At 39.3% G+C, this 56,263-nt stretch carries 42 protein-coding genes and 2 pseudogenes; 17 read left to right on the top strand and 27 right to left on the bottom strand.

Going from position 1 to position 56,263, the window contains the following annotated elements; genetic code table 11:
• A partial coding sequence (locus CWB65_RS05075) for a transposase domain-containing protein (RefSeq protein ID WP_138740074.1) occupies nt 1–114 on the top strand: 114 nt, incomplete at its 5' end.
• A 14-nt stretch (nt 115–128) separates the two neighbouring features.
• Here the strand turns inward: CWB65_RS05075 and CWB65_RS05070 are convergent.
• The 4 genes and pseudogenes from CWB65_RS05070 to CWB65_RS05055 form a co-directional block, all read right to left on the bottom strand.
• Nucleotides 129–1,286, bottom strand: a pseudogene (locus CWB65_RS05070) (SpoVR family protein); the annotation flags it as partial.
• 17 nt (nt 1,287–1,303) lie between these two features.
• The gene (locus CWB65_RS05065) at nt 1,304–2,587 is read right to left on the bottom strand and encodes a YeaH/YhbH family protein (RefSeq protein WP_138740073.1); all 1,284 of its coding nucleotides are present in this window, start codon (nt 2,585–2,587) and stop codon (nt 1,304–1,306) included.
• Between the two features lie 30 nt (nt 2,588–2,617).
• Nucleotides 2,618–4,540: a PrkA family serine protein kinase gene (locus CWB65_RS05060; protein ID WP_138740072.1), complete on the bottom strand. Its 1,923-nt coding sequence runs from the start codon at nt 4,538–4,540 to the stop codon at nt 2,618–2,620.
• A 208-nt stretch (nt 4,541–4,748) separates the two neighbouring features.
• On the bottom strand, nt 4,749–5,330 hold the full coding sequence (locus CWB65_RS05055) for a superoxide dismutase (protein WP_006792408.1): 582 nt from the start codon (nt 5,328–5,330) through the stop codon (nt 4,749–4,751).
• Nucleotides 5,331–5,595: 265 nt separating this feature from the next.
• On the opposite strand from CWB65_RS05055, the gene CWB65_RS05050 reads away from it, so the two are divergent.
• A complete protein-coding gene (locus CWB65_RS05050) occupies nt 5,596–5,934 on the top strand; it encodes a Grx4 family monothiol glutaredoxin (protein ID WP_006792409.1) in 339 nt (112 codons plus the stop codon).
• 90 nt (nt 5,935–6,024) lie between these two features.
• On the opposite strand, the gene CWB65_RS05045 is transcribed toward CWB65_RS05050, so the two are convergent.
• From CWB65_RS05045 to CWB65_RS05020, 6 genes and pseudogenes are all read right to left on the bottom strand, one after another.
• Nucleotides 6,025–7,338, bottom strand: a complete 1,314-nt coding sequence (locus tag CWB65_RS05045) for a sensor histidine kinase (RefSeq protein WP_138740071.1) — start codon at nt 7,336–7,338, stop codon at nt 6,025–6,027.
• Nucleotides 7,338–8,669, bottom strand: a pseudogene (locus CWB65_RS05040) (sigma-54-dependent transcriptional regulator). Before CWB65_RS05040 ends, CWB65_RS05045 begins: the two are co-directional and overlap by 1 nt.
• 85 nt (nt 8,670–8,754) lie before the next feature.
• A complete protein-coding gene (locus tag CWB65_RS05035) occupies nt 8,755–9,963 on the bottom strand; it encodes an ABC transporter permease (protein WP_138740070.1) in 1,209 nt (402 codons plus the stop codon).
• Nucleotides 9,964–9,974: 11 nt separating this feature from the next.
• The gene (locus CWB65_RS05030; RefSeq protein WP_138740069.1) at nt 9,975–11,288 is read right to left on the bottom strand and encodes an ABC transporter permease; all 1,314 of its coding nucleotides are present in this window, start codon (nt 11,286–11,288) and stop codon (nt 9,975–9,977) included.
• Nucleotides 11,289–11,291: 3 nt separating this feature from the next.
• The gene (locus CWB65_RS05025; protein WP_058428712.1) at nt 11,292–12,002 is read right to left on the bottom strand and encodes an ABC transporter ATP-binding protein; all 711 of its coding nucleotides are present in this window, start codon (nt 12,000–12,002) and stop codon (nt 11,292–11,294) included.
• 36 nt (nt 12,003–12,038) lie between these two features.
• Nucleotides 12,039–13,292, bottom strand: coding sequence for an efflux RND transporter periplasmic adaptor subunit (locus CWB65_RS05020; RefSeq protein ID WP_138740068.1), 1,254 nt, complete (start codon nt 13,290–13,292; stop codon nt 12,039–12,041).
• Nucleotides 13,293–14,168: 876 nt separating this feature from the next.
• Between CWB65_RS05020 and gltB the strand changes: the two genes are divergently transcribed.
• The 3 genes from gltB (at nt 14,169) to CWB65_RS05005 (ending at nt 21,396) form a co-directional block, all read left to right on the top strand.
• Nucleotides 14,169–18,626: a glutamate synthase large subunit gene (gene gltB / locus CWB65_RS05015; protein WP_138740067.1), complete on the top strand. Its 4,458-nt coding sequence runs from the start codon at nt 14,169–14,171 to the stop codon at nt 18,624–18,626.
• A 9-nt stretch (nt 18,627–18,635) separates the two neighbouring features.
• Entirely contained in the window at nt 18,636–20,051 is a 1,416-nt protein-coding gene (locus tag CWB65_RS05010; RefSeq protein WP_006792417.1) for a glutamate synthase small subunit GltD family protein, read from the top strand.
• 322 nt (nt 20,052–20,373) lie between these two features.
• Complete coding sequence (locus CWB65_RS05005) at nt 20,374–21,396, top strand: GGDEF domain-containing protein (RefSeq protein ID WP_239104445.1); 1,023 nt, start codon at nt 20,374–20,376, stop codon at nt 21,394–21,396.
• A 377-nt stretch (nt 21,397–21,773) separates the two neighbouring features.
• On the opposite strand, the gene recN is transcribed toward CWB65_RS05005, so the two are convergent.
• The 3 genes from recN to nadK all read right to left on the bottom strand — a co-directional run bounded on the left by recN (nt 21,774) and on the right by nadK (nt 25,049).
• Entirely contained in the window at nt 21,774–23,453 is a 1,680-nt protein-coding gene (gene recN, locus CWB65_RS04995) for a DNA repair protein RecN (RefSeq protein WP_008132068.1), read from the bottom strand.
• Between the two features lie 75 nt (nt 23,454–23,528).
• Nucleotides 23,529–24,086, bottom strand: coding sequence for a hypothetical protein (locus tag CWB65_RS04990; RefSeq protein ID WP_008132070.1), 558 nt, complete (start codon nt 24,084–24,086; stop codon nt 23,529–23,531).
• Nucleotides 24,087–24,164: 78 nt separating this feature from the next.
• Nucleotides 24,165–25,049: an NAD(+) kinase gene (gene nadK, locus CWB65_RS04985; RefSeq protein ID WP_006792422.1), complete on the bottom strand. Its 885-nt coding sequence runs from the start codon at nt 25,047–25,049 to the stop codon at nt 24,165–24,167.
• A 175-nt stretch (nt 25,050–25,224) separates the two neighbouring features.
• Between nadK and CWB65_RS04980 the strand changes: the two genes are divergently transcribed.
• Both CWB65_RS04980 and grpE read left to right on the top strand, forming a co-directional pair.
• Nucleotides 25,225–26,190 (top strand): HrcA family transcriptional regulator, encoded by a 966-nt coding sequence (locus tag CWB65_RS04980; RefSeq protein WP_006792423.1) that lies wholly within the window; start codon nt 25,225–25,227, stop codon nt 26,188–26,190.
• 58 nt (nt 26,191–26,248) lie between these two features.
• Nucleotides 26,249–26,857, top strand: a complete 609-nt coding sequence (gene grpE, locus CWB65_RS04975; RefSeq protein ID WP_008132071.1) for a nucleotide exchange factor GrpE — start codon at nt 26,249–26,251, stop codon at nt 26,855–26,857.
• A 28-nt stretch (nt 26,858–26,885) separates the two neighbouring features.
• Here the strand turns inward: grpE and CWB65_RS04970 are convergent, their stop codons facing one another.
• A complete protein-coding gene (locus CWB65_RS04970; protein WP_006792425.1) occupies nt 26,886–28,088 on the bottom strand; it encodes a multidrug effflux MFS transporter in 1,203 nt (400 codons plus the stop codon).
• A 180-nt stretch (nt 28,089–28,268) separates the two neighbouring features.
• Here CWB65_RS04970 and CWB65_RS04965 point away from each other — a divergent pair, with 180 nt between their 5' ends.
• On the top strand, nt 28,269–29,066 hold the full coding sequence (locus CWB65_RS04965; protein ID WP_008132072.1) for a M48 family metallopeptidase: 798 nt from the start codon (nt 28,269–28,271) through the stop codon (nt 29,064–29,066).
• A 118-nt stretch (nt 29,067–29,184) separates the two neighbouring features.
• Here the strand turns inward: CWB65_RS04965 and CWB65_RS04960 are convergent, their stop codons facing one another.
• The 3 genes from CWB65_RS04960 to CWB65_RS04950 all read right to left on the bottom strand — a co-directional run bounded on the left by CWB65_RS04960 (nt 29,185) and on the right by CWB65_RS04950 (nt 32,575).
• Nucleotides 29,185–30,201, bottom strand: coding sequence for an alpha/beta fold hydrolase (locus tag CWB65_RS04960; RefSeq protein ID WP_033025805.1), 1,017 nt, complete (start codon nt 30,199–30,201; stop codon nt 29,185–29,187).
• 152 nt (nt 30,202–30,353) lie between these two features.
• Nucleotides 30,354–31,142 (bottom strand): hypothetical protein, encoded by a 789-nt coding sequence (locus CWB65_RS04955; RefSeq protein ID WP_008132074.1) that lies wholly within the window; start codon nt 31,140–31,142, stop codon nt 30,354–30,356.
• A 119-nt stretch (nt 31,143–31,261) separates the two neighbouring features.
• A complete protein-coding gene (locus CWB65_RS04950; RefSeq protein WP_008132075.1) occupies nt 31,262–32,575 on the bottom strand; it encodes a Na+/H+ antiporter NhaC family protein in 1,314 nt (437 codons plus the stop codon).
• 348 nt (nt 32,576–32,923) lie between these two features.
• Here CWB65_RS04950 and dapB point away from each other — a divergent pair, with 348 nt between their 5' ends.
• From dapB to CWB65_RS04920, 6 genes are all read left to right on the top strand, one after another.
• A complete protein-coding gene (gene dapB, locus CWB65_RS04945; protein ID WP_039036767.1) occupies nt 32,924–33,721 on the top strand; it encodes a 4-hydroxy-tetrahydrodipicolinate reductase in 798 nt (265 codons plus the stop codon).
• 362 nt (nt 33,722–34,083) lie between these two features.
• Nucleotides 34,084–35,220 carry a glutamine-hydrolyzing carbamoyl-phosphate synthase small subunit gene (gene carA / locus CWB65_RS04940; protein WP_006792431.1) on the top strand — a complete coding sequence of 379 codons (1,137 nt, stop codon included), beginning with the start codon at nt 34,084–34,086 and terminating at the stop codon, nt 35,218–35,220.
• A 16-nt stretch (nt 35,221–35,236) separates the two neighbouring features.
• Nucleotides 35,237–38,455 carry a carbamoyl-phosphate synthase large subunit gene (gene carB, locus CWB65_RS04935; RefSeq protein ID WP_006792432.1) on the top strand — a complete coding sequence of 1,073 codons (3,219 nt, stop codon included), beginning with the start codon at nt 35,237–35,239 and terminating at the stop codon, nt 38,453–38,455.
• 47 nt (nt 38,456–38,502) lie between these two features.
• On the top strand, nt 38,503–38,979 hold the full coding sequence (greA, locus tag CWB65_RS04930) for a transcription elongation factor GreA (protein ID WP_006792433.1): 477 nt from the start codon (nt 38,503–38,505) through the stop codon (nt 38,977–38,979).
• Between the two features lie 132 nt (nt 38,980–39,111).
• Nucleotides 39,112–40,155, top strand: coding sequence for a S66 family peptidase (locus CWB65_RS04925; protein WP_138740065.1), 1,044 nt, complete (start codon nt 39,112–39,114; stop codon nt 40,153–40,155).
• Nucleotides 40,156–40,472: 317 nt separating this feature from the next.
• Nucleotides 40,473–41,057 (top strand): class I SAM-dependent methyltransferase, encoded by a 585-nt coding sequence (locus tag CWB65_RS04920; RefSeq protein WP_008132081.1) that lies wholly within the window; start codon nt 40,473–40,475, stop codon nt 41,055–41,057.
• Between the two features lie 61 nt (nt 41,058–41,118).
• On the opposite strand, the gene CWB65_RS04915 is transcribed toward CWB65_RS04920, so the two are convergent.
• Nucleotides 41,119–42,627, bottom strand: a complete 1,509-nt coding sequence (locus CWB65_RS04915; protein WP_008132082.1) for an OmpA family protein — start codon at nt 42,625–42,627, stop codon at nt 41,119–41,121.
• Between the two features lie 268 nt (nt 42,628–42,895).
• Between CWB65_RS04915 and CWB65_RS04910 the strand changes: the two genes are divergently transcribed.
• Nucleotides 42,896–43,240, top strand: a complete 345-nt coding sequence (locus CWB65_RS04910; protein ID WP_008132086.1) for a VOC family protein — start codon at nt 42,896–42,898, stop codon at nt 43,238–43,240.
• Between the two features lie 12 nt (nt 43,241–43,252).
• Nucleotides 43,253–44,083, top strand: coding sequence for a rhombotarget lipoprotein (gene rhlP / locus CWB65_RS04905; RefSeq protein WP_138740063.1), 831 nt, complete (start codon nt 43,253–43,255; stop codon nt 44,081–44,083).
• A gap of 81 nt (nt 44,084–44,164) precedes the next feature.
• On the opposite strand, the gene CWB65_RS04900 is transcribed toward rhlP, so the two are convergent.
• The 4 genes from CWB65_RS04900 to CWB65_RS04890 all read right to left on the bottom strand — a co-directional run bounded on the left by CWB65_RS04900 (nt 44,165) and on the right by CWB65_RS04890 (nt 49,797).
• Nucleotides 44,165–45,055 carry a dienelactone hydrolase family protein gene (locus tag CWB65_RS04900; protein WP_008132090.1) on the bottom strand — a complete coding sequence of 297 codons (891 nt, stop codon included), beginning with the start codon at nt 45,053–45,055 and terminating at the stop codon, nt 44,165–44,167.
• 104 nt (nt 45,056–45,159) lie between these two features.
• Entirely contained in the window at nt 45,160–45,327 is a 168-nt protein-coding gene (locus tag CWB65_RS19840) for a hypothetical protein (RefSeq protein WP_008132091.1), read from the bottom strand.
• Nucleotides 45,328–45,469: 142 nt separating this feature from the next.
• Nucleotides 45,470–48,619 (bottom strand): efflux RND transporter permease subunit, encoded by a 3,150-nt coding sequence (locus CWB65_RS04895; protein ID WP_008132094.1) that lies wholly within the window; start codon nt 48,617–48,619, stop codon nt 45,470–45,472.
• Nucleotides 48,616–49,797 (bottom strand): efflux RND transporter periplasmic adaptor subunit, encoded by a 1,182-nt coding sequence (locus tag CWB65_RS04890; protein WP_138740062.1) that lies wholly within the window; start codon nt 49,795–49,797, stop codon nt 48,616–48,618. Before CWB65_RS04890 ends, CWB65_RS04895 begins: the two co-directional genes overlap by 4 nt.
• 168 nt (nt 49,798–49,965) lie before the next feature.
• On the opposite strand from CWB65_RS04890, the gene CWB65_RS04885 reads away from it, so the two are divergent.
• Nucleotides 49,966–50,229: a YkgJ family cysteine cluster protein gene (locus tag CWB65_RS04885; RefSeq protein WP_138740061.1), complete on the top strand. Its 264-nt coding sequence runs from the start codon at nt 49,966–49,968 to the stop codon at nt 50,227–50,229.
• Nucleotides 50,230–50,932: 703 nt separating this feature from the next.
• Here the strand turns inward: CWB65_RS04885 and CWB65_RS04880 are convergent.
• The 5 genes from CWB65_RS04880 to CWB65_RS04860 form a co-directional block, all read right to left on the bottom strand.
• On the bottom strand, nt 50,933–52,357 hold the full coding sequence (locus CWB65_RS04880; RefSeq protein WP_138740060.1) for a S41 family peptidase: 1,425 nt from the start codon (nt 52,355–52,357) through the stop codon (nt 50,933–50,935).
• Nucleotides 52,358–52,503: 146 nt separating this feature from the next.
• Nucleotides 52,504–53,628, bottom strand: coding sequence for a helix-turn-helix domain-containing protein (locus CWB65_RS04875; protein WP_138740059.1), 1,125 nt, complete (start codon nt 53,626–53,628; stop codon nt 52,504–52,506).
• A gap of 775 nt (nt 53,629–54,403) precedes the next feature.
• Nucleotides 54,404–54,778 carry a hypothetical protein gene (locus CWB65_RS04870; protein ID WP_138740058.1) on the bottom strand — a complete coding sequence of 125 codons (375 nt, stop codon included), beginning with the start codon at nt 54,776–54,778 and terminating at the stop codon, nt 54,404–54,406.
• Entirely contained in the window at nt 54,768–55,574 is an 807-nt protein-coding gene (locus tag CWB65_RS04865; RefSeq protein ID WP_138740057.1) for a hypothetical protein, read from the bottom strand. The genes CWB65_RS04870 and CWB65_RS04865 overlap by 11 nt, the downstream gene beginning before the upstream one ends.
• Nucleotides 55,575–55,688: 114 nt before the next feature.
• A partial coding sequence (locus CWB65_RS04860; protein ID WP_212750943.1) for a hypothetical protein occupies nt 55,689–56,263 on the bottom strand: 575 nt, incomplete at its 5' end.

The following is a 56,263-nucleotide window of genomic DNA, read 5'->3' as shown; positions in this document are numbered from 1 at the left end:
ACGGCAAAGGCCAACTCACTAAAACCTTACGATTATATTAGCTATTATTTAACCCAAATCTGCAAACCGGGTTGCCAAATCGATGATTTACTGCCTTGGAATATCAAAAGCTAGGTGTAGATTGCCGGACGCTTACATTTAGGGGATAAAAACTGGCTTATAAAGCTTTCATCTTTAAAGTTTTGCATAGCAAAATGAAGGGTATCAAGCCAATTACTTCCGGCATATTCAGGAAACCACTTTTTATCTTCTTCCGTTGGGTGTTCGCATAGTCGCCTAATATCAACCATCATATTGAAGCCTAAAGCATATGGGTTGATACCTGAATAATACTGACTATTGTAAGGTGGTTGATAAACAACATTTGTATGGCTTTGTAAAAATTCCAGCATAAATGAGTCGGTAAGTTTACCTTCATCATATAGGTGATTTAAAATGGTGTAATGCCAAAAGGTGGCCCAGCCTTCATTCATTACTTGTGTTTGTTTTTGTGGGTAAAAATATTGTGATATTTTACGCACTATACGAATAACTTCACGTTGCCAAGGTTCTAAAAGTGGTGCGTTTTTTTCTATAAAATACAAGATATTTTCTTGCGGCTCTTGAGGAAAGTGACGTTCTTTCTTTTTTGCTTCTTGGTGATGTTCGGGGATTGTTCGCCATAATTCGTTCACTTGAGATTGCAAATAAGCCTCGCGTTCTTCTTGGCGCTTTTGCTCTTCGAATAACGAAATTTGTTGCGGGCGTTTATAACGATCAACGCCATAGTTCATGAGTGCGTGGCATGAGTCTAGTAAGGTTTCTACTGCTGTTACACCGTATTTTTCTTCGCAGCGACGTATATAATTTTTAGAAAATACTAGGTAATCAATGATAGAGCTGGCATCAGTCCATGTTTTAAATAAATAATTACCTTTAAAAAAAGAGTTGTGGCCATAACATGCGTGCGCCATAACTAGTGCTTGCATCGGTAACGTATTTTCTTCCATTAAATATGCAATACAGGGGTCTGAATTAATCACTATTTCATACGCGAGGCCCATTTGTCCGCGTTTATAGTTTTGCTCAGTTTGAATGAATTTTTTCCCGTAAGACCAATGGTTGTAACCAATAGGCATCCCAACACTTGAGTACGCATCCATCATTTGTTCGGCGGTGATCACCTCTATCTGATTAGGGTAAATGTCTAACCGGTAAAAGTCTGCAACGCGGGCTATTTCTGTTTGATACTCAGTTAACAAATCAAAAGTCCAGTCAGGGCCGTCACTCATTCGTTTAGTATTCATATTAATACCTCGCTTGGTTATGCAGCCCCTTGTTGTTGCCGACCTTTTTTAAAAAACTCCCTAAATATAGGGTAAATGTCTTCAACACTTTGAATGTGCTGTATGGCAAAGTTGGAATGTGTTTGCGTAATATTTAAATATTCTCGCCATAGGCTTTGATGAGCACGTGTTGTGATTTCAATGTAGGCAAAATAGCGAACAGCATCTAAAAGGCTATTACGTAATATTTGCCCGCAATGAGGAGTATCGTCAGCCCAGTTATCACCGTCAGATGCTTGTGCTGCATATACATTCCATTCGTCTGCGTTGTAACGCTCTTTAATTATTTTATCCATCAGTTTAAGTGCGCTCGATACGATAGTTCCCCCAGTTTCTTGAGAGTAAAAAAATGTTTGTTCGTCTACTTCAGTCGCTTGCGTATGATGACGGATATAGACCACTTCAATGTCTTTATAACTGCGCGTTAAAAATTGATATAGTAAAATATAAAACCGTTTTGCCATATCTTTTGTGGTTTGGTCCATAGAGCCTGACACATCCATAATACAAAACATAACCGCTTTGCTGGTGGGGTGGGGGCGCTTCTCGTAATTTCTAAAACGCAAGTCGTAGTTATCAATAAAAGGCACAGCTTTAATTTGCTGTTTGAGTAGGTTTATTTCTTTTTGTAAAAGTGCAACAGCGGCTTTATCGCTATGAGGTTCGTGTATTAATATTTTTAGCTGAGCTTCTAAATCGGCTAAGCGGCGCTTTTTTCCAGCGCTCATGGCAACACGTCGAGCAAGTGATCCTTGTAACGAACGAACAATATCAATATTACTTGGCATACCTTCACTGCAAAAACCGGCTCGCTGGGTTTTCATTTGTACAAGTTTATCAAGTTGATTTTCTTGAAGATTAGGGAGTTCTAAATCTTCAAAAAGTAAATCGAGGTACTCATCTTTTGAGATAGAGAACACAAATTCATCTTGACCTTCGCCAGAGTCGCTTGCCTCACCTTGTCCAGAACCATCACCTTGACCACCTTTTGGTCGCTCTATTTTATCACCTGTTGCAAACTGATCGTTACCTGGGTGTATTTGTTTTTTATTCCCACCTTTACCTTGATGAAAGGTAGGCTCGCTGATATCACGTTGCGGAATAGATATACTTTCCCCCGATGTAGAGTCGGTTACACTGCGTTTATTTATTGCATCTGACACCGCTTCTTTTATCTGTTTTTTATAACGCCTAATGAAGCGTTGACGATTTACGGTGCTTTTATTTTTACCGTTTAAACGTCTGTCTATAAAATGTGCCATAATGACCTCCTAAAACTACAACTATGAAGGTTATTGTGATTTTCTAACACGTAGGTACCACTCAGATAACAATCTGACTTGCTTTTGTGTATAGCCTTTCTCGACCATGCGATTAACAAAGTCTTCGTGTTTTTGCTGATCTTCAGCTGAGGTTTTAGTATTAAACGAAATAACAGGCAACAGATCTTCTGTGTTTGAAAACATTTTTTTCTCAATGACAGTGCGTAATTTTTCATAACTCGTCCACAGCGGGTTTTTGCCATTGTTATGAGCCCGTGCGCGGAGTACAAAATTGACTATTTCGTTACGAAAATCTTTAGGGTTAGAAATGCCCGCTGGTTTTTCAATTTTCTCAAGCTCTGCATTGAGTGCAGCTCGGTCAAATAATTGGCCTGTATCAGGGTCACGATATTCTTGATCTTGAATCCAAAAATCGGCATAAATAACATAGCGATCAAATATGTTTTGTCCATATTCTGAGTATGATTCCAAATACGCAGTTTGAAGTTCCTTACCAATAAATTCAACATACTGAGGGATTAAATAGCCTTTTAAAAAGCTCAAGTAGCGTTCTTCAACATCGCTGCTGAATTGTTCACGCTCTATTTGTTGTTCAAGTACATAAAATAAGTGAACAGGGTTCGCGGCCACTTCTGCGTTATCAAAATTAAACACCCGAGATAAAATTTTAAATGCAAAGCGAGTAGAAAGGCCCGTCATGCCTTCATCCACCCCTGCGTAATCGCGATACTCTTGATACGACTTTGCTTTTGGATCAGTGTCTTTGAGTGTTTCACCATCGTACACTCGCATTTTAGAATATAGGCTTGAGTTTTCAGGCTCTTTTAATCGTGAAAGAGTTGTAAATTGTGCCAAAGCTTTTAAGGTGCCAGGCGCGCAAGGAGCGCTATGAAGTTCACTATGCTGAAGAAGTTTGTCGTAAATTTTAATTTCTTCAGTGACACGCAAACAATAAGGTACCTTGACTATGTATACACGGTCTAAAAAGGCTTCATTATTTTTGTTATTCTTAAAGGTTTGCCATTCAGATTCGTTTGAATGAGCGAGGATCATGCCATTAAAGGGAAGAGCGCTAATACCTTCAGCCCCATTGTAATTACCTTCTTGCGTGGCCGTTAGTAGTGGATGGAGTACTTTGATAGGGGCTTTAAACATCTCTACAAATTCCATCAAGCCTTGATTTGCCATACAAAGTGAACCCGAGTAAGCATAAGCATCGGGGTCATTTTGCGCAAAGTGTTCAAGCTGACGTATATCTACTTTACCTACTAATGCAGATATATCTTGGTTGTTTTCATCGCCAGGCTCTGTTTTAGCGATGCCTATTTGATTCAGAATAGATGGATAACGTTTTACCACTCTAAACTTACTTATATCGCCATTAAACTCTTTCAGTCGTTTGCCTGCCCACGGTGACATAATTGTTTTTAAATAACGTGGCTTAATACCGTACTCTTGCTCTAGCACATTAGCGTCTTCAATGGGATCAAACAGAGATAATGGGTGATCGTTTACCGGTGACCCTTTAATTGAATAGATGGGTACTTGTTGCATGAGGTACTTTAGCTTTTCAGCAATAGATGATTTGCCACCGCCGACTGGACCTAATAGGTAGAGAACCTGTTTACACTCTTCAAGCCCTTGAGCGGCGTGTTTTAAATAAGAAACAATTTGTTCAATGGCATCCTCCATACCATAAAAATCGGTAAAGGCAGGGTAGCGTGCAACTACTCTATTTGAAAATAACCGACTGAGGCGTGCATCCGTTGCGGTATCTACCATTGTGGGTTCACCTATGGCCATTAAAAGGCGTTCTGGTGCACTCGCGTAGGCAGATTTGTCGGTTTTACATATCTCAAGAAACTCGGCGATACTGTACTCTTCTTCTTGTGCCGCTTCGTAACGTGCTTGGTAATGCTCAAAAATCGTCATAATAACCTCCGAAACCCGCTGTAAAAGGTGCTTACATTTTAAAGTTTAGTCGCGAAAGTCTATGTTTGTGGAATAAAATTAAAAATTTAAGTGAAAAAAGATCATGTTGAAGAAGGCTATTTTGTCAAATGACAGAGTTTAAAAGTATAAATAATAGGCATAAAAAAAGACGCTTTAGCGTCTTTTTTAAATTAGCGATAAGTGCTAATTAAGCGAAGTTTGCGTTTGCAAATTCCCAGTTAACAAGTGACCAAAAACCTTTAAGGTAATCTGGACGCACGTTACGGTAATCAATGTAGTATGCGTGTTCCCATAAATCTACAGTAAGAACAGGTGTAACGCCTTCGTCAGTAAGTGGTGTAGCAGCGTTAGATGTGTTAACGATGTCTAAAGAGCCATCGGCAAGTTTTACTAACCAAGTCCAGCTTGAACCGAAGTTATTTACTGCTTTGTCGTTTAATGCATCTTTAAACGCATCAAAAGAACCCCATTTAGCGTTAATTGCATCTGCAATTGCGCCAGTAGGCTCGCCGCCGCCATTTGGAGATAGGCTGTTCCAGTAAAACGTGTGGTTCCAGATTTGCGCTGCGTTGTTAAATACACCGCCTTCTGATGAACATACGATTTCTTCTAGAGATTTGTTTTCAAACTCTGTACCAGGGATCAAACCGTTAAGCTTAACAACATACGTGTTGTGGTGCTTACCGTGGTGAAACTCTAATGTTTCTTTTGAAATATGTGGCTCAAGTGCGTCGATTGCATATGGTAGTGACGGTAGTTCAAATGCCATTTTTTATCTCCATCTTTTTTAGTTGATAGTCCATTTGGTAATACGTAATGCCTGTTGAAACAGACCACTTACCTATACCAAGTGGGAATATAGTGTTACTATAATTGTTGAGTATTTTACTCAAGTTTAAGCAAACAGCAATGTTATTGCGAAAGACTATTTCAATTGTGGCTTTATTTGCCCATTTTAAGTTATATATTTATGGTCACGATGAGTTATTTTCAAGACCTAAGTATATTTAGCTATCGTTACTTTGAGGTTGTAGATGGAAACCATTGATAAAATTAAACAGCAAATTTCAGAAAACCCAATTATCCTTTTCATGAAAGGGTCACCTAAGTTACCAAACTGTGGTTTTTCTTCACAAGCTTCACAAGCACTTATGTCGTGTGGCGAACCGTTTGCATACGTTGATATTTTACTAAACCCAGACATTCGTGCTGAGCTTCCTGCATACGCAAATTGGCCTACATTCCCACAACTTTGGGTTGAGGGTGAGCTAATTGGTGGTTGTGATATCATCATCGAAATGTTCCAACGTGGTGAATTACAACCGTTAATCACAGAAACAGCGGCTAAGTACAAAGAAGCTGACGCTGAGTAATCTTATTTTGTGAGCGCTATTTTTATAGTGCTGTTATAATAAAAGCCACGTTAAGTGGCTTTATTGTTTTTAGTATTTTTACAACATCACTTATCTGCACGGCAGGGTAACTTGCACGTTTAGACCACCAATTAATTTATTATGTAAGCTTATTTGTCCTTTATGTGCTTCAGCAATCTCTCTGCACAAAGCTAACCCCAAACCACTTCCTGTACTTTTTGTAGAATAAAAAGGCACAAGGGCATTAGCCATTACCTGCTCACTCATGCCTTTTCCGCCATCGCTTACATCTACTATGCAAGTATTACTAGAGAACGTTACATCTATGTTTATTTTAGACGGATTTGAGCCTGACTCGTGTGCATTTTTGAGTAAGTTGATAAGCAACTGCTCAAGTTGTGCCTGATCTGCATGTAATATGCTTTGGGTGCTGCTTACTGTGTAGCTAAACTGCCATTGGCTATTCAGATCACTTAATGTGTTTTGCCAATTTATCGCTGACTTTTGTGGTGTAGGGAGCTTTGCAAATTTGCCATAGCCTTGAACAAACTCAGTCAAGTGGCTTATTCTTTCATCGATTGTTGAAAACACACGTGCAAGACGAGGTTCATCTACGCGGCTAGCTAAAAGCTGAGCGCTGTGCAGCATTGATGACATAGGGCCAAGAGAGTTATTAAGCTCGTGGCTTATTATTCGAATAACTTTTTTCCATACTGCTACTTCTTGGCGGCTGAGTTCACGGGTAAGTTGTTTAAATATGTATAAGTGATGTTTTTGATTATTTAGCAAAAACTCGCCAGTCGATAAATGCCAAGTTTGAGAATCGTGACTATCTACTTCAATATTAAACAAGCCATCCACGCCTTGTTCAATAGCATTAGTAAGCTGAATAGGTGCATCAGACAATAATTCGTGAAGTTGCGTGCCTTCTAGTTGTGTTTTGCTATTAAATAAAGTGCGGCTGACTAAGTTACTAAATACAACAGTTTTGTTATCGTTAACAAGTAAAAGTGCTTGTGGAGAGCTCTGTAATACTTTATCTAACATTAACTCTCGTTGATAAATCCACTGTTTTTCTTGACGAAGTTGTTTTGCCGTTTGATTATAAAGCAGACATAGCTTTCCTAACTCATCGTTGTTTTTATAGGCTAATAAACTAGAAAGTTCACCATCTTTAAAATTAAGTAAGCCAGTTTCTAGCGATTGCAACCCTAGCTTAATAGGCTTTGTTAAGGCTCTAGCTAGCAAGAGGCTTATTAGCATAGCTGCTATGACTAATAACACAGAGTAATACAGCGGATGTTGTGCAATTATTGTAATGCTAACAACAGGTAAAGCGCTGCATAAAACACATATAGCCATTATTTTTTGAGTTAACGATAAGCCACTAATAAAATTAAACATTAGTAATCAATACCCATTTTTTGTAAGCGCCTATACAGTGCTTGGCGGCTTAAACCAAATTCTCGTGCTACTTTAGCTATAACCCCCTGATTAGCGCGTATTGATTGTTCAATTTCGAATTTTGTAGGTTCTTTTTTTACGTCGTTATTTTTTATTGGCGACGACGGGGTTAGGTCAAAATCTTCAGCACTAAGCAAACCATTAGGCTTGATTACACCAACACGTTTACAGGCGTTTTCAAGTTCTCTTACATTACCTGGCCATTGGTATCGATTAAGGGCTTGCTCTGCATCAATACTTAGCTCTCTATGTGGTAAAAAGTGATTAATGAGTGGCGCAATATCATCAACGCGTTCACAAAGCGCAGGTACGTTTAACTCAATAACGTTAAGGCGATAGTACAAATCTTCTCTAAAACGCCCTTCGGTTATTGCTTGTAATAAATTTTCGTTGGTGGCTGATATAACACGTACAGTTACTTTGCGCGTTTGTGTGGACCCTAACCGTTCAAATTCACCTGTTTGCAACACTCTTAGCAACTTCATTTGCCCAGAAAGTGGCAAGTTGCCAATTTCATCTAAAAATAATGTTCCACCATCGGCTGCCTCAAAACGACCTATACGTTGCTTGCTTATACCAGTATAAGCACCTGCTTCAGCACCAAACAATTCAGCCTCCAAAAGCTCTTGAGGTAGGGCGCCGGCATTGACCTTTATGAAAGGCTGATTTATTAGTGAAGAATTTTTTTGAATAATAGTGGCAATACACTCTTTACCACTGCCATTAGGACCTGTTATGAGTGCGGAAATATCAGATTTAGCCACTTGCAATGCCATTGTGACTAATCGCTCCATTGCGGTACTTTTAAAAATAAGGCCTGCTAAGTTAGCAGTGCTATATTTATCATCTCGCTCTTTTTGTTGGCGGTTGTGCGTGGCTACAAGTTGCTTAGTGCGCCCCAGCTCTATTAAATTATTAATGCACGTAAGAAGCTTGTGGTCATCCCATGGCTTTGGAAGGTAATCGGCAGCGCCTGCTTTAACAAGTTAAATCGCCGTTGAAAGTTCAGTCCAAGCGGTTATTAATATAATAGGGAGGTGTGGGTTCTCTTCACGCAGCGCATAAAACAAAGTTTTACCTTCTTCGCCTGAGGTGGTATCGCTGGTAAAATTCATATCTTGAATAACGAGAGCAATGCGTTGGTATTGCACAATTTGAATGGCTTCAAAAGGCATTGACGCGGTAACTACATTAAAGTGATGTATCTCTAGTAGTAATGATAATGCCTCTAAAACGGCCGGATTATCATCAACGATAAGTATTTTTTCCATGAGAATTTAATCGCTGTTTATTATTATTTAAATATTGAAAATGCTACACCGTGTTTAGCCAGTGTAGCATAGGTTGGGAGCTGCGTTATATGGTTCGGGTTGCGATACTGGGCGAAATATTTGCAGCACGTTTAGCTGGGCCAAATACAGCTAGAAGGCTCATGATAAAAACCATAACGGCAGTTGCTGCGACATAGCCTAAGGGTAATGCAGCTATTGAAAAGTGTTGCATTAGCAATTGCCCAAGTATGAGGGCAGCAATAACGCCTAAAACTAATCCAGCAATGCAAATCAATGCATTTTCAACTAAAAAATAATTAACAATTGCAGATTTACGAGCGCCCAAAGCACGACGGGTTCCAATTTGTTTGGTGCGCTTACTTATATTGAATAGCGTTAAACCAAAAATGCCCACCGCTGTAACCAGAACTAAGATAGTGATGAGTACAATGAGCATACGCATCATCAATGTGTCTTCAGCCATATATTGCGTTTTGTCTTGATCTAAACCACGAATTCGAATAATCACACGCTTGTTATAATTTTTAAGCATTGCGTCTTCAATCTGTTTAGCTATGTCTGCTCGCTCATTGGACGCAGTGCGAACTAAAAAGTTGCCAGATATATTGGGGTTAATGTAAGGAATTAATGCGATATTATTTGGGCGGCTGTCTTTTAACCAAGGCCCTTTTGCATGCTTAATTACACCAACAACTTTCAGTGGGATATCACCAAGAAAAATCGTTTTTCCTAAGCCCTCTTCATCAGGAAAAAGCTCATTGAGTAATGCTTGAGTGACAATTGTCACATTGGCTCGTTGATCATTATCGTTGGTAACAACAATCTCATCTTGAGTAAAGTTTCGTCCTGCAACAAGCTCAATGCCAAGTGTATTAATTGCATGATCATCCGTAAAAAAGTAAGCCGTTCTTGCTGAAAGCCCTGGCTCTGGTGCAGAGTTAATACTGAAGTCAGATGAGCTGCCACTACCTGATAACGGTATGTTGTTAATATATATGGCGTCTTTAACGCCGGGTAAAGCTCGAAGCATGGCTTCATCAAGTTCAAATTGCTGATGGCTTTGAACATCTTTACCAAAATGCATGACATGAAAAGCAAGTATTTCATCTTCCGGGTAGCCAGTTTCTTGGTTAAGGTAGGTTACTCTGTCTTGAATTATAAATGCTGCGTTACTAACAATTGCAGTGGTAATTGCTATTTGTATAAGTAGCAAAATTGCACCCACTTTAGATCGACACAGCGCATGAAAAATAGGTTTAATTTCTAATATCATTGTGTTCGTCCTTATTGGCTTTTTAGATAAATGGCAGGGTTGGTTTTACACACCAGCCAAGCAGGATAAAGCCCGGCAATTACACAAGTACTGATTGCAATAAGTGGGGCGCTTAGTAACATACTTAAATCCATAGTCGCTAAGCTTTCGTAATAACTGTAGCTCTGAGGAACACCTAATAGACCAAACTGCGCAAATACAATCCCAAGTAGCCCGCCCAAAAGCCCTAACATAGCGACTTCAATGATATGTTGCATAAAAATCTGCCGTTTATTAGCACCAAGAGCACGACGTACTCCAACCTCTGGCGCTCGACGTAAAAATTTGGCAAGTAATAAGCCAAGTATATTAGCCAAACACACAGCCAAAAACATAAAACTTAGAGCCACTAAAATTTTGTTATCTTCACTAACCACATTATTGTAAGCCATCCATTGATTAACATCTCGAAGCCCAAAAGCGAGCTCTTTACGATTAAATCGACCGAGCTTTTGCTGCTCTTGCATATAAGCTAGTAAGTAATTCTCGTAATCATTTTTTTGTTGCTCGGTCGTTAATTCAACCCAGAATTGAATCCAAACCATTTCTGACTGTAATTTGGCAGTAAAACTTCGAACATCTTCATGCTTCCAACCATTAGTATTTCCCCAATTACCAAGTTGCTTTGCCTCAAGAATGCTAAATGGCATAAAAAGTTGTTCGGGTTGGTTAAACGCACCATTGTTTAAGTCGTAATATTTGATGGTTAGTGGCCAGTTTTTTGTAACGCCAATCACTTCGTAACTAGCATCGTCAAGGTAAATAACCTGACCCACTGAATTTTTGCCAGCAAATAACTTATCGTTTAACTCCTCGCTAATGACAACAACGGGCGCTGCATTGTCTTCTTGTTGCTGTGACCACTTGCTACCATGTAAAAATTCGAGGTCAAACATATTAAAAAATTCAGGAGTGGTAAGTCTTGCACTTTGACTAAACGGTTTTACTTTGTCAGAGTCTATGTAAACAGAAAAACCACTTCGTACCATTTTTAAACGTTGAGCACCTACTTGAGATTGATAAAGATTTGCAGCATCTTGATAAGTTAGTTGAAGAGGCTGGTTATCTGACGTCCACCATGTGCTTCCATCGTCCATTATCTGTAACTGCACACTAAAAAGCTGACTGCTCTTGTGCGGGATTGGATCGGCCGACATCATGTGATACACACTCAAACTAGTCATGGTGATGCCAATACCAATTGCGATGGCAAGTACCATTAAAAAGCTTACGAGTGGTGTGCGTTTAAAGCTACGCCAACTCAGATCAATATAATGAACCAGCATGAATTATACTCCTTGTGCGACTTTTATTGGCTGTGTACCTTGGTACAAAGTAAAGTCAGCAAGTTGTCCATCAACTACTTGAATGTTGCGCGGTGCGCGGCGGGCTAATTCACTGTCATGTGTCACCATTATAATGGTGGCGCCATCGCGATTTATTTGCTCAAGTAATTCCATCACTTGGCGAGCCATTAGGCTGTCTAAGTTACCGGTTGGCTCATCGGCAAGTAAAAAACGTGGTTCGCCGGCAAGTGCGCGGGCTATAGCGACGCGTTGTTGCTGGCCGCCAGAAAGTTGCTGAGGTAAATGTTTAGCGCGGGAGGCTAAGCCTACTTGTTCTAAACATTGCTCTATTCTACGTTTACGTTCTTTTGCTTTAATACCTCTATAACGAAGAGGTACTTCAATATTTTCATAGAGGTTTAAATCTGGTATTAAATTAAAACCTTGAAAGATAAAACCAATTTTTTGATTTCGGCAATCGGCACGTTGGTTGTCGTTTAGGTTACCCACATTTACACCATCTAAAATATAATCACCTTCACTAAAGGGTTCTAACATACCGGCAATATTTAAAAAGGTAGTTTTCCCAGAGCCGCTAGGGCCTGTGACAGCTATAAATTCGCCTTCATTTACATTTAAATTAAAGTCTCTTAATGCGTGAGTTTGAACCATTTCAGTTTGGTATACTTTACTTATGTTTTTCATTTGTAACATGGTTTTTCCTTAAATTGGCGCTGGTTGAGAGCGCTTCTAATTTAATAAAAGCGTGTCTACTTGGTTAAATTGGTTGTAGCTAGAAATTATTATTTCGTCGTTTTCATTTAAGCCGCTTAAAATTTCTACCGCGTTAATGCTGGTGGCACCTACGGATATAGGTATACGTCTTGCAAAATTTCCGTCTATTTTATATGCAACAATGCCGCCTTGTTGCATAAAAGCGCCTCGCTTTACCTGCAGCACATTTTGGCGATTGTCGAGTAAAATACGCGCGGTTAAACGTTGATTTTGGCGAATGTTATTGCTGTTGCTTGTAAAGCGAACACGTGTGGTTACTTCGCGATTATTAACTTCGGGTGATATAGCCGAGAGCACTCCCATTATTGTTTCGTTCCCTAATTTAAGCTCTACGTCCATACCTAACCCGAGTTCGTTTGCGTAACTTTCTGGCACCTGCAACTGTGCTTCAAAATGACTTAAATCAACGAGTGTCATCAGAGGCTGACTTTGCGTGACGGCTGCTTTTTGTTGCACAAGCAGATTACCAACAATGCCTGTCACTGTGGCCCGAATTGACAGCTCATTCACTTTTCTATGTAAGTCATCAACGATCAACTGCTGACGCTCTACATCACTTTTAGCTGCTTGCAATTCAAATGCGAGTGTATCTTTAGCAAGTGCCACCTCTTGCTGTGCGTGTTTATAGGTAAGCTGTGCACGTGATAAGTCGTCTATTGCTTTTTCAAGGTCTATTTGGCTTATTAAATGCTTTTTAATTGATAGTTTTGCGCGACGATCTTCTCTTTGTGCTGCGTTTAATTCTACACTTGCCATATCGAGTGTTTTTGTAAGGGTTAAAGTGTCTCTTCTTGATTGTAGGTGTTGCCTTTTAAGTTCACCTTCTAAGCGTTGTAATACGGATTGTTGTTGTTTTAATTCATTGGTAAGTTCAGGGCTATGAAGTACAGCAAGCTCGTCGCCTTTGGTAACTGTATCGCCAGCTTTTACGTGCAAGCTTACAAAGCCTCTCTCTGGGCTGTAGATATGTGGTGCATTGGCGGCAACAATTTTTCCACTTGCGGCTACATCGCGAATAAGCGTTTTAATTTCTACTTTTGCTATTTGCATCTTTTCTTGGCTAAATGATTTAGTTGCATCCGAGCCTGACATAACTCCATAAGTAGCAGCAATAACAAGTAACAACACAGCGATAATTAAAAGAAAACGTTTTTTATGGTTTGCGGGTGTTTTAACTTGTATGTCTTGAGCACTGGTATCTTTAATCATTATTCAACCTTAACTAAATGAATTTATATTTTTTTCAAACATGACATAAAGTAGTGCTGCAAAAATAGCGGCTAGTGGCGAGAGTAAAAATAAGCTTAAAGTGAACATAATTCTTCCAAATAATAATTACTAAATTACACTATACGATTAGCATGCCAAAATTTAACCTATTGATATTATTATACTTAATAATTTATTTATTAAAGTAATATGTCCGTGGACACTTTATGTGTCCGCTCCGGACACATACAAAGCAATATATAAAGAGTAAATACAGCGTTGCGGGTACAAGAAAACCAATAACGTCGCAACTTCAGTGAATTCAAAAGTGTAAGTGTATTTTAAAGCTAAGCTACTCAGGCGATTAAATAGCGGGGTGACATTTAAACTTTGACTGGTTTTATTTTTCTATTTACGAATAATTAATCAAAGTAATGAGTGGTTAAATTATAGCTTTTAAGCTGAATGAAGAATAAGGAACATAATTCTACCTTTATTTATCCCTTTTATAATTTGTTAATGAAAAGGGGTAATATTATTTGCATAATCCCAACATTTTACGAATCTCTTCAATTGAATATTTATTCACTAATATCTAAGCTTACGTTTACGTAAACTGCTTTTTAAGTTGGAGGTGTTTTTACAAAATGTTAAACTTGACACCAGTGTCATGAAAAAATAACGGTGAAAATACCGCTAAATGTTAATAAAAATGATAAAAAAGAAATCTTGCTATGAAGTGAGAAATATTCAAGAATGTGAATATGTATTCAAATTACTGTTGACTCTATTTGATATAGAGGCTAGTTTTGACCGGCTGTTAGCAAATCGTCGAGCAGTTCATTAACGCTAACAGTGAAGCAAGGGGAGGGGTCTATGTTATACGACTCGAAATTAGAGAAAGAAAATTGTGGCTTTGGCTTAATTGCCCAAGTTAATGGTCAGGCTAGTCACCGGCTTATTCGTACTGCTATTACTGGGTTGGATCGTATGCAACACCGGGGCGGTATTTCTGCTGATGGTAAAACAGGCGATGGCTGTGGTTTGCTTTTGCAAAAACCAGATAGTTTTTTCCGTGCTATTGCAAGTGAGCATAATTGGCACCTTGGTAAAAACTATGCAGTAGGCATGATCTTTTTAAATTCAGATCCTGTTTTAGCACAAGCTGCAAAGGAAATTCTGAGCGAAGAATTAGAAAAAGAAACGCTAAATATTTTAGGCTGGCGCGAAGTGCCTACCGACCCATCAATGCTAGGTCCAATTGCTGTGCAGCAATTACCGGGCTTTGAGCAAATTTTTGTAAGCGCACCTGAAGGTTGGCGTTCAAAAGATTTAGAACGTCGCTTATACGTAGCGCGCCGTCGTGCTGAAAAACGTTTAGCAGACGATGAATCATTTTACATTGCAAGTTTATCTGGATTAGTGACTATCTATAAAGGCCTTATGATGCCTGCAGATTTACCTAATTTTTATTTAGACTTAGCTGACATTCGTATGACCAGCGCAATTTGTGTTTTTCATCAGCGCTTTTCAACAAACACACAGCCTCGTTGGCCACTTGCTCAACCTTTCCGCTATTTAGCGCACAATGGTGAAATTAACACCATTGAGGGTAACCGTCAGTGGGCTCGTGCTCGCTCGTATAAATTTTCGTCTCCACTTATTCCAGATTTACAAAGCGCAGCGCCGTTTGTTAATGAAACAGGCTCAGATTCGTCAAGCCTTGATAACATGCTAGAACTATTTTTAGCCGGTGGCATGGATTTATTCCGTGCTATGCGCATGCTGGTGCCGCCTGCATGGCAAAAAAACCGCGCTATGGATGACGATTTACGTGCATTTTATGACTTTAACTCCATGCACATGGAGCCATGGGACGGTCCTGCGGGGATTGTTATGTCAGATGGCCGTTTTGCAGCCTGTAACTTAGACCGAAATGGTCTTCGTCCTGCGCGTTATGTAATCACACAAGATGGTTTTATAACCCTTGCTTCTGAAGTCGGTATTTGGGATTACACCGCCGATGAAGTGGTTGAAAAAGGCCGAGTGGGCCCGGGTGAGCTTTTAGTAATTGATACCAAATTGGGGAAAATTTGGCATTCAGATGAAATAGATCAAGATTTAAAATCTCGCCATCCTTATAAGTCGTGGCTTGAAGAAAATGTTAAGCGCTTGACTCCTTTTGAAGAATTAAAAGAGCAAGATGCAGGCAATCGTTCATTTGACGATGAAACGTTAGCTAAATATCAAAAAATGTTTGGTTATACCAATGAAGAGTTGGATAGCGTTATTCGTGTAATGGGTGAAAACGGGCAAGAAGCAACAGGCTCAATGGGTGATGACACTCCGTTTGCTGTGTTAAGCGAAGGGCATCGTTCACTATACGATTATTTCCGTCAAAAGTTTGCACAAGTCACTAACCCGCCAATTGATCCTCTTCGCGAAAACCATGTTATGTCTTTGGCTACGTGTATTGGTAGCGAACAAAATGTGTTTAACGAAACAACAGGGCACGCTAAGCGCTTACAGTTCGATACACCTATTTTAATGTATGCAGACATGCAGCAGCTACTAAATGCAGATGAAGCGCATTACAGCTATTGTAAAATTGATATTACTTACACTGTTGAAGAAGGCTTAGAAAACGCAGTTAAACGCATTTGCGATAAAGCAAAAGAGAAAGCAGCTGCTGGCTCTATCATGCTTATTTTAACTGACCGTAATTTTGACGATGTAAACCTACCTATCCCTGCGGCTATGGCTGTAGGTGCAGTGCAAAAGTGTTTGGTTGATAACAATTTACGTTGTGAATCAAACATTATTATCGAAACGGGTAGCGTAAGAGACCCTCATCAATTTGCAGTGTTACTTGGTTTTGGCGCAACAGCTATTTACCCATACCTAGCGTATGAATCGTTAGTCGCGATGAGCGACAGTAAAATCATCGATAAATCTTATTGCGAGGTAACCCTTGCTTATCGTAAAGCAGTAAACAAAGGCTTATACAAAATAATGTCGAAAATGGGCATTAGTACAGTCGCTTCTTACCGTTGCTCAATGTTATTTGAGGCGGTGGGTTTATCAGATGCTGTTGTTGATATGTGTTTTAAAGGTGTGGCTAGCCGCATTAAAGGCGCATGTTTTACAGACTTTGATGACGATCAACAAAGCTTACACAAGCTTGCTTTAAGTAAACGTAAGTTACTTAGCCATGGCGGTTTGTTTAAATACGTACATGGTGGTGAATACCATGCATACAACCCAGATGTGATCCAAACACTGCAGGTAGCAGTTCGCTCTGGTGAATACAGAGATTACAACGAGTATGCAAAGCTTGTTAATAATCGCCCTATTTCAACATTACGCGATATGCTGGCACTTAAATTACCAGAAAATGGAATTAGTATTGATGATGTAGAGCCTGCAGAAGCGCTTTACAAACGTTTTGACTCAGCTGCAATGAGTATTGGTGCTTTATCGCCAGAGGCTCATGAAGCACTCGCAATTGCGATGAACCGCCTAGGTGGTTGTTCAAATTCAGGTGAAGGTGGTGAAGATAAACTTCGTTACGGCACAGAGAAAAACTCACGTATTAAGCAAGTAGCTTCAGGTCGATTTGGTGTTACACCGCATTATTTACGTAGCGCAGATGTAATTCAAATTAAAGTAGCGCAGGGTGCAAAACCAGGTGAAGGCGGGCAACTTCCAGGTGAAAAAGTAACACCTTACATTGCTAAGCTTCGCTATTCGGTACCTGGCGTGACGTTAATTTCACCGCCACCGCATCATGATATTTATTCTATTGAGGATCTTGCTCAGCTAATTTTCGATTTAAAGCAAGTAAATCCAAAAGCACTTGTATCAGTAAAACTAGTGTCGGAACCAGGTGTTGGCACCATAGCAACAGGTGTAGCTAAAGCATATGCTGATTTAATTACTATATCTGGCTACGACGGCGGCACAGGCGCAAGTCCGCTTACGTCTGTAAAATATGCAGGTAGCCCATGGGAATTAGGCTTGGCTGAAACACAACAAGCCCTTGTAGAAAATGGCCTTCGTCATCGTATTCGTTTGCAAACAGATGGTGGTTTAAAAACAGGTTTAGATATTATTAAAGCCGCTATTTTAGGTGCTGAAAGCTTTGGTTTTGGTACAGGCCCTATGGTGGCATTAGGGTGTAAATACTTACGTATTTGTCATCTAAATAACTGTGCAACCGGTGTTGCAACGCAAGACGAAACACTTCGTCAAAAGCATTACCATGGCTTACCTGAAATGGCGATGAACTACTTTAAGTTTATTGCACAAGAAGCGCGTGAAATCATGGCAAGCTTAGGTGTTGCAAACTTAACAGACTTAATTGGCCGTCTTGATTTACTTGAAGCAATTGAGGGCAAAACAGCCAAACAGAAAAAGATAGATTTATCTTCTGTTATTGCGCAGCCAAACAATCCAACAGGCGAAACGTTATTTTGTAGCGCGCCAAATAGCTCACATTATTTAGGCAAGCTTAACGAAAGCCTATTAGGAAAAGCGCAAGAAGCGATAGATGCTTCAAGTGGTATTTCACTTGTTAGCCGAATTTGTAATACAGACCGATCAGTTGGTGCTATGTTATCTGGCTACATTGCTGATAAACATGGAAATCAGGGTATGGCGGCTGATCCGGTAGCCATTGAGCTCCATGGCACGGCTGGTCAATCGTTTGGTGTTTGGAACGCAGGTGGCCTTGAAATGACCCTCGTTGGTGACGCTAATGACTACGTTGGTAAAGGCATGGCTGGTGGTAAGCTAGTTATTCGTCCGCCAGTGGGTTCATCATTTGAAAGTCATAAAGCAACGATTGTTGGTAATACCTGTTTATACGGTGCAACGGGCGGTAAATTGTTTGCTGCAGGGTGCGCAGGTGAGCGTTTCGCAGTTCGTAATTCAGGCGTGCAAGCAGTTGTTGAAGGCGTTGGCGATAATGGCTGTGAATACATGACCGGTGGTGTTGTGTGTGTGCTTGGTAATGTAGGTGTTAACTTTGGGGCGGGTATGACCGGTGGTTTTGCCTATGTTTTAGATGAGCGAAACGACTTTGAAAAACGCATAAACCCTGAGCTTGTTGAAGTTGTGACATTAGAAGCATTAACATCACACCAAGAGCATTTACGTGGATTAATTGCTGAGCATTTAGAGCTAACAGGCTCATGCAGAGCAGAAAGTATTTTAGCTAATTTTGAGCTCTACTTACCTATGTTTAAATTAGTAAAACCTAAATCAAGTGACGTAAAAAGTTTACTCGGGCACCGCGCCCGTAGTAGTGCCGAACTACGTGTTCAGGCGCAATAAGGGGGCAGTATGAGCGAAAATGTATATCAATTTATAGACGTGCAGCGTGTAGATCCACGCAAAAAGCCAATTTCGTCACGTAAAAAATCATTTGTAGAAATTTACGAACCCTTTTCAGAGAATCAGGTTAACTCTCAAGCGGATCGTTGCTTGGATTGTGGTAACCCATACTGTGAATGGAAATGTCCGGTACATAATTACATTCCACAGTGGCTTAAACTAATTCGCACAGGGCGTATATTAGAAGCTGCGGAGCTTTCTCATCGAACAAACAGTTTGCCTGAAGTATGTGGCCGTGTTTGTCCTCAAGATCGGTTGTGTGAAGGCTCATGTACGCTCGATGAAGAGTTTGGCGCGGTAACGATAGGTAACATTGAAAAATATATTACCGATACCGCGTTTAAAATGGGCTGGAAGCCAGACATGTCTTACGTAACATGGACTGACAAAAAAGTAGCTATCATTGGTGCAGGGCCCGCGGGCTTGGGTTGTGCGGATATTTTAGTTCGAAATGGTGTTAAGCCTGTTGTGTTTGACCGTCACCCAGAAATTGGTGGATTACTCACATTTGGTATTCCTTCTTTCAAACTAGAGAAAGAAGTGATGCAAAAGCGCCGTGAGATTTTCACTGAAATGGGCGTAGAATTTAAGCTGAATGTTGAAGTAGGTGTAGATATCACTATGGATGATATTTTAGCCGACTATGATGCAGTATTTTTGGGCGTGGGTACGTATCAGAGTATGCGTGCTGGGCTTGAAAATGAAGATGCACCGGGTGTTCACGATGCGCTGCCGTTTTTAATCGGTAACACTAACCGAGTTATGGGTTATGACGAAGCGAATCAAGCTTATATTGATATGGCGAATCAGAAGGTCGTTGTATTAGGTGGTGGTGATACTGCGATGGACTGTGTAAGAACGTCTATACGACAGGGTGCTGCAAAAGTAACGTGTGCGTACCGCCGTGATGAAGAAAATATGCCAGGCTCTAAGCGTGAAGTAAAAAATGCCAAAGAAGAAGGGGTTATATTTACATATAACGTTCAACCTAAAGGCATTGTGCTAGACGCTAACGGCCATGTTGCAGGCGTAAAAATGGTTAAAACTAAGCTGGGTGAGCCAGATGCGAATGGTCGTAGCCGCGCAGAAGAGGTCGCCGGTTCAGAGCATGTTATTGAAGCAACACAAGTAATTATGGCGTTTGGTTTCAAGCCACACAAAATGGACTGGTTAGAAAAGTATGATGTAGAAATAAACCACTGGGGCGGTATTAACGCACCAGAGCAAGGTGAATTTACACATCAAACAACTAACCCTAAAATATTTGCTGGTGGCGATATAGTGCGTGGTTCGGATTTAGTAGTAACCGCTATTTTTGAAGGCCGTAACGCAGCTGAAGGTATTATGGATTATTTAAAAGTTTAATTTAATATTTTCAGAAATCGACAATTTAAAAGCAAGCCAAGTGGCTTGCTTTTTTGTGCTTGAAACGAATTAGGTACCATTTATTTTTAACCATTTTAATTTCGATGATAATTTGGTTGAATGACCAAGCTATTCTCATGAATAGTTTTAAGATTCATAAACTTATAATTTGTTAAAAAAGGTACTAGTATTAATTTTACATCAGTAATACTTTAATCTTGATTTAACTGCTGAAAAAGGGGAGTATTGAGTGTTACTCAGAAAAATTGGTGATAACTTTGCTGAAAATTAACTCAATAATATAAGAAAAATAGCGCTTATTATGCATGAACATTCAAATAATCCAGAAAGAAAACTAATAGTTAGAATTTTCTCATCAATAGGCTTTATAGCAACCTTGGTGATGGGCTGGATTGCATTGACCAACAGCGATTATTTTTTATTTTTTACCTTAATATGTTCTTCGCTAATTTACGCATGGGCGCTTAGTGTATATAAGAACGTTGAAAAGTCAGCTAGTGCTATCCTTTATAACCTTTATGCATTGATGATTTACCTTGTTTTAACTGGAGGCGCGCAGGGAACTGGTCCGATTTGGATATTCATAGTTTCGCCAGTCACATTTTCAATTAGAGGCTTAAAGCGCGGTATCGTTGATATTGTTTTGTTTTTATTAGCGGTTATATTAGCTTTTTATTGCGCGCATACCTTTAGTATTTATAACTATCAACCGGATCAATTTCCCTATCGAGTTATATTTTCATTTATTATTGTCGCAATGTTGAGTGGCTTTTATGAAAACTCAAGGGAAAAATACAATCAAAAAATATTAGCACTGAGTAAAAAAAATGAACTGTTGGCGACTATTGACCCTTTAACGGGGTTACCAAACAGACGCTTTACAATGAATAAGCTTAGTGAATTTAAATTAGCGCTCACGAAGGAGCAAAGACCGTTTGTACTTATTTTGTGCGATGTAGACAACTTTAAAAAAGTTAACGACGAGTACGGGCATAGTTTTGGTGATGAAGCGCTCATACACTTAGCTAATATTTTAAAGCAACATATTCCTAATAATGCCGTTGCATCACGCTGGGGCGGGGAAGAGTTTTTGATTGCAATTCCTAATGTATTTAACGCAAAGGGCGTAGAAATCTCAAATAAAATACATGCTGCGCTAAAACAATTTCCGGTTAATACATCTTTTGCGAGCTTAAGCTTAACGATTAGTATGGGGGTTGTTCAATCCCATGAAAGCGATTCTATAGACATTGATATCAAGCGCGCAGATGAATTGCTTTATAAAGCTAAAGAGCAAGGTAAAAATAGGACTTGCTCAGAGTAGTTTTATTATTCCATTGAGAACGAATCAAGTGTTGACTTAACTTTAGCAATACGTCTTTTTAAACTCATGTAACAAACTACATTAAACAGTATTTGGGTGAGCAAAACACATGTATAACTAAAAATTAAATTATTCGAATTACCACCCTGGTAACTCATTAAATTGTAAACACTAAGAATCAGCTGAACGAATAACGTTACATTTAAAAAGCTCATTAAGTGTTTCTTGAATTGTGTGTGTTTATATCGGCTAAATAAAGTTAGCAATATACTAATTAAAACCAGTAGCCAGCTTACAATAATAAGAATTAAAGCAGTATTAGTAATCATATAAAGGCCTTGCTGAAAATTGAAACCCTAGTTGGTTATTAATTAAACCTAAATTACACATGCGCTTTTTATTAACTCTTTTGCGTTTGCTTTTGCTGTTTTACTAACATTGTCGCCGCCAAGCAACCTTGCTATTTCGTCTACTCTACCATCTTTTGTTAGTGCCAGCATATTGGTAAAGGTTTCACCTTTAGCAATTTCTTTTGCTACAAAAAATTGCTGATGCGCACTACTTGCAACCTGCGGCAAATGGGTAACACAGATCACCTGAGTCGATTTACCAAGTTGCCTTAATAACTTTCCAACAGCAGAGGCTGTAGGTCCAGAAATACCTACGTCTACTTCATCAAATATCAATGTTGGTGTTGTTACTTTTTGGGCAATAATAACCTGAATGGCTAAGCTAATACGCGAAAGCTCACCACCAGACGCCACCTTAGCCAAAGGCTGAAGGGGCTGACCTGGGTTGGTCGATACTAAAAACGAAACGCTATCATGCCCTAAAAGATTGGGGGCGCGCTCAGGATCTTCAGTAAGCGATATTTCAAATACACCATTTTCCATGGATAAATTTGCCATACTTTCGCTTATTAAGGTGTTTAAGGTATTAGCATAACTTCTGCGGCTAATACTTAGCGCTTCACTTGCTTGCTTGTAGTCAAGCAATGCATCGTTTATTTCAGAGTCAAGTTGCTCCAAACGCGAACTATTATTACTAATTGACTCGAGTTCTTTTGAAATTGACTGATGAAATTCAACTAATCCTTGCGGTTTTATATGGTGCTTACGAGCTAAGTCCATTGCGCCACTTAACCTATTTTCTATCTCTGTTAAACGGGCTGGGTCTAAATCAACTTGTTCCGTATAATTGCGAATTTCTCGGCTAGCTTCTTCTACTTGAACAGCAGCTTCTTCTAACATTGCAGCCACACTTGCTAAGCTTTCATCATATTGTGCTAAATCTGCAAATTGTTGTGCGCTGTGCTGTAAAACAGAACACGCGCTTTGTTCTTCACCTTCATATAGGTATTGCAGCTCTTTTTGACATGACTCTAAAATGGTTTGGCTATTACTTAGCTTGTAATGTTCGGCTTCAATTTGTTCAAACTCACCGTCTTGTAACGCAAACTCGTCAAGTTCTGCCACTTGGTATTCTAGTAGCTGTTTTTGAGCGGCTTGTTGTAATTGCTGTTGCTCAAGCTGTTTAAATTCTTTTTGAAGGTTGGCAAATTGTTTATAACTTTCAGTTACTTTTACAACCAAGTCTTGATGGCCAGCATATGCATCAAGTAGTTGTAATTGATGTTCAGCTTTTAAAAGGTGTTGATGAGCGTGTTGCCCATGTATAGAAATTAAATACTGTCCTAGCTCTTTTAGTTGAGCTGCTGTAACAGCGCTGCCATTAATATAGCTTTTGCTGCGACCATTTTTGCAAACAACGCGTCTAAGTAGGCATTCATCGTCGTTACTCGTTAGCATGTGCTGTTCTAAAAAAGCCTGAGCGAGCGGGAGTGCACTTATATCAAATTGGGCACATACTTCAGCTTTGTCTGCAGAAGGTCTTACAGCAGAGGCTTCAGCACGCTCGCCTAAACACAATGAAAGTGCATCAATGGCAATCGATTTACCCGCGCCGGTTTCCCCCGTGATCGCTGTCATGCCGTTATGCCATTCAGTGCTTGAGTTACTTACAATTGCAAAATTTTTAATTTCTAAACCAACTAACATACTGTTTATCCATCCAGTTAATTAACTGGTAATTTATACAGTGTTTAGCTTTTTTGCAAATTAATTTTTTATTATTTAGGCAATATTAACATGTTGATTGAGTTGGTTGTTTGGGTCTTGATTTTCTGGAATGTATTCATTTTCTTCATTATCAAGGGGTTGTAGCAAGTCGTTGGTTTTAATTAATTCGATAAGGTTTGGTAACGCCTCTGAGTAAAACGTTTTGTTATACGAAATACCTTGCTGTGGAAGTTCAGACACAAAATACTGGATATTTTCTTCCAAGCTTTGGCCATTGCCTATTTGGTTCGCTTTAGTCAGTTCGTTAGATAAAGTATTGATTAATAGATCAGATACATCTTCAAGGGTTTGTAAATTCTCGTCAGTATGCTTTTGAACTACAAAAAAGTTGGAAACGATTGCTTGAATTCGAGGTGCGTATTTAGGGCGAAGAATTTTCGCCTCTACTAGCTCATTTAATTTTGACTTTAGACGGGCGCCAACTTGTGATACACGTTCGTTAAATTGCTTTTTTTGAGCTTCAATTGCTTTGCGACGATTGCTTTCTATTTTTAAGTAGGTTGCTAGAAGTGTAATTAACAGTAGCAAGGCAAAAAAAACGACATATGTCATTGCTATTTGTTCCTAAAAATTGGTGTATTATTGTTGTAATCTGCATTTTGCGCTAAAGACAACGCTTTAGCAATAAAATTAGTATAAACGACTGCCCCAATTTAATTTCGTACGTAAAACGTTGTAGTAAGAGTAGTTTTTTGGATGAATTAACCGCAATTTTTTATCTGCTTTTTTAATGACGACTTCATCACCAGGTAAAACGGCAAGCACAACGTGGCTGTCGCAGCTGACTTGCAAGCTGTCAGTATTGTCTAAACTAAGTTTTAGCCTCACTTCGTTATCGGCATCTACCACTAATGGCCTGCTTGATAACGTGTGCGGAAACATAGGCACCAAAGATATTGCATTTAGTTCAGGCGTTAATATTGGACCCCCACCAGAGAGTGAGTAAGCAGTTGATCCTGTTGGCGTAGATACAATTAGCCCATCAGAGCGCTGAGAGAATACAAAGTCGCTATTTATAAATGCCTCAAACTCAATCATATGAGCTACTTTATCTGCATGTAATACGGCTTCGTTTACCGCTAAATTGGCACTTTTTAGTTCATTGTGACGATAAACTTCTACTTCCAATAAAAAGCGATTCTCTTCTATAAACTCACCACTTAGAACATGCTCTAGGCTAGCTTCAAAACCTTCAGGGTTTAAGTCGGTTAAAAAGCCAAGGTTACCTCGGTTAACGCCAATTACAGCAATGTTAAATCGAGCAAGTACGCGCGCAGCTCCTAACATATTTCCGTCACCGCCAACCACAATTGCAAGGTCGGCTTGCTCTCCTAAATCAACCAGTTTAACAAGGTTTTCTTTGGGTACATCGACTAACTGTCCACCAGTGCGTTTTTCAACAATCACTTCAAAACCAAGTGCCAGTAAAAATGTATGCAAACGCTGCAAAGTGGCAGCCGCTTTTGGGTGGTTTGGTTTGCCAATAAGGCCAATAGTATTGAAAGGAGAGTTCATAATCTGCACACTAAAAGTTTTGATGGTTGTAGAGTAACTCAAAAGCAAAGTGTTTGAAAATACAGATTTTACCTAAATGAGTATGATTCAATTTAGTTTAAAATAAATTTGTTTTATATTGTTCAACAAAGGGGAAATGACTTGAAATAGCAGCAAATGCCCCGATATACCTTTCATGCAACAAGATGTAGATATCATGAAATTAAATCCGCGCGATCAGCAAATATTTTCAGCTGTAATGAACATGTACTGTAACGGTGAGGGATTGCCCGTTCCATCAACAAAAATTGCCAAGCTAAAAAGCATGGCTGTGTGTTCAGCAACCGTTCGTAATGCAATGGCCCGTCTTGAAAAAGTAGGTTTATTGTATTCCCCCCACACTTCTGCAGGACGAGTACCTACAGATGAAGGGTTTAATTATTGGTTTGATGAGTTTTTTCCATTATCAGATATTGCTAGTTACTGGGAGCCAGAACAAGCACAGCTAGTTGAATTGGCACATGGCTTGAGTCAAAAGTATCAGGTATGCTGTTGTGTTGGTTTACCGCAAGTGAGCTCACAGCATGTATTTAGGGTTGAAGTACTTGATTTTGATTCTACCGATTGGCTTATTTTATTGATAGATCGCGCAGGCCAAAGTCATAATATTTGCATTGATAAACCACATGATGCTTCAGATACGGTTCGGTACCAGTTTGCAACGTGGTTAAATACAGTATTTAGTCAACAAACATTGATGGAAGGCTTGTATAGAATGCAAGCAATGGCAAACACAGCGCCTAAAAACTGTCATGATTCACTTACTCAATGGACACGGCAGCTAAGTCAAAAGTTAGGTTCAGATAATAGTATTGTTGTGGGTGAAAACTACCTTTATAAAAAAATAAATTGTGAGCAAAGCCTAAATATAGGCGTGTCATTTCTAAATTTTGTTGAAGATGCACTGGCATTTAAAAATGGTGTTTCGGTGATCAGTGGTAAAAAACTTCCGTTTAGTGAATGTAACGATCTAATAACCATCAGCGTTCCTTACTTTCAAAACCAAGAATACCAAAGCCGCTTTTGTATAATCTGCCCAAAATCAGCGCAAATAGAACAAATAATCCAAGAATTTAAATTAATTGAGTCATCGAACTCTTGAATCTTTTTATTCAATCCCCATAATTACCGCAATTGAAAAGAATTGGAGCATGTATTTTATGTCTGAGCAGACACAAAACCCAGAGCAAGAAGTAGAACTAAACGAAGAAATTGAACAAATGCAAGCAGATGTAGAAGCAGCCGTGGATGCCGCTGAACAACATGCAGAAGAACAAAGCCCTGAAGCTGAAATTGCGATGCTTTACGCAGAGCTAGAAGCTGCTAAGCAAACTATTGCAGACCAAAAAGACGGTGTGATCCGTGCCGCTGCTGACGTTGATAACATTCGCCGTCGTGCTGCACAAGATGTAGAGAAAGCACACAAATTTGCACTTGAAAAGTTTGCTAACGAATTACTTCCTGTGATTGATAATCTTGAACGCGCTATTGAGTTTTCTGATAAAGAAAACGAAACGTTAAAGCCGTTGCTTGAAGGCATTGATATGACAGTTAAAAGCTTTAACGATGCTGTTGCTAAATTCGGTGTTGAAATTGTTAACCCACAAGGCGAGCAATTTAACCCAGAGTTCCATCAAGCTATGTCAATTCAGCCAAGCAACGATGTAACACCAAACACAGTTCTTGCTGTAATGCAAAAAGGCTACACATTAAATGGTCGTTTATTACGCCCGGCAATGGTTATGGTTTCAAAAGCGGCTGATGCTTAATTTAGCCGTTTAACACTTTAAAAATGCCTCAGATTGAGGCATTTTTTTTGTCTTTTTTATAATGAATTATTTGCACTAATATAGTCAGTAGTACCGCGCTAAACATGAGGCTCGAAAACGGCACAGAGCTTTGAGCATGCATAACAGCAAGAATGGGGCCTACCAAGGCACCGCTGCCAAACCTAAGCGTACCAATAACGGCAGTAGCCGTGCCGGTGTTTTTTTCAAACTTCATGAGTATTAAAGAATCTGCATTACTGGCAGTGACCCCTAAACTCATCATTAATGGTGCAATTGCTGCCACTATATAATAAAGCGATAAATGTAAAATACTAAAAGTTAAAAGGCACAACCCTGATATAAAACCGCATACCAATCCAACATATAACATTTTGCGTGAACCAATACGCGGCACAATACGCGTATTTAAAAAGTTACCAAACATTAATGCCATCACATTAAAGGCAAATAATATCCCAAACAGTTGCTCCGACACTTTGTATAAGTCTAAATAAATAAAAGGCACTGAGGTTAAAAAGCAAAAAAAGCCAAACGATACAAACATTGAGCTTAAAATATCGGCGCGTGCATCGGTGTTACTCAACACAGTTTTATAACTGTCAAAAAATAAGGCTAAACCTTTTTTTTCACTGGTATGAATAGGTATATCAATTAAATATACTTGCACAAACACAAGTATTATAAAACTGTAAGCTGCTAATACTAAAAATATGGTAGACCAAACAGAAAACCCTAAAATAAAAGAGCCTACAGACGGCGCTATTAATGGTGCAACCATCATGATCATCGATACATACGACATACCTTTTGCCGTATTTTGCTGATAAATATGCCTAATGATTCCTGGCACGACTACCGTAGCAGCAGCACCAGTGAACGCTTGTATTGCCCTTAGTGCCCAAAAAGTATGAATTTCTGTTGTGAATGCTAACGCAGTAGAGGTTAAACCAAATAATGTTAAACCAATTTTAGCCAGTTTCCGGCGGCCAATTTGATCCGCTATAGGGCCAAAAAATAACATGCCCAATGAGTAACCTGCTAAATATATACTTAGCGATATTTGTACATTTGGCATACTAGTTTGTAAATTGTTCGCAATAACCAACATTGCGGGCAAATACATATCAATTGCAAGGGGGGTAATAGCGACAATACTTGCCAATAAAGGTAATAAAATACGGGTATTGAAAGACGTAGACGAGGCGCCCATACATAAACTCAAGGTAAATAAAACAAGGGCTATAGTGTAGCAGGGCATTGTATATGTATAAACGTAGTTTAGCCGGAACGTTACTTACTTCACCGCAAAGTACTTACCTTAAACCAATGATTTTAAACTGGCACTGTGTTTGCTATCCTACTTGCAGTATAAATGACTTAAGGTAATACAATGAAAAAATTGGTATTGGCACTAGTAGCAACGGCTGTTTTAGCAGGGTGTAAAACATCGCCAACAGGGCGTACTCAAATAGCGCTTTATTCGGATCAGCAAATGAGCGAAATGGGTACAGCTAGCTTTGCTGACATGAAAAAAAATCAGCCAATTAATAAAAATCCAAAAACCAATACATATGTAAATTGTATTGCTGAAAAAGTAATTGCCGTTTTACCTAATGAGTATGCGTCTCAAAACTGGGAAGTGGTGGTATTTGAAGATGATTCAGCAAATGCATTTGCTTTGCCTGGCGGTTACATTGGTGTTCATACCGGGTTACTAAAAATAGCGACTAATCAAGATCAAGTCGCCACCGTTTTAGGGCATGAGGTAGGGCACGTAATTGCAGAACACTCTAATGAACGTGTATCACAAAGCTCGTTGTTAAGTACAGGAATGCAATTGGGTAGTGTTGCGCTTGAAATGGGTAACGTGCAGTACCGTAATGAAATTATGCAAGGGCTCGGATTAGGCGCTCAATATGGTGTGATTTTACCGTTTAGCCGTTCTCATGAGTCTGAGGCCGATACCATTGGTCTTGATTTAATGGCTAAGGCGGGTTTCAACCCAAAAGAGTCGGTTACGCTTTGGGAAAACATGAGTACAGCGGGAAGCGGTGCAACGCCTGAATTTTTGTCTACCCACCCAGCACCAACGAGTCGTATTAATAATTTGCAGTCGCAAATGACAAAAGCACTAAGTGAGCAAAGTACTGCAAACTCACAAGGAAAAAGGCCACAGTGCTCACTTTAGTTGAGCTCTTAACAGTATAAAGCAGTGGCGTATAGTGTTGATGCGCTAATAAAATAAAACCCCTGAATGTAAATACTTTCAGGGGTTTTATTTTGTCGGTTATGTGTATTTATGTGGGTTATTCAGCAGCGAGTGCTTCTTTAAATACAGTTTTAAAGCGCTCAAAGTCTTCTATATGTGGTAAGTGGCCTAAATTATCGAGTTCATATAATTTAGCATTGGGGATAAGCGATACGGCATTTTTGCCTAACTTATCGTATCGACCAAGCTCATAATCTACACCGGTTTTTTTCCAGTTTCGGCCTGGTCCTGTTCTATCGCGGGTACCAATAATTAACTCAACTGGCACGGCAAAATCTTTAAATTCAGTAATAACCGGTTGAGTGAAAATCATATCGTATGTTTTAGCATTAACCCACGCCATGTGAGCTTTGTCCGGCCCTTGTATTTGCCCAGTAATAAAGTCTGTTAATGCTGAATACGTAGCGTTCCATTTACCATCGTAATAGTTTTTTTGCTGATATTTTTTTACGCCCTTAGGCGTTTTAGCAAGCTCATTTTTATAAAAGAAGTTGGTGTCTTTGTATTCAACATAATGTAAGTAGTTTTCAAGCCCTATAGGGTTAAGCAAAACCAATTTAATTGTTGTATTGGGATACATTAAAGCAAAGCGACTTGCCAACATGCCGCCCATAGAATGGCCAACTACAATTGTTTGTTTTAAGTTAAGGGAGTCCATTAACGCATGTGTATGGTGGGCAAGCGATGCAAACGAATATTGATAGTTAGTAGGTTTGGATGATTTACCAAAGCCAATTTGATCAGGAATTAATACACCAAAGCCAAGCGATTGCAAGTACTGCGCTGTAGTCGTCCAATAATCAGCATTAAAATTTTTGCCGTGCATAAGTGTCACGGTAGGCATCTTTTCTTTGGTAGGCTTTAGGTAAATATACGCCATTTTTAAAGACTGCTTTTGTGATTCAACGCTAAAGTAATTTACTTTAAAGTCATATTGATAACTGCTTAAGAGGGCATCGTAAGATAGAGACTCTGTATTTACTTCACTACTTGCTAAAGCATTATTAGTTAAAGCTAAAAAGGCAGCAAAACACATCACTTTAATTGACATCATTTCATTATTCCTTCAAAGGTAAAGCATGAGGCTTAAAAGAAATACGACAATAACTAAGTATTTACAGCCATTCAATTAAATACTTTTATGGCATAAAAAAAGGAGCGCTTAATAGGGCTCCAATTTATGTGATTTTAACGCAGTGTAATTGCTTAAAAGGTCCACTCTACATGTATTTGCGGAACTGACTCTGTCACTTCAGTTCCTAGCTTGTTATGCCAGTATTGAAGCTCCATGCCGAGTAGCAACGTATTTTCTTTCATTTCAAAGGCATGGCCCATGTCCCATACTAAAATAGGTTGTGCGAGTATCCATGCCTCTACATCGTTTCCAAATTCGTCTTCACGTTCTGCAATGTATTCTGCGTGCCCTTTAAAGCTGAACTTTTGTGAGCCAATAGTAAAAGGGTATTCAAAAGCTACATCAAACATCCAACTATTTGTTTCTATGGGGGCGCCGCCTTTAGCAACACCTTCGCTGTCGTCAATATAGGCTGTTACTATCGTTTGAAAGAAGTTAAAACCTGGTACATCCCAGCTTAATTTAACACCCGGCAGGTATTTCACCATTTTAGCATCGCCAGCAATATTTATACCGCCAGTAAGGCCAACATCTAATAACGCACCGGTGCCAATTTTTTCACCGCTGAGCGCCGATAAGCTAACAGTTGAATACCATTCGCCGTAAAAATCGCTATCTTGATAGCCGTCAGCTTTATCGTCTTTACTGTAATCAATGAAAAAGAAGTTGTCGCCGTAATCGTAACCCGATGCATGTTGAACTGAGTAAACCGTGGTATCTGACTCTTGCTCAGTAAAAGGGTTTTTTTGGTCGCCATTGTTAATGTGTAATGCTGTGCTGCTCCAATTAGCGGCAAAAGCAGAAGACGATAAAGCAATGGATGTAAGGGTAAAAAAGGAGAGTATTTTATTTAATTTCATAATTTGTATTTAACTATAACTTGAGTGACACGCGAAAGCGCGCATTATAGCAAAAGTGATTAATATGTAGAGTAATATGTTGCAGCTTATTTTTAAGCTGCAACAGTGGGGCAAAGGTTTTAAGCTTTATTACGACGCAAACAAATTATTGCTATAGCGGTAAATGCTAAAATGAAACAATAATAAGACGATGTTGAGACTTCCCAAGGGCTAATTTTAAACGTAGCGCCAAGTAAAAGTGCTTGTGCTCCATAAGGTAAAGAGCCCTGAGTTACACAAGCAAAAATATCAAGTAGGCTTGCAGAGCGTTTGCCACTAATTTCACCATCGTCAGCGAGTTTTTTAGCAATAGGACCCGCCACAATAATTGAAACGGTATTATTGGCAATACAAATGTTACTTGTCATGACTAGGGCTGCAATGCCAAGTTGGTCAGCTACTTTACGGTGCCATTTAGCAATTACTTTAGTAATGGCTTGAATTTTTTGGGCAATGTAATCAAGGCCACCGTTAATGCGAATAAATTCTGAAAGACCACCAATAAACATAGAAAGTAAAAATATTTCCTGCATATCGGTAAAGCCTTGATAAATATCTTTAACAAAGCTAGACCCTTCGTAGCTACCGGTAAAGCCCATTAATGCAGCAAATATAATACCGCTAAATAACACAACAAATACATTTAGGCCTGCTACGGCGAGAACTAAAATAAAGGCATAAGGTAGCACTAACCAAATATCGTAATCTTGGGTTTCGACCACTTGCGCTGCAGGCGTAAGGTAAAACAATAAAGCGATTGTTAAAATTGCGGCTGGTACTGCAATTTTAAGGTTTTCTTTAAATTTATCTTTCATTTCACAACCTTGCGTTCGTGTAGCCGCAATAGTGGTATCTGAAATAATTGATAAGTTATCGCCAAACATAGCGCCAGACACAATAGTACCTGCCATAAGAGCTGGGTCTATACCTGTTTTGATCGACACCGCATAAGCAATTGGGCCAATCGCCCCAATAGTGCCCATTGATGTGCCCATGGCTGTAGATACAACCGCGGCAATTAAAAATAAACCAGGAAGTAATAGAGCGGGCGGTATCAGTGATAAACCCGCATTAACTACTGCGTCAACACCCCCTGTTGCACTGGCCACTGCAGAAAAAGCACCAGCAAGCAGGTAAATTAAACACATCGTAATAATGTTGTTATGCCCAGCGCCTTTTATAAAGGTTTCAACACATTGATTAACAGTGCCTTTATTAAGTATAAAGGCAAGCATAATGGCGGGTAATATTGCCACCGGTGCTGGGAGTTGATAAAAAGCGTAATCAACCCCTTGCGATTGCAGGTATAAACCAGAACCTAAAAATAGGGCTACAAATGTTAGTAGGGGTAGTAAAGAAAGTATTGCTTTGTTTTTATTAAATGATGGCTGCATCATAATCCTCGGAACCAATTAATTACCACAGCCAAAAATTCCTCTTTTAGCTGAATTTAGCAAGTCTATCTACGTTGTTAAAAGCTAACAAATAGTAGAACAATGCAGCGCCCGCAAGCCAAAGACCAAATCGACGCGAAAGGGAAGTTTAAATGTATAGATGGCTAAAGTAAACTGGTATTGTTATTATTCTTTTATTAAAGGGTTGACTGACTATTACATGACTTTTAGATAAAATCTACTAAGTACGTTACTTTCAGTGATTGATGTTAACTGAGCGGTATATACACTCAATATATACAAAACGATCGGTTTACGGTTTAAACAAAAATAAATTAAGGCATAGTGATGATTCGAATAGGTGTTTTTGGTGCTAATGGCAGAATGGGTTTAGCTTTATTGGAAGCCGCAACAATAAAAGAGCAAACACAACTAACAGGCGCCTATGTTCGCAGTGGGTCATCGTTAATTGGAATTAATGTAAACCAAATAAATAGCGCTGCTGATAAAAACGTATGTTTTAGCGACGAAAACACGCTCGAAAGTGTTGATGTTTTAATTGATTTCACCCTGCCAGACGGTATGCGTAGCCACTTAAAGCGTGCTGTTGAACAATCTCTCCCTTTAGTTATTGGCACAACAGGTTTAACGGCCGATGACATGGCATTATTAGAAAATGCTGCTAAACATATACCTATTGTATTTGCTCGTAACTACAGTGTTGGTGTAAATGTGTTACTAAATTTAGTTCAAACGGCTGCCACTAAGTTCGGTGACGATTTAGATATTGAGATATTTGAAGCGCATCACCGTCATAAAATCGATGCGCCATCGGGCACGGCTCTGGCAATTGGTGAGTCAATTGCAGATGCAAAAGGATGGAACCACGAAGAGGTTGCTGTATACGATCGAAGCCAAATTGAAACTGAAAAATCTCAAAACGAAATTGGTTATTCAGTCCTAAGAGGAGGTGACATAGTAGGTGAACATACCGCATATTTTGCCACAATGGGGGAAAGGCTTGAATTAACGCACAAAGCAAGTTCGAGAATGACCTTTGCGCTAGGCGCTATAAGAGCTGCAAGCTGGTTGCAAAATAAACCGGTAGGACTTTATGACATGCAAGATGTGCTCGATTTAAAGTAGTTTAGTATCTATTTTGGGTGTTTGGGTCTAATTTTAGCTAAAAGCACTTATTTGTTATGATTTACCAAATAATGTTAGACCTAAAACTCAACATCATGTAGTATACAGCCAATTTGCCAAAAATTACTAAATGCGTGTTTCCAATTATACCCAAGTGGCTAGTAAAATCAGGGGTTCAGTGGGAATGATAAGAGTTTTAGGCAAGAAAAAATGTTGAAGATTTAGCGGTTATATCGGCCTCATTTAAGACTGCGTAAAACAATTTAATCTCATACAAAATCTGGTTTTGACGATCCCTCTGGGTATTGGCGGGGTGATAAGCAATTTGCTTACTCCCGTTTTTTACTGTTAGGAGGTTTAACTTGACTAAATCCGCTCTGTTAGTCCTAGAAGACGGCACAGTGTTTCGCGGTACTGCAATCGGCGCTGACGGCATGTCAGTCGGCGAAGTGGTATTCAATACGTCTATGACTGGTTATCAAGAAATTTTGACTGACCCTTCGTACGCGGAACAAATCGTAACTTTGACGTACCCACATATCGGTAATACGGGTACCAACAGCGAAGACGAAGAAGCGAATCAAATATGGGCTAAAGGCCTAGTGATCCGTGATTTGCCACTGCTAGCAAGTAACTTTCGTAACGAGCAATCGTTAGATGATTACTTGAAAGAACGTAATATTTTAGGTATTGCGGACATCGACACCAGAAAGCTAACACGTATTTTGCGCGACAAAGGCGCTCAAAATGGTTGTATTATTGCTGGTGACGAACTAGACGAACAAAAAGCGCTACAAGCCGCGCAAGCCTTCCCAGGCTTAAAAGGTATGGATTTAGCAAAAGTTGTCTCAACCAAGGAAAATTTTGAGTGGCGCGAATCAAGCTGGACATTAGGCGAGGGGTTTAAAACCTTAGATACCGCCGATGAAAAGTTTCATGTTGTAGCCTATGACTTCGGTGTTAAGCGTAATATATTACGTATGCTTGTTGACCGTGGTTGTAAACTTACCGTAGTACCTGCACAAACTAGTGCTGCTGACGTACTCGCATTAAACCCCGATGGTATTTTCTTATCTAATGGCCCTGGTGATCCTGAGCCATGTACATACGCAATTGACGCGATAAAATCATTTTTAGAAACCGACACACCCATTTTTGGTATTTGTTTAGGTCACCAGTTATTAGCGCTTGCTTCAGGTGCTAAAACAGAAAAAATGAAATTTGGCCATCATGGTGGTAACCACCCAGTTAAAGATCTAGACCGCGATGTAGTGATGATCACAGCGCAAAACCATGGTTTTGCAGCCCAAGAATCAAGCCTACCAAGCACGCTTCGTGCAACACACAAATCACTGTTTGACGGTACGCTTCAGGGTATTCATCGTACAGATAAGCCAGCATTTAGTTTTCAGGGTCACCCTGAGGCAAGTCCAGGCCCGCATGATGCAGCCCCATTATTTGACCACTTCATCGATTTGATGCAAGCGCGTAAACACTAATTTAACTGGAGTAATAATGCCAAAACGTACCGACATAAAAAGCATTCTTATCTTAGGCGCAGGCCCAATTGTTATTGGTCAAGCTTGTGAATTTGACTACTCTGGTGCACAAGCGTGTAAAGCACTTAGAGAAGAAGGCTATAGAGTTATCCTTGTTAACTCAAACCCAGCAACGATTATGACCGACCCAGAAATGGCTGATGCAACATACATCGAACCAATTCACTGGGAAGTAGTAGAAAAAATTATTGAAAAAGAAAAGCCAGATGCAGTCCTGCCTACAATGGGCGGCCAAACAGCATTAAACTGTGCACTTGATTTAGACAAGCACGGTGTATTGGCTAAGCATGGCGTAGAGTTAATTGGCGCAACAGCTGATGCAATAGACAAAGCCGAAAACCGTGAACGCTTTGACACTGCAATGAAAAATATTGGTCTTGAGTGTCCTCGTGCAGAGATAGCACACTCAATGGAAGAAGCTAAAGATACAATGAGCCGCATAGGCTTACCGTGTATCATTCGCCCTTCTTTCACCATGGGTGGCACCGGTGGCGGTGTTGCTTACAACATGGAAGAGTTTGAAGAAATTTGTGAGCGTGGTTTAGACCTGTCACCTACTAACGAATTACTAATTGATGAATCACTGATTGGTTGGAAAGAATACGAAACAGAAGTTGTTCGTGACAAAAAAGACAACTGTATTATTGTTTGTACTATTGAAAACTTTGACCCAATGGGCGTGCACACAGGTGATTCAATCACTGTTGCACCAGCGCAAACGTTAACCGACAAAGAATACCAAATTATGCGTAATGCCTCTATGGCAGTACTGCGTGAAATTGGTGTTGAAACCGGTGGCTCTAACGTACAATTTGGTATTAACCCTAAAGATGGCCGTATGGTTATCATTGAGATGAACCCACGTGTATCGCGCTCATCGGCACTAGCCTCTAAAGCAACGGGTTTCCCAATTGCTAAAATTGCAGCAAAGCTTGCAGTAGGCTACACGCTTGACGAACTTCAAAACGATATCACTGGCGGTAAAACACCAGCCTCTTTTGAGCCTTCAATTGATTACGTTGTAACTAAAATACCTCGCTTTAACTTTGAGAAATTTGCCGGTGCTAACGACCGTTTAACCACGCAAATGAAATCAGTGGGCGAAGTAATGGCAATTGGTCGTAACCAACAAGAGTCATTACACAAAGCATTACGTGGTCTCGAAGTTGGCGCAACGGGTTTTAACCCAATTGTTGCACTTGATGACCCTAAGGCAAAAGAAAAAATCATCCGTGAATTACGTGAGCCAGGCGCTGAGCGTATTTGGTATATTGCAGATGCAATGCGACACGGTATGAGCGTTGAAGACGTTTACGAGCTGACTAAAGTTAACCGCTGGTTCTTGGTTCAAATTGAAGACATTTTAAAAGATGAGGCAAGAATCGCTGAAGGCGGAATGGCTGGCCTTAATGCAGATTTTTTACGCAAGCTTAAGCGTAAAGGCTTTGCCGACCCGCGTATTGCTGAAATTGCCGGCGTGTCAGAAGCTGAAATTCGTAAAAAACGTCATCAGCTAAATATTGTGCCAGTGTACAAGCGTGTAGATACGTGTGCTGCAGAATTTAGTTCAGACACCGCTTACATGTACTCATCGTATGATGAAGAGTGTGAAGCAAATCCAACAGACAAAGATAAAATCATGGTTATTGGTGGCGGTCCTAACCGTATCGGCCAAGGTATTGAATTTGATTACTGTTGTGTACATGCTGCGCTTGCACTTCGTGACGACGGTTACGAAACCATCATGGTTAACTGTAACCCTGAAACTGTATCTACCGATTACGACACATCTGATCGTTTATACTTTGAGCCAATTACGCTTGAAGACGTACTAGAAATTGTACGTGTTGAAAAGCCAAAAGGTGTTATCGTGCAGTACGGTGGTCAAACACCACTTAAACTAGCACGTGAGCTAGAAGCCAATGGAGTGCCAGTAATTGGTACTTCACCAGACGCAATTGACCGTGCAGAAGACCGTGAGCGTTTCCAACAGTTAGTAGAGCGTTTAGACCTACTGCAGCCAGAAAACGCAACGGTTACATCAACTGAAGAAGCTATTTTAAAATCAGCTGAAATTGGTTTCCCGCTGGTTGTTCGCCCATCATATGTATTAGGTGGCCGTGCAATGGAAATTGTATACGACGAAGACGATTTACGCCGTTACATGACCGAAGCAGTTCAAGCCTCAAATGAAGCACCTGTTTTATTAGACCACTTCCTAGATAACGCAATTGAAGTTGACGTTGACGCAATATGTGACGGCGAGCAAGTAATCATTGGCGGTATTATGGAACACATTGAGCAAGCTGGTGTTCACTCTGGTGACTCTGCCTGTTCATTACCAGCACATTCTTTATCGCAAGAAGTGCAAGATGTAATGCGCAAGCAAGTAACCGATATGGCTCTTGAACTGGGTGTTGTAGGCTTAATGAATACACAGTTTGCAGTAAAAGATGGCAAAGTGTATTTAATTGAAGTTAACCCACGAGCTGCGCGTACGGTTCCATTTGTATCTAAAGCCACCGGCGTTGCACTTGCAAAAGTAGCTGCACGTTGTATGGCGGGCCAATCTTTAGCGAGCCAAGGCATTACTAAAGAAATTATCCCTCCTTACTACAGCGTTAAAGAAGTAGTTTTACCGTTTGCTAAGTTCCAAGGTGTAGACCCTATCCGTGGCCCTGAAATGCGCTCAACAGGTGAAGTAATGGGTGTTGGTGATACTTTCGCCGAAGCATTCGCAAAAGCACAATTAGGTGCAAGCAATACTTTACCACGCGGTGGTCGCGCGTTATTATCTGTTCGTAATAGCGATAAGTCACGTATTGTTGAATTAGCTAAAATCATGACCGAGTTAGGTTTTGAATTAGATGCAACAGGTGGCACAGCCAAAGCGCTTGAAGAAGCGGGTATTAACGTTCGTCGCGTAAACAAAGTTTACGAAGGTCGTCCACATATTCTTGATTACATTAAGAATAAAGAATACAGCTATATCGTTAATACCACCGAAGGTCGCCAAGCGATCGAAGATTCGAAGGTGTTACGTCGTGGTGCATTGCAAAATAAAACCAACTATACGACTACCTTGAACGCGGCATTCGCTAACTGTACTGCTAACAAAGCAGATGACCGCAGTAAAGTGGCGTCAGTTCAAGAGCTACACCTGCGATTGAACTAAGGAAATGTACCAAGGCCTAATTAGGCCTTGGTGTTAAGTGAGAAAATATGCAAACAATTCCGATGACAGTTCGTGGCGCAGATTTACTGCGTAAAGAGCTTAACGAATTAAAAACAGTTACCCGTCCTAAAATCATCGCTGATATTGCTGATGCGCGTGAACACGGTGACTTAAAAGAAAACGCTGAGTACCACGCTGCGCGTGAGCAACAGGGTTTTTGTGAAGGTCGTATTCAAGAAATTGAAGCTAAACTTTCAAATGTTCAAATAATTGACGTAACTAAAATGCCTAACACAGGTAAGGTTATTTTTGGTACCACAGTAACTATTGTTAATGTAGAAACTGATGCCGAAGTTAAATACCAAATAGTTGGCGATGATGAGGCAGATATTAAAAATAACTTAATTTCTGTTAACTCACCTATAGCTCGTGGTTTGATTGGTAAGCAAATGGATGATGCAGTCACCATTAAAACACCAAAGGGCGACGTTGAATACGAAATCATTGAAGTTGAGTACCTTTAATATATCCTCACTTTAGCGTTTACATAAAAGCCGATGTAATTACATCGGTTTTTTTATGCCTTTAATAATCTCGACTTTGTTTACTTTATTGGGTACGTTAGGTTGACTATACCCTAATGATTGAGAGTACTGATGTCCTTAATTAATTTTCCTGAGCCACTTAAACCTAATGATAATATTGCAATTTGTGCGTTTTCTTCAGGTGTTGATAATCACTTTCAAACACGATTAGACACTGTGCTAAATGGTTTAAAGTCGCAAGGGTTTAAAGTAATTGAAGGTGACAGTGTAAGGCAAAATATCAGCGCTAAAGAGCGAGCTTTAGAGCTAATGCACTTTCTTACCGACGAAAATATAGCGGCAATTATGCCGCCATGGGGTGGAGAGCTTGCACTAGACGTTTTGCAATATATTGACTTTAACATAGTGAAAACGGCTAAACCTAAGTGGTTAGTGGGGTTCTCTGATGTTAGTACATTAGCGTGTGTGCTCACTTCTCGTTGTGGTTGGGCAACCCTTCATACTGCTAATTTAATGCAGCTACATCCAAATGAAACTGATCCTAATTGTGTAAATGTTTTTCACGTTTTAGCGCTCACCAAAGGCGAGCAATTTGAACAAGTACCTTCAGCATCATACCAAACTAAATTAATTAATTATGAGAGCAACCCTGATGCGTTGTTTGAACTTACTGAGCCAACGCAATGGCAATGTTTAAATTACAACGATGCGCGTAAATTAGAAATTACAGGCCGGCTTTTTGGCGGTTGTTTAGACACGCTTAACTTGTTGCTTGGCTCGCCTTACCTCGATTTACATCGCTTTAAACAAGAGTATGCACCAGAGGGGCTTGTGCTCTTTCTAGAAAACGCAGAGTTAAGCCCAACAGCCGTAGCACGTAGTCTCATAGCATTAAAACTAAATGGCGTACTTACTGATGTAAACGGTATTATACTTGGTCGCAGTGCCGTTATTGATAGCCCCCATAAGCAGATTGATTATTACCAAGCAATAGAATTAGCACTTGGTAAATGTATTTTCCCCGTACTGTTTGATGCTGATATTGGGCATGTTGCACCTAATTTAAACTTAATTAATGGTGCAAGCTGTACGATTAACGCAGACATAAATGAAGGCAAAGTGATTAAGGCATCGCTAAGCACTAAGCTGTGTTAATTATTAAGTTTTATATCTAATGTATAGTTGAAAAGGAATCTTTAAATTGAACATTACGGACGCTCATTACTCATACTTTTTAGGCAAGAGACTCTGTCACTAATCTATTTATTTCACTTTTCACATCGCTAGTTAGGTTAAACTGATGCGATCACCACAATTTAATAAACCCTACTATGGCTAAATGTGCCTCTAAGATAAACCTTGATCTTAGAGGAACGATTTCCTATTTACTGCCCGCGTTATTCGTGGAATTATTAAGCAACTAAAATGCAATTTATGCAGAACGTGTAAACAATTTTAGCTCAGGAGTAATTATGTGGGATGAAAGGTATAACACTCAGCAATACGCTTATGGCAAAGAGCCAAACGATTTTTTAGCCCAGCAATACAAACAATTACCTAAAGGCAGGGTTATAAGCTTGGCCGAAGGCGAGGGGAGAAATGCGGTATTTTTAGCAAAAATGGGTTATGAGGTTACTGCGGTTGATGGCTCGAAAGTAGGCCTTGAAAAAGCAGAAAAACTTGCAAAAGAGCATTGCGTAAACATTGAACTAATACATGCTGATTTAGCAGAATTTGATTTTGGAAAAGAAACATGGGATGCAGTCGTCTCAATTTATTGCCCTTTACCGAGCGCAGTTCGCTCTGCTGTATATAAACGTGCTGTAAAAGGTTTAAAGCCAGCTGGAGTATTTTTACTCGAGGCCTATACACCAGAGCAAGTAAACTATAATACCGGCGGCGGCCCAGATGCAGATACTAAAACCTCAAAAAGCGATTTAGAGGATGACTTAATAGGGCTTAGTTTTGTACATTTAAAAGAATTAAAACGAGAAGTGTTTGAGGGCTCGTATCACACCGGTTTAGCATCGGTCTTGCAGGCTATAGCTAAAAAATAAATGTTATATAAGTTTAGGGCGCTTGTTATAGCGCCCTTTATTTTTATGGTTTAAACAAAGGCTAATTTTTCTTATTTGATAATTTCTCAACCAATTCAACTCGGCGATTAAGCTCACGCCCTAATTCGTTATTGTTTGTGGCAACCGGTGAATATGGGCCTGCGCCATGAGCAAGCAGTCTTGATTTTGACACGCCATAATTAGTTATTAGCGCCTTAACAACAGCATCAGCCCGGCGCTTAGAAAGGTTTAAATTATATTCAGCTGACCCTTTATCGTCTGTGTGCCCAACTACATATAAGCTCAGCTGTTTATTTTTATCTAATACTTGTGCAATGGTATCTAAAGCCTGCTTAGACTCTGGTTTAATACTGGCTTTATCATAATCAAATTGCACACCGTATATTGATGCTTTTCCTTTTTGCGCTAACTGCTCTAGTACTTTGTCGCTATTAGTTTCGATTAAACCAGTTTGCAATGGAGTGGTTTGCATAACCACGAGTTGAATACGTGAATGGCCTTGATAATTCCCTATAAAAAATGCAGCGTAAGTCGTTTGTTCATTAAGCGTTTTTTTCATAACCTGATAGCGAGGTTGCCCTGAGTAGTTATAAATTAATTTAACCGCTAAAACATCACCTAACTGATTTATATCTTCTCTGATTTTTCTTTTATTAGTATTTTTACTACATGAGCTCTTTTGGCACGAAAATACAGTTTCAAACCCCTCTTTAACTAATGCGCCAACATAATTGTGGTAAATTTTAAGAGAGGATACGTTATTTACCACATAAGTAATCTGAGTTATGTCGCCAATCACATCAAGTGTTGGGATCTGTTTTGTTTTTTTATCTACAACACCCACAGGAATGTTAAATTCTTCGTAGTCTACTTGCTTAAAATCCTCAATATAACTACCTGGATAACGACTCAGCAAAGGGTGATCTTGAGTTCCTTTTTTATCTTTTCTTGGGGCTTTATTACTATTTTTATGTGTTGTTGTTTTAAGTGCACTGAGATCGGCGGTTATTAAGCCGGTTTCAATCTCTTTTATATCTATAGTGGTTAACTGCACACCCGTTTCATTTTTATATTGCCCTACATAAAGAGCAATAGCAGCCTCAAGTTTGTCAGTGCCTTTGGTTGCGAATATATAATAGGGGTTTCTAAATGCACTACCAAGGTTAAAATAGCTAGATTTTTCGCCTAACCGCTTTTTATCTTCGTACTTATCACCTGAGTAACATTCATCTAGCGAACACATATAGTTAATAGTAAAGCCGGCTTTATTAAGTGCTTCTTGATAGTTTTTGGTGACCTTTAAAGAAGCCACATTTTTTATATCGTAAGAGTAATGGCTCGCAAAGCCAATAAATGAGTCAAAAGTAAATTGTTTGGCCTTTGTTTCATTGCGATTAAACTGTGTAACAAGGCGAGTTTGTTCACCTTCTAGTACCACTTTATTTTGTAATTTTGCACCAGGATAAGGTGAAAGAAATGGCTTAGCGTGAATATAAAATGCACTTAAGCAACAAGTGAAAATGATGACTAATTTATTTATATTTTTCATTAAAATGTCCTTTTTATATTGAAAGTATTCCGCGACTATAAAACAGCTGATTTTTAAAGTCATCCTACTTAACTTATAGTTTTGCTTCATTTATTTTTTTATCAACACAAAATACAGAGAACGGTCGGTTTGAAAACTAAAGCATTAATAAGCTGTTTTGGTTTACGTTTATTTGATGACGATTGCTCAGAAAAATGAGAACCTAATTAAAGTCACTTACATAAATAAGTTATTAAGCCTTCCGCACCTAAATAATAAAAGGAAAACAATGAAAATAGATGACATCAGAGTGTTTGTGCCATGTAAAAACTATCAACAATCGTGTGCATTTTATCAGGCGCTGGGCTTTAATGTTGAGCAGGCATCAGCTGATTTAAGTATTGCAACATCAGGTGAATGCAGCCTCTTTTTACAGCGTTACTACAACCAAGAATTTTCTGAAAATTTAATGCTGCAAGTGTGCGTATTAAACATAAACGAAGCTTTTAACACTATTAGTAAGTTAACTCACTTTGATATTCGCTTTGAAGGGATAAAACAAGAGCCGTGGGGTAAAGTGATTTATTTATGGGGACCATCAGGCGAGCTTTTACACATAACTGAATTTAATTAAAAAGGAATAATAATGAAAAAAAATACGTTTTTTGTCATGTTGATGGTTTTTGTACTGACCTCATGTAGTGCGCTTGTGAGTAATAATGCAGGTAAAAATACGCGTTCTAGCAGTTTGGTTGACTTTCTTTATCCAAACGAAGATAGCCGTGCTACGTATAAACCAGAAATTCCAGTGTTAAAATTACCTGTTACAGTGGGCATTTCATTTGTGCCTTCTAAAGATTGGCGAGCAAACGCAATTGAAAGTCAAAATGAGGTAGAGTTGCTCGAAAGAGTTAAAAAATCTTTTTTGCAGTACGATTACATTGACCGCATAGAAGTAATTCCAAGTACGTACCTTAAAGGTGGGGAAGGGTTTTCAGCGATTGAACAAGTAGGGCGACTATACGATGTAGACGTAATGGCATTGGTTTCTTACGATCAAGTAACGCAAACCTATGAAAATAACGCCGCATTATTGTATTGGACCATTGTAGGTATGTACGTTATTCCCGGTAACGAAAATACTATTCAAACCTTTGTCGACACTGCTGTTTTTGATATAAAAAGTAAAAAAATGCTTTTTAGAGCACCAGGCATCAGCAAGCTTGAAAAAAGAACCACCGCTATTGGTATTGACGAAACGCTCAATGAAAAGTCACTTGAGGGGTTTAATTTAGCGGTTACCGATATGAGCCTAAATTTAGATGCGGAATTGGCACGCTTTAAAACGCGGGTTAAAGAAGAAAAAATAGCAAAAATAGAGAATAAAGATGGCTCAAGCAGTGCTGGGGCGTTTAGTGTGTTTATTCTGGTTTTTATATCGCTACTTGTTTTAAAGCGCAGATATGTAAATAACTAAACATCTACATAGTTAAGTCGCTAAATACTTAAATTTAAAACGCCACATTATTCATCTTATGCGGCGTTTTTTTTATGGTGTTTAGCTTAATTTTTCATTAAAAAACGCTAAGGTACGCTGCCAAGCAAGCTCTGCTTTTTGCTCATCATAACGCCCAGTAGAGTCGTTATGAAAACCATGATTAGCACCTTCGTACATGTGCATAGTGTACTCAACATTGTTAGCTTTTAAGCTTTTTTCATACTCAGGCCATGTGGCGTTAACGCGTTTATCAAGTTCACCTAATTGAATCATTAAAGGGGCTTTAATATTTTTGTGTAAGCTTTCACTTGCAGGTGTGCCATAAAAGGGCACGCCCGCGCTGAGTAAGTCACTATCAACTGCGGCTAAGTAGTTAACAATATAACCCCCAAAACAAAAGCCTACGGCGCCTAATTTGCCGTTGCTGCTAGGGTGGGCTTTTAAAAAGTGAGCGGCGGCTACAAAGTCGTTTTGAATTTTAGCTCTGTCCATCGTGCGTTGCATTGCACGGCCCTCATCGTCATTGCCCGGATAGCCACCAAGCGGGAAAAGTGCGTCGGGGGCAAAAGCAATAAAGCCTTTTTTGGCTAAGCGTCTTGCTACGTCTTTTATGTAAGGGTTTAAACCACGGTTTTCGTGAATAACTAACACAACCGGCAGTTTACCTTCAATTTTGCTAGGCACCGCTAAATAACCTTTACCCTTACCATGCCCGTTTGGCGAATCAAATTCTTCGTAGGTGGCTTTAATATCGTCATCGTTAAACGAAACTTGCTCTGCAAGTGCGTAGTTAGGTAAAAGCGCGCTGGTGAGCACACTCATTGAAATTCCCAGTGCTGCAAGGCCACCTAGTTTTTTCATAAAAGTGCGACGGTCCATTAAACCATGGGCATATTCGTCATACCAATCAAACGCTTCTTGAGGAATGTGATCTATTTGAGATGAATTCATGGTTTTCCTTAATTGTTATGCTTTTTAATATTAAGTACCTAAACGTATCGGGTATAAAAAACGAGCACTAATTTTACTATTTAGTGTATTTTTGCCGTTAACTATTAATAAGCAGACAGGCTATGATCAACCCCCATCATAAAATCTAATCCTATAAAGGCAAACGCTACAACAATGGCACCCAATAACATTAAATTACGGTTATTTTTTCTGTATCCAACAATGGTTAGTACTGCAAATATGATAAATAAAATAAGTTGAAATGTACCCATGGTTAATCCTTTAAGAAAGTAAACTGAGAGTTAAAATACCAGTGAAAAGGGGAAGTTAGCAAATAATTGAAGGTTATTTTTAACGATAAATAAAAAGCTCGGCATGTTGCCGAGCTTTTTCTTGGTTGGGGGTTTTACTTAATTAGCTATTGGTCGTTGTTGGTTGGCCATCGACAATAGGGTTTTTACCACGCCACTTACGAATCATTCGTTTTGTATCTTCAAGTGCGACATACTGACACGGTATAAGAATAAGCGTAATTACGGTGGCAAATAGCACACCAAAGGCGAGTGATACTGCCATAGGTATTACAATTTGTGCCTGTAAACTCGTTTCCATAATAATAGGTAACACGCCAATAAAGGTGGTCACTGAGGTTAGCAATATAGCTCTAAAACGACGAGCTCCCGCTTGCATAACCGCTTCTTTTATAGGTACACCTTCAGCACGCGCTTTATTTACAAAGTCAACCATAACTAACGAATCGTTAACTACAATACCGGCTACTGCAATGATGCCAAACATTGAAAGGCCGCTCATGGTCATACCTAATACCATATGGCCAAACATTGCACCGACCACACCAAATGGAATAACCGACATAATGATCAATGGTTGTGAGTATGAGCGAAGCGGAATAGCTAATAATGCAAATATAATCATTAGTGAAATTGCAAAGTCACGTAATTGCTCATCAGCACTTTCCATTTCCTCTTGCACTCGACCAGCGACATTACTGGTAACACCTGGGTAATTTTGTAAAAGGGTTGGTAAATACTCGTCAGTGATTTCTTTTACAATGGCAAAAGGTTCAACTTTATCAGTATTAATGGCTGCCCATACATTAACTGTTCTGTTTGCGTTTTCACGGCGGATTCTGTTTACACCATCTACAATGTTGATTTGTGCAACTTCACTTAACGGCACTTCAACACCTGTTGGCGTGATAATACGTGTGCTGTGTATGTTACTAATAGAGTTACGTTCGTTTTCAGGGTAGCGGATCATCACTCTGATCTCTTCGCCTTCACGTAAAATACGTTGTGCCTCTAATCCGTAATAACTAAAGCTAACTTGCGATGCAACGTCTGCAAGGGTCAATCCCATGCTGTATGCAAGTGGTTTTAAATCAAGTTGTACTTCATCGGTAGCGCTTTGTAGTGAGTCGTTAACATCGCCTACGCCTTCCATGCTTTGTAATTTAGTTTTTAATAACGAAGCAACTTCTTTTAGTTTGTCGGTATCTTTACCTTGCAGTCTAAAACTTACGTCGCCGTCATCTCGTCCGCCGCCAAATAAGTTATCTTCAATAGTCAACGTTTTAACGCCCGGCAATGGTGGCATTTTTTCACGCCATAATGAGCTAAGGGTGAAGGTATCAATAGGGCGTTTATCAGGTTCAATGAGCACAGCCATTAATTGTGCAGTGGTACGGCCACGAAGGCTTACCGAGAGGTCACGAATCATTTTTTGACCGTATTGCGCTTCAAGCTCTTCATCTACACTAAGAAGTACCGCTTCAATTTTTTTAGCTGTTTCAAGTGTTGCTTGCTCTGATGATTCAAGATTCATTTCTACAACCACACGCGGAAAGTCATGTTGTATTTTAGGGTTTGGTACAAATTTAACTAAACCGCCTGCAAACATGCCTGCGCTCATAATTAAAATACATATAAACCCAATAATTACGGTATAGCGATAATGAATACAGTGCCCTATGAAAGGCGTGTAGTAATTTTGAACAAACGATTTAAGGCCTTTATCAACAACCATACGCACCTTGTGCAATGGGTTTTTAGGATTAGGTTTACGTGGGTTCATTGCGGCAATATGAGCCGGTAAAATAAGTTTTGATTCAATTAACGAAAAAATCAAACACAGGATAATAACGACACCAATCGCTTTAGAAAATGCTGCGCCGGGCCCTGATGCCATAGCTTGCGGTAAAAAAGCAGCAATGGTGGTGAGTACGCCAAATGTAGCGGGCATTGCAACACGTTTAACACCACGGATTACGTTATCGAGTGAGTGGCCGTGTTTTTCTATTTCGGCACTTGCCGATTCGCCCACAACAATTGCATCGTCCACCACAATACCGAGTACAATAATAAAGGCAAACAGCGACACCATATTAATGGTGATATCTAAAAAGCCTATTGGCATGAACAAAAAGGCACCCAAAAAAGAAACCGGTAAACCCATCATTACCCAAAATGCTAATCTAAGCGGTAAAAACAATGCCAATACCAGCATAACTAAAACACCACCCCATACCATGTTATCGATCATCATATCGAGACGACCTTGCAGGTAGTAGGTTAAATCAACCATAGGGGTTAGTTTTACGCCTTGTGGTAATTTAGATTCTTTTTCGGCCATGTAATTTTTAAGTACTTTGGCAACGTCGGTAATGTCTTGATCTTTAGATGCTGCAATATCAAACATTAACGAATTTTTACCATTGTACTTTGAATATAATAAGCCTTCTTCAAAACCATCGTTAATGGTGGCTACATCGCCTAAATATATTTGTGCGCCATCAGCAAGGGTAATTAAAGGCAACTGCTCAAACTCATTGCCTTTATATGCTTGTTTTTCAACACGCATAGAAATATACCCGTTATCTGAACGGATTTGGCCAGCCGACATATTAGTTGAAAAGTTTCTTACAGCGTTTGATACATCTCTAAAAGTAAGCCCGTATTCACGCAGTTTGTCGGGGCTAATCTCAATGCCTATTTCATAATTTAAGCCGCTAAAAAAACTGACTAAATTAACACCAGGTAAAGCGAGTAATTCATCTTCTAAATCGGTACCTAGTTCTTTTAGTTGGGCATAGGTCATATCCCCATATAGCGCGATAAACATCACTTCTTGTTGAAACTTATCGCGCTGAATAATTGGCCTTTCCATACCTGCTGGAAACGAGTTTATAGAATCTACTTGGGCTTTTATCTCGTCTAAAGCTTCTTGAAGGTCGTATTTTTCTTCAATTTCAATCCATGCTTGTGCGTAGCCGCGATTAGAGTAAGTTATAAAGCGTTTAATGCCCTCTAATCCCTCTAGGTTTTCTTCAATTTTTATTGTAATGCCTTCTTCAACCTCTTGCGGTGCGGCGCCAGGGTAAACGGCTTGAACACTCACCCAGTTACTTTCAAATTGCGGAAATGCTTGCTTACGAATCGTTAAGGCTGTTAATAAACCGCCAACAAGAATAAAAATCATGATTAAATTTGCTGCAACAGGGTTACGAGCAAACCAGGCAATTAGGCCCTTTTCAGAGGTACTCATAGGGTATCCTCTTTAAGAGCAAGCTGTGTTACTTCACCTTGTTTGTCATCTTCATCCGTTTTAACAGCCATTCCTTCGCTTGGGTATTCTAGTGCTGAGGTAATTAACTGTTCGCCAAGTTGTAATCCTTGATCGGCTATTACCATGCCATCTTGTTCACGTACAATATTCAGTGTTTTAAAGCTTAGAGTATTGTTCGCGTTTAAAATGGCAATTTGTTTATCTTTAACAAGGTGATGCGGGACAATAATTGCGTTATCAAGGGCTCTGCCCTCAATGGTTGCATTAATATATGAACCAAAACGTAGTGGCTTAGTGTTATCGACGTATGGCGTTGGCAGTTGCGCAACTAAATAGCTCATGCGGCTTACTTGATCTATTACGCCTTCGCTGCGCACAACTTCGGCCTGCCAAGACGTTTGCTTGCCGGCAAATTCAGCATTAAGGGTAACGGTTGCACCAATGCCTCCATTGGCTAGGTATTGCATTTCGCTATCTGCTACAGGTAATCGTACTTCTGCCACCGATATGGCACTTAATGCGCCAAAGCTACTGCCCGGGTTTACTACAGAGCCTAAGCTTATTGTGCGTGCGTTAATAATAGCGTCGTATGGGGCTTTTATATATGTGCGTTCAAGGTTACGTTTTGCACGTTTAACACTGGCTTGGGCAGAGCGGTAACGCGCTAGCTTTTCGGCTAATTGCGGTTTACGTAAATAAAGCTCTGATGCAGTTGAGTCACTTGAGTCTGATTTAATACGTTCCCATTCAGCTTTTGCTACATGCGCTTGGGCGCGTTCTATTTCAAGGGCTGAACTTGCTTGTGCAAGACCGGCTTGTGCTTCAATAAAATCGGCTTCGTAATCATTTGGATCAATTCGTGCTAAAATGTCGCCTTGTTTTACAAATGCACCTTCAACAAATTCATCTGCTACGGAAATAACTTGGCCACTAACTTGTGCAATTAGCTCGGTACGGTCTTTAGGTTTTACAACTCCGTACGATTTTACGTCGAGTGTTATTGCATCAATGTTGACTGTTTGCGCAGCAACCAGTGGACGAGTATCTTGCGCTGGTTTTTCTTCAGGCGGGGTTTTCATATTTGAAAAGCCAATTGCCAGTGCAATTCCGGCAGCTAAAACTGCGATTGGAAGAACAATTTGTTTTTTAGTAGCCACAAGGCATTCCTTCATAAAAGTGGTGATAGGGCAATAATACGCAATAAAGTGTTTACAAGGCGTTTGAAGATGTAACAAAGCATTACATATGTGTATTACAAATAAATATTTGGCTCTAAAAAGGAGTCTGTATTGTTAAATATATGGTTAATTTAAACTGAGGGTGTTATGAAAACAGAGCCAATGGCGTGTCGATTAGGCTGCGGTGCATGTTGTATTGCGCCAAGTATTAGCTCGGCAATACCGGGTATGCCAAATGGCAAAAAGGCCGGAGAACGTTGTATTCAGCTAGATGAGCGCAATTTATGTAAGTTATTTGGTGATGAGTCTCGACCAAAAGTATGCAGTGACTTTAGTGCCACAGTTGATGTGTGTGGGTCAACTAATGCAGAGGCTCTAGCGCTTATCACCGAGCTTGAGCAATTAACTTAGTTGGTGTGTTCAATACACACATAGTTACATTTAACTACTACCGAGTAACTTTTTTTAAATTATTAAAAGCTGCGCTTTTCACGCGAGCGAGCTCTGCGTCTACTACAAATGTGCAGTTATACGGCTATTTTATAGACGTAAAGCATGCTTTTGTTACTGGCAAAGACTGTACAAGTAATTTATTCACAAAGAGGGTAGTGACGCTGCGCTTTTAGAGAAAGTGACAAACATAAAAGTTGATCATGAGTTTAGGTTTACTCATTTACTCCTCATTCATTTCTCTTTGTGCAGTGATTTTTTCTTTGCCATAATAAAAAACGAATACTTTCAACTTGATGGGTGAGGCCAATTATAGTGAACGATTCACAAAGAGGGTAAGAGGCGCTGCGCTTTTAGAGCAAAGATTAATTGAATAAATCTTAACTATTCTTTCAGGTTTGATTTTTAGATTTTGCTCAAATCGGATATTCGCATATGTGGTATGAGCAGACATCGAAGGTTTTTAATGTCTGAAGTCAAGATTTGCCCCCCCTTCATTTCGCATTCACTTCATTTGATGAACACAAGGCTTCTTCTTAACGACCATAAAACGAATTAGGTTAACGTGTTGAGTTAAAGACGGGGTTGGTAAAACCATCAGATTTGATTGAGCCTGCACGTTAACCGCTCTTATTTAAATGTTGGGTAACCCGTCTATATTCGTCTACCTATTAGCGGTAATATATTTTGCTAAGTGTTCCACTGCCTCATTCGAATTTATTACTTCGTTCGACACATAAACATCTGGTTCGATAGGTTGCTGACAATGCTCTTTTCCTGATGGGCGAGTAAAGATAAGTGTCGGCATGGTTAGTTCTAAATTAGAACCAGACAATACATGAGTTTCTATACGCCCAGTAGTGCAAGACCTTACATTTGAATGACCCGCGATGACAGCCTGACGAGAGTCCTGTAGTGAGGTTAAAAACAAAATAGTGGATGAATAACTGAGCGGCCCCATTAGTAAATATGCCCGTCCAGGTATCTTTAAACCCTTATGCGCGTCGACAGGCACTAATTGATTAAATGTGCCTTCAATAACCTCACCTTGATTACCTTTAATAGGTCCTAGTTTGATATTTCGTTTCGTCATACGAATTTTAAAGTTTGACAGAAATGGAAATGGCTTGCTCGTAATGTAAGGTGCAATACCTTGCTGCCAATAGTGATCGGTCCCCCCAGGATTATGGCGAACGTCGATAATCACATCTTTGACGTTCGCATCTTTAAACGCCTGCCACGTTTCATCTAGAAATGTGAAAAAAGGTTGTTCTTGTTCTTGAGAATAAAAAAAGCGTTCGACACGCAAATACCCTATGTCATTGTCTAGTATTCGACTTTGGACAAATTCCCTCACATCAGCATTGTGATTTTCCGGCTCATCAGTGACACCCATTATAGAAAATTGCTTGCGCTTATTTTTATGCATAAACTCAATTTGATAATCTTTGATACTACCAAACAGTAACCAGTACATTTTGTTAAATCGACTGGCAGTAAAAGCAGCCCTAAACTCTGAAGAGTCGCCATACATTCTTGCCAACATAGTTTCAATTATTTTTGATGCCCTAACTCCGTTGACTGAGATAATCTCATCACCGATTTTAATATCTGAATGGCCCTCAATAGTTTCCGCCACAAGCAAACGTTGGGATGCATCTATCATTACGTCAAATGGAAATAGCCGACCACCGTTCTGAATGTGGTTCTTAAATTGATCATCAAGCTGTGGCGAAGCAATTAGCATGTGTCCATCTTTAAAGTAAGGATTCAGCTGAGAGAAGTATTTCCATGCTTCATAATGTGTCATGGGTGAAGTTATACCTTCTGACAAGGACTCTATCTGCGATTTAACTTCAGATACATCCATAGTAAAGCCCGGGTCTGGGTGGATCGTATCAAGGCGTTGACTTAGCTCAGTCAGGTTGCTTTTTAATGCCTTAATGCTCACTACCTTGCCAGATGAAGGCAGGTTAGTATGAGTATTCCATTCTTGCGTTTTTGTGTTTTTTGTAATTGACTTTGGTTCATTCAGGCTAGTGCAGCCAATTACAAACGCAATAAAAAAAGTTAAAATTATAGTCTTCAATTTTTGTCCTTAATTCTATTTTCCACTAATTAAATCGTCTGATGAATATTGTTATCCACGGCGATTAGAAGCTGCATTAAAGAGGAGTCAAAGAGAAAAATCGTCCGATTTGGACGAGTTGGACGTGCGATTCGGTCGATTCGCACTCATTCGCTATCGAGTTTCAGCTGTTTCCTATACTGGCTTGGGGTCATTCTTTTGAATTGCTTGAAAACGGCATTAAAGGTACTTTTTGAGGAAAACCCAGCAGATAGAGCTAGATCAAAAAGTCTCTCGTTGGGATTAGAAGAAATTTGAGAACAGACTGTTTTTATTCTGTATTCGTTGACAAATTGATAGAAGTTCTTATTTGCTTGTTGATTGAGGATTTCAGATAAGTGATGACTACTTAGGTTGGTATACTTTGCTAGCACGTCTAAGGTAAGTTCACTTTCTAAATAAGGTTGCTCATCTTCCATATACTGAACGATGTTTTCTAATAATTTGGTTTTAGTTTGAGAGTCAAAGTATTGTGGTTTGGTTGTCGAGTTGAGAACTTTCGTTGAAGTTTCACTCAAGTTATCAATCGCAAATAAGTTTGGCTTACGCCATTGAGCCATCGAAACGCTATATATCAATGTAAAGGCTATGAGATCACTTACAATACCCAAAGAATAATTTGCGCCGATTATTATGCTGACAGTTTCTGTCAAGAACATCCCTGCGTACAAACTTAATACTATCCATAACCAAGTAAATATTTTGGGATTAAAGTTGGAAAGCGTGTCACGTGCATGGCGTCCACTTTTGGTTATCAGTTTGACACTCAATGCTAAATAAAAAAATGCCTGTACGAACATAATAATCTGAGTCAGCAGTAGAATGTTTTCTTTATGTAAGGCGTTATTGGCGATGTTGATTTTTTCGGCAGGGGTAGAAAATAAAAAATCTATATTTAAGAGAATACAAAGTAATAACGGCGTAGCATGAATACAATCCTTTATATGGAATGACTTTTTAATTATCGATGACCGAAAATATAAATATAAAAATGCACCAAAACTGGCGGGAACAAAGTAGCCCCATCCAATTAAATTGGCAAAAAAAGTATCATTAGCATGCACTACAATCAAAGGGCTGCAGAAATAAAATGCTTGAAAAAGACACCAAACGCCCATTATGCGCCCAGCATTGTTAACACCAGCACTAAACAAGAGCATTGCTGCTAATAAAGCCCCTTGGAATGTTCCGATGGCATGAAGATATTGCATTGGCAAGGAAATAAACAGCATTGGGATAGTTGTAAATAGAAATCAGATATATATTTAATGTTCCTAGATTAGCAGATTGCTAAACTTATTGTTAGCTGTGTCTGACATATTATTCAGTTTGAGCTGTAGAGGTAATTCCAGCGAACAGAGCAAACGAGGCTCACCCATTAGAAAGTTCCTGTCAAGCAGACATTTGTGTTTACTTGGTCTTTCATTTAAAAAACCAAATGTTCTTACTTTTTGAACTCACTTTAAATATGGATATATCTAGTAATGGCGTCGATTTGTGTGAATATGCACCAGTCACTCATATGAATTAAGGCCAATGGCTTTCGCCTCAGTCATCGTTGAGTACCAATGTCAGTGCACTTTTGGGCTGAAAAGCCGAGGATCAAACCTTGACTTCAGCATCAAAGCTTTTGATTGACTGCTTCTCGCTCATGGCTGTCTGTCAAATGAAGTCTAAACTTATTCTCTTAAATTGTAAGATCAGATATGAGCTAGTAAAGGTTAATTTAAAGCAATAGTTGGTTTACGTTTATTTCATTTACTCTTAATTCATTTCTCTTTGTGCAATATGTTTTGTCTTTGCCAGAATAAAACGAATACTTTCAACTTGATGGGTGAGGCCAATTATAGTGAACGATTCACAAAGAGGGTATGATGCGCTGCGCTTTTAGAGCAAAGGCTAATTGAATAAGTCTTAACTAACCTGTCAGATTTATTTTTTTTATTATGATCAAATCTGACAGTCGCATACGTGCCACTTGTGGACACTCATAACTTTAGTCACTTGTTATAAGCCATCTTTAGCACCATGCGTAAACAGTAAAAATTTGGGGGCATAACCTGTAAATACAATATGCCCAGATATATATGACATGCCAAACGTCACAACACCTAAAAGCCAAATAATATGATCATATGGTTCTGCGAACGCAAAAGTTACAGTAGCTAAAATAGCAAACAATGAAAGTACAAAGATGAAACCCGATAGAACCCTAAACGGAGTTCTAACTTTTGCTAATTGTTCCCTTGGTAAACTCATATCTTCCCTCGTCTTATAACGCTTACAATAACGCGAAAAACCGAGTGCTTTGGCACGAGGTGCCAGCGAGGATTTTTTCCAATGAGCGAAGCGAATTCTGTTAATTGTTTTGTTAGTTTCCATTTTCAACAAACTTATTCAACAACTTTTCAGTTAGCATTTGCGCCTGTTCAATATCTTGAAATTCCATATTTTGATGAATACGCTGCTTGATAAAATCTAATTTCAAATAAATATCGTTATCCTCTACTATTTTTAACCCAAAGTCTGCATATGCTATGACTTTTAAATAGTTTGGGTTTCCAGTGTCAGGATCGTAATTTTGATACTCTTTTACCAGCCTTAATATTGACTGCTCTCCACCAGTCAAAGCAACACTTTCGGAAAGGCGGTATTTCAATTTATTAAATTTAACTCTTTGCTTTATTGTGTCTTCTCTGCTTAATTCATCTAAGCCTTTACTTTGAAAATATTCTCTATCCGAAACAGCCCATAACTCTGCTACGGCATTATCGGAACCTAATTCAATTGCTTTAAAAAGTAATTCAACAAAATCATCAGATATAAAATTAAATTGTGAACAGCGCTCAAAACGAGACAAAACCTCTTCGATATACTCGTAGGGCTCACCCACCTCATTTACTTTGCTCATCCATTTATCAAGTTCATCTTGAGTTTTGGGTATTGCGCTGCAACGACGTATTTCTTTTGCTTCAAGTAAGTATTCTTCTGCCGATGCAAGTTCACTAACACCTATATCAGTTTCAATCGTTGATTTTTCTTTGCGCTTTAAGTCTTTAGAAACAGCGTTTTCACTATCATTTTTATCGCTAAACTTTTCAATTTCACTATGTTCTTTTGTAATAAAATAGAAAACAACTAAGGCCAAAATTGATATAGCAAGAGCAAATTTTTTCACGAAACCTCGACAGGAAACTAACGCCCTAATAATGGGCAAAAAATTGTTGGCTAAAATGTTGAGGAACGAAAACAGCCAACTGTTTTTTTCCTTATTAATTAGCTTGTTATCAAGCTATTTAACCACAAGTTTAACGGATTTACCTACATTAAGTCTGTGTGATACCAGAAATATATCTAATGTTAAATTTAATGGCTCTATCTTTGATTTTTGAGGCTCTAGCCAAGGGAATACCAATTTCATTACTCCATTATCTATACGTCCAGTCATGGGCGTATCCGGAAATATTAAATCAGGTTGTTTTCCTTCGGTGAGTCTAACGTAAACACCAAAATCTGAAATTTTATATGAACTGCTTTCTGGAAGAGATACGCTTAACTCTATAATTCCGAAATCAGAACAAGCTGAACTTCGTTTGCCTGATCCCCGAGACAAACTACCTAATTCCACTACTGGCTCTGGCACTAGCTCCCAAAAGTAACCGTTTTCGGGTTGTTCAAGGGTAACCGCATTCCAACTATCGGGAATTGGGGTAAACATTCTCCAACCAGCAATTGAACAGGCAAGACTGTTGAATGAGACCAGATTACAAAGTAGTAAAAATAATAGTGAGTATTTCACCGAGCTTTCCTTGCTTGCTAACGCCCTAATAACGGGCAAAAAATTGTTGGCTAAAATGTTGTGGCCCT

Source organism: Pseudoalteromonas sp. S554 (assembly GCF_005930865.1).
GTDB classification, from domain to species: Bacteria; Pseudomonadota; Gammaproteobacteria; order Enterobacterales; family Alteromonadaceae; genus Pseudoalteromonas; species Pseudoalteromonas marina.
The sequence above is the reverse complement of the archived record's forward strand: the minus strand, read 5'-3'. Positions and strand labels throughout refer to the sequence as shown.

Excerpts from the sequence above, each read along its gene's own strand:
- CWB65_RS05065 (WP_138740073.1), bottom strand. The coding sequence starts at position 2,587 with ATGGCACATTTTATAGACAGACGTTTAAACGGTAAAAATAAAAGCACC.
- CWB65_RS05060 (WP_138740072.1), bottom strand. The coding sequence starts at position 4,540 with ATGACGATTTTTGAGCATTACCAAGCACGTTACGAAGCGGCACAAGAA.
- CWB65_RS05055 (WP_006792408.1), bottom strand. The coding sequence starts at position 5,330 with ATGGCATTTGAACTACCGTCACTACCATATGCAATCGACGCACTTGAG.
- CWB65_RS05050 (WP_006792409.1), top strand. The coding sequence starts at position 5,596 with ATGGAAACCATTGATAAAATTAAACAGCAAATTTCAGAAAACCCAATT.
- CWB65_RS05045 (WP_138740071.1), bottom strand. The coding sequence starts at position 7,338 with ATGTTTAATTTTATTAGTGGCTTATCGTTAACTCAAAAAATAATGGCT.
- CWB65_RS05035 (WP_138740070.1), bottom strand. The coding sequence starts at position 9,963 with ATGATATTAGAAATTAAACCTATTTTTCATGCGCTGTGTCGATCTAAA.
- CWB65_RS05030 (WP_138740069.1), bottom strand. The coding sequence starts at position 11,288 with ATGCTGGTTCATTATATTGATCTGAGTTGGCGTAGCTTTAAACGCACA.
- CWB65_RS05025 (WP_058428712.1), bottom strand. The coding sequence starts at position 12,002 with ATGTTACAAATGAAAAACATAAGTAAAGTATACCAAACTGAAATGGTT.
- CWB65_RS05020 (WP_138740068.1), bottom strand. The coding sequence starts at position 13,292 with ATGATTAAAGATACCAGTGCTCAAGACATACAAGTTAAAACACCCGCA.
- gltB (WP_138740067.1), top strand. The coding sequence starts at position 14,169 with ATGTTATACGACTCGAAATTAGAGAAAGAAAATTGTGGCTTTGGCTTA.
- CWB65_RS05010 (WP_006792417.1), top strand. The coding sequence starts at position 18,636 with ATGAGCGAAAATGTATATCAATTTATAGACGTGCAGCGTGTAGATCCA.
- CWB65_RS05005 (WP_239104445.1), top strand. The coding sequence starts at position 20,374 with ATGCATGAACATTCAAATAATCCAGAAAGAAAACTAATAGTTAGAATT.
- recN (WP_008132068.1), bottom strand. The coding sequence starts at position 23,453 with ATGTTAGTTGGTTTAGAAATTAAAAATTTTGCAATTGTAAGTAACTCA.
- CWB65_RS04990 (WP_008132070.1), bottom strand. The coding sequence starts at position 24,086 with ATGACATATGTCGTTTTTTTTGCCTTGCTACTGTTAATTACACTTCTA.
- nadK (WP_006792422.1), bottom strand. The coding sequence starts at position 25,049 with ATGAACTCTCCTTTCAATACTATTGGCCTTATTGGCAAACCAAACCAC.
- CWB65_RS04980 (WP_006792423.1), top strand. The coding sequence starts at position 25,225 with ATGCAACAAGATGTAGATATCATGAAATTAAATCCGCGCGATCAGCAA.
- grpE (WP_008132071.1), top strand. The coding sequence starts at position 26,249 with ATGTCTGAGCAGACACAAAACCCAGAGCAAGAAGTAGAACTAAACGAA.
- CWB65_RS04970 (WP_006792425.1), bottom strand. The coding sequence starts at position 28,088 with ATGGGCGCCTCGTCTACGTCTTTCAATACCCGTATTTTATTACCTTTA.
- CWB65_RS04965 (WP_008132072.1), top strand. The coding sequence starts at position 28,269 with ATGAAAAAATTGGTATTGGCACTAGTAGCAACGGCTGTTTTAGCAGGG.
- CWB65_RS04960 (WP_033025805.1), bottom strand. The coding sequence starts at position 30,201 with ATGATGTCAATTAAAGTGATGTGTTTTGCTGCCTTTTTAGCTTTAACT.
- CWB65_RS04955 (WP_008132074.1), bottom strand. The coding sequence starts at position 31,142 with ATGAAATTAAATAAAATACTCTCCTTTTTTACCCTTACATCCATTGCT.
- CWB65_RS04950 (WP_008132075.1), bottom strand. The coding sequence starts at position 32,575 with ATGCAGCCATCATTTAATAAAAACAAAGCAATACTTTCTTTACTACCC.
- dapB (WP_039036767.1), top strand. The coding sequence starts at position 32,924 with ATGATTCGAATAGGTGTTTTTGGTGCTAATGGCAGAATGGGTTTAGCT.
- carB (WP_006792432.1), top strand. The coding sequence starts at position 35,237 with ATGCCAAAACGTACCGACATAAAAAGCATTCTTATCTTAGGCGCAGGC.
- greA (WP_006792433.1), top strand. The coding sequence starts at position 38,503 with ATGCAAACAATTCCGATGACAGTTCGTGGCGCAGATTTACTGCGTAAA.
- CWB65_RS04925 (WP_138740065.1), top strand. The coding sequence starts at position 39,112 with ATGTCCTTAATTAATTTTCCTGAGCCACTTAAACCTAATGATAATATT.
- CWB65_RS04920 (WP_008132081.1), top strand. The coding sequence starts at position 40,473 with ATGTGGGATGAAAGGTATAACACTCAGCAATACGCTTATGGCAAAGAG.
- CWB65_RS04915 (WP_008132082.1), bottom strand. The coding sequence starts at position 42,627 with ATGAAAAATATAAATAAATTAGTCATCATTTTCACTTGTTGCTTAAGT.
- CWB65_RS04910 (WP_008132086.1), top strand. The coding sequence starts at position 42,896 with ATGAAAATAGATGACATCAGAGTGTTTGTGCCATGTAAAAACTATCAA.
- rhlP (WP_138740063.1), top strand. The coding sequence starts at position 43,253 with ATGAAAAAAAATACGTTTTTTGTCATGTTGATGGTTTTTGTACTGACC.
- CWB65_RS04900 (WP_008132090.1), bottom strand. The coding sequence starts at position 45,055 with ATGAATTCATCTCAAATAGATCACATTCCTCAAGAAGCGTTTGATTGG.
- CWB65_RS19840 (WP_008132091.1), bottom strand. The coding sequence starts at position 45,327 with ATGGGTACATTTCAACTTATTTTATTTATCATATTTGCAGTACTAACC.
- CWB65_RS04895 (WP_008132094.1), bottom strand. The coding sequence starts at position 48,619 with ATGAGTACCTCTGAAAAGGGCCTAATTGCCTGGTTTGCTCGTAACCCT.
- CWB65_RS04885 (WP_138740061.1), top strand. The coding sequence starts at position 49,966 with ATGAAAACAGAGCCAATGGCGTGTCGATTAGGCTGCGGTGCATGTTGT.
- CWB65_RS04875 (WP_138740059.1), bottom strand. The coding sequence starts at position 53,628 with ATGCTGTTTATTTCCTTGCCAATGCAATATCTTCATGCCATCGGAACA.
- CWB65_RS04870 (WP_138740058.1), bottom strand. The coding sequence starts at position 54,778 with ATGGAAACTAACAAAACAATTAACAGAATTCGCTTCGCTCATTGGAAA.